Annotated in this window: 53 protein-coding genes (1 of these 53 only partly in view); 45 read left to right on the top strand and 8 right to left on the bottom strand. The window is 33.3% G+C overall.

The window, feature by feature from the left end; translation table 11 throughout:
• Positions 1-133: 133 nt before the first annotated feature.
• A complete protein-coding gene (gene rpsU / locus H6F32_RS08930; RefSeq protein WP_008226419.1) occupies positions 134-313 on the bottom strand; it encodes a 30S ribosomal protein S21 in 180 nt (59 codons plus the stop codon).
• A gap of 158 nt (positions 314-471) precedes the next feature.
• Positions 472-1785, bottom strand: a complete 1314-nt coding sequence (locus H6F32_RS08925) for a hypothetical protein (RefSeq protein ID WP_190368976.1) — start codon at positions 1783-1785, stop codon at positions 472-474.
• Between the two features lie 683 nt (positions 1786-2468).
• Between H6F32_RS08925 and H6F32_RS08920 the strand changes: the two genes are divergently transcribed.
• The 34 genes from H6F32_RS08920 to thiL all read left to right on the top strand — a co-directional run bounded on the left by H6F32_RS08920 (position 2469) and on the right by thiL (position 36518).
• Positions 2469-3245: an SDR family oxidoreductase gene (locus tag H6F32_RS08920; RefSeq protein ID WP_190368975.1), complete on the top strand. Its 777-nt coding sequence runs from the start codon at positions 2469-2471 to the stop codon at positions 3243-3245.
• A gap of 108 nt (positions 3246-3353) precedes the next feature.
• On the top strand, positions 3354-3935 hold the full coding sequence (locus H6F32_RS08915) for a DUF3318 domain-containing protein (RefSeq protein WP_190368974.1): 582 nt from the start codon (positions 3354-3356) through the stop codon (positions 3933-3935).
• 310 nt (positions 3936-4245) lie between these two features.
• Entirely contained in the window at positions 4246-4563 is a 318-nt protein-coding gene (locus H6F32_RS08910) for a carbon dioxide-concentrating mechanism protein CcmK (protein ID WP_190368973.1), read from the top strand.
• A 27-nt stretch (positions 4564-4590) separates the two neighbouring features.
• On the top strand, positions 4591-5763 hold the full coding sequence (locus H6F32_RS08905) for a pyridoxal phosphate-dependent aminotransferase (protein ID WP_190368972.1): 1173 nt from the start codon (positions 4591-4593) through the stop codon (positions 5761-5763).
• A gap of 334 nt (positions 5764-6097) precedes the next feature.
• Positions 6098-6745 carry a histidine phosphatase family protein gene (locus H6F32_RS08900; RefSeq protein WP_190368971.1) on the top strand — a complete coding sequence of 216 codons (648 nt, stop codon included), beginning with the start codon at positions 6098-6100 and terminating at the stop codon, positions 6743-6745.
• A 117-nt stretch (positions 6746-6862) separates the two neighbouring features.
• Positions 6863-7882, top strand: coding sequence for a glucokinase (locus tag H6F32_RS08895; protein ID WP_190368970.1), 1020 nt, complete (start codon positions 6863-6865; stop codon positions 7880-7882).
• A 300-nt stretch (positions 7883-8182) separates the two neighbouring features.
• Entirely contained in the window at positions 8183-8467 is a 285-nt protein-coding gene (csx18, locus tag H6F32_RS08890) for a CRISPR-associated protein Csx18 (protein ID WP_190368969.1), read from the top strand.
• Between the two features lie 14 nt (positions 8468-8481).
• Entirely contained in the window at positions 8482-9423 is a 942-nt protein-coding gene (crn3, locus tag H6F32_RS08885) for a CRISPR-associated ring nuclease Crn3/Csx3 (RefSeq protein WP_190368968.1), read from the top strand.
• Positions 9424-9496: 73 nt separating this feature from the next.
• Positions 9497-11803: a type III-A CRISPR-associated protein Cas10/Csm1 gene (cas10, locus tag H6F32_RS08880; RefSeq protein WP_190368967.1), complete on the top strand. Its 2307-nt coding sequence runs from the start codon at positions 9497-9499 to the stop codon at positions 11801-11803.
• A gap of 9 nt (positions 11804-11812) precedes the next feature.
• Positions 11813-12226, top strand: coding sequence for a type III-A CRISPR-associated protein Csm2 (gene csm2, locus H6F32_RS08875; RefSeq protein ID WP_190368966.1), 414 nt, complete (start codon positions 11813-11815; stop codon positions 12224-12226).
• Between the two features lie 2 nt (positions 12227-12228).
• On the top strand, positions 12229-13200 hold the full coding sequence (gene csm3 / locus H6F32_RS08870; protein ID WP_190368965.1) for a type III-A CRISPR-associated RAMP protein Csm3: 972 nt from the start codon (positions 12229-12231) through the stop codon (positions 13198-13200).
• Between the two features lie 2 nt (positions 13201-13202).
• Positions 13203-14309 (top strand): type III-A CRISPR-associated RAMP protein Csm4, encoded by a 1107-nt coding sequence (gene csm4 / locus H6F32_RS08865; RefSeq protein ID WP_190368964.1) that lies wholly within the window; start codon positions 13203-13205, stop codon positions 14307-14309.
• On the top strand, positions 14293-15585 hold the full coding sequence (gene csm5 / locus H6F32_RS08860) for a type III-A CRISPR-associated RAMP protein Csm5 (protein ID WP_190368963.1): 1293 nt from the start codon (positions 14293-14295) through the stop codon (positions 15583-15585). Before csm4 ends, csm5 begins: the two co-directional genes overlap by 17 nt.
• 49 nt (positions 15586-15634) lie before the next feature.
• Positions 15635-17044 carry an AAA family ATPase gene (locus tag H6F32_RS08855; RefSeq protein ID WP_190368962.1) on the top strand — a complete coding sequence of 470 codons (1410 nt, stop codon included), beginning with the start codon at positions 15635-15637 and terminating at the stop codon, positions 17042-17044.
• 42 nt (positions 17045-17086) lie between these two features.
• Positions 17087-18136: a DUF4435 domain-containing protein gene (locus H6F32_RS08850; RefSeq protein WP_190368961.1), complete on the top strand. Its 1050-nt coding sequence runs from the start codon at positions 17087-17089 to the stop codon at positions 18134-18136.
• 53 nt (positions 18137-18189) lie between these two features.
• Complete coding sequence (gene cas6 / locus H6F32_RS08845) at positions 18190-18966, top strand: CRISPR system precrRNA processing endoribonuclease RAMP protein Cas6 (RefSeq protein ID WP_190368960.1); 777 nt, start codon at positions 18190-18192, stop codon at positions 18964-18966.
• Positions 18967-18971: 5 nt separating this feature from the next.
• A complete protein-coding gene (csx2, locus tag H6F32_RS08840) occupies positions 18972-20234 on the top strand; it encodes a TIGR02221 family CRISPR-associated protein (protein WP_190368959.1) in 1263 nt (420 codons plus the stop codon).
• A gap of 59 nt (positions 20235-20293) precedes the next feature.
• Positions 20294-21508: a putative CRISPR-associated protein gene (locus H6F32_RS08835; RefSeq protein ID WP_190368958.1), complete on the top strand. Its 1215-nt coding sequence runs from the start codon at positions 20294-20296 to the stop codon at positions 21506-21508.
• A gap of 218 nt (positions 21509-21726) precedes the next feature.
• The gene (cas10, locus tag H6F32_RS08830; protein WP_190368982.1) at positions 21727-24129 is read left to right on the top strand and encodes a type III-B CRISPR-associated protein Cas10/Cmr2; all 2403 of its coding nucleotides are present in this window, start codon (positions 21727-21729) and stop codon (positions 24127-24129) included.
• A gap of 2 nt (positions 24130-24131) precedes the next feature.
• Complete coding sequence (locus H6F32_RS08825; protein WP_190368957.1) at positions 24132-24860, top strand: RAMP superfamily CRISPR-associated protein; 729 nt, start codon at positions 24132-24134, stop codon at positions 24858-24860.
• Positions 24842-26155, top strand: coding sequence for a CRISPR-associated RAMP protein Csx10 (gene csx10, locus H6F32_RS08820; protein ID WP_190368956.1), 1314 nt, complete (start codon positions 24842-24844; stop codon positions 26153-26155). Before H6F32_RS08825 ends, csx10 begins: the two co-directional genes overlap by 19 nt.
• Positions 26156-26158: 3 nt before the next feature.
• The gene (locus H6F32_RS08815; RefSeq protein ID WP_190368955.1) at positions 26159-26731 is read left to right on the top strand and encodes a hypothetical protein; all 573 of its coding nucleotides are present in this window, start codon (positions 26159-26161) and stop codon (positions 26729-26731) included.
• A 40-nt stretch (positions 26732-26771) separates the two neighbouring features.
• On the top strand, positions 26772-28088 hold the full coding sequence (locus tag H6F32_RS08810; RefSeq protein ID WP_190368954.1) for a TIGR02710 family CRISPR-associated CARF protein: 1317 nt from the start codon (positions 26772-26774) through the stop codon (positions 28086-28088).
• A gap of 68 nt (positions 28089-28156) precedes the next feature.
• Complete coding sequence (locus H6F32_RS08805; protein WP_190368953.1) at positions 28157-28723, top strand: Uma2 family endonuclease; 567 nt, start codon at positions 28157-28159, stop codon at positions 28721-28723.
• Between the two features lie 19 nt (positions 28724-28742).
• The gene (gene csx7 / locus H6F32_RS08800; protein WP_190368952.1) at positions 28743-29612 is read left to right on the top strand and encodes a CRISPR-associated RAMP protein Csx7; all 870 of its coding nucleotides are present in this window, start codon (positions 28743-28745) and stop codon (positions 29610-29612) included.
• Positions 29613-29734: 122 nt separating this feature from the next.
• Positions 29735-30361 carry a hypothetical protein gene (locus H6F32_RS08795; RefSeq protein ID WP_190368951.1) on the top strand — a complete coding sequence of 209 codons (627 nt, stop codon included), beginning with the start codon at positions 29735-29737 and terminating at the stop codon, positions 30359-30361.
• A 65-nt stretch (positions 30362-30426) separates the two neighbouring features.
• Positions 30427-31362: an RAMP superfamily CRISPR-associated protein gene (locus H6F32_RS08790; RefSeq protein WP_190368950.1), complete on the top strand. Its 936-nt coding sequence runs from the start codon at positions 30427-30429 to the stop codon at positions 31360-31362.
• A 10-nt stretch (positions 31363-31372) separates the two neighbouring features.
• Positions 31373-31843 (top strand): hypothetical protein, encoded by a 471-nt coding sequence (locus H6F32_RS08785; RefSeq protein WP_190368949.1) that lies wholly within the window; start codon positions 31373-31375, stop codon positions 31841-31843.
• An 8-nt stretch (positions 31844-31851) separates the two neighbouring features.
• The gene (locus H6F32_RS08780; protein ID WP_190368948.1) at positions 31852-32853 is read left to right on the top strand and encodes an RAMP superfamily CRISPR-associated protein; all 1002 of its coding nucleotides are present in this window, start codon (positions 31852-31854) and stop codon (positions 32851-32853) included.
• Positions 32854-32879: 26 nt separating this feature from the next.
• Entirely contained in the window at positions 32880-33500 is a 621-nt protein-coding gene (locus tag H6F32_RS08775; protein ID WP_190368947.1) for a hypothetical protein, read from the top strand.
• A gap of 86 nt (positions 33501-33586) precedes the next feature.
• Complete coding sequence (locus H6F32_RS08770) at positions 33587-34042, top strand: type II toxin-antitoxin system RelE/ParE family toxin (RefSeq protein ID WP_190368946.1); 456 nt, start codon at positions 33587-33589, stop codon at positions 34040-34042.
• Between the two features lie 97 nt (positions 34043-34139).
• Positions 34140-34439 carry a transcriptional regulator gene (locus tag H6F32_RS08765; protein WP_190368945.1) on the top strand — a complete coding sequence of 100 codons (300 nt, stop codon included), beginning with the start codon at positions 34140-34142 and terminating at the stop codon, positions 34437-34439.
• A gap of 126 nt (positions 34440-34565) precedes the next feature.
• Positions 34566-34871, top strand: coding sequence for an XRE family transcriptional regulator (locus tag H6F32_RS08760; protein WP_190368944.1), 306 nt, complete (start codon positions 34566-34568; stop codon positions 34869-34871).
• Between the two features lie 648 nt (positions 34872-35519).
• Positions 35520-36518: a thiamine-phosphate kinase gene (gene thiL, locus H6F32_RS08755; protein WP_190368943.1), complete on the top strand. Its 999-nt coding sequence runs from the start codon at positions 35520-35522 to the stop codon at positions 36516-36518.
• A gap of 28 nt (positions 36519-36546) precedes the next feature.
• Here the strand turns inward: thiL and H6F32_RS08750 are convergent, their stop codons facing one another.
• Positions 36547-37560 (bottom strand): type I glyceraldehyde-3-phosphate dehydrogenase, encoded by a 1014-nt coding sequence (locus H6F32_RS08750; protein ID WP_190368942.1) that lies wholly within the window; start codon positions 37558-37560, stop codon positions 36547-36549.
• Between the two features lie 397 nt (positions 37561-37957).
• On the opposite strand from H6F32_RS08750, the gene H6F32_RS08745 reads away from it, so the two are divergent.
• The 4 genes from H6F32_RS08745 to hpf all read left to right on the top strand — a co-directional run bounded on the left by H6F32_RS08745 (position 37958) and on the right by hpf (position 42469).
• Complete coding sequence (locus H6F32_RS08745) at positions 37958-38206, top strand: type II toxin-antitoxin system ParD family antitoxin (protein WP_190368941.1); 249 nt, start codon at positions 37958-37960, stop codon at positions 38204-38206.
• A gap of 363 nt (positions 38207-38569) precedes the next feature.
• Positions 38570-40117 (top strand): NAD(P)/FAD-dependent oxidoreductase, encoded by a 1548-nt coding sequence (locus H6F32_RS08740; protein ID WP_190368940.1) that lies wholly within the window; start codon positions 38570-38572, stop codon positions 40115-40117.
• 154 nt (positions 40118-40271) lie between these two features.
• Positions 40272-40544 carry a transposase gene (locus H6F32_RS08735; RefSeq protein ID WP_242031087.1) on the top strand — a complete coding sequence of 91 codons (273 nt, stop codon included), beginning with the start codon at positions 40272-40274 and terminating at the stop codon, positions 40542-40544.
• Positions 40545-41827: 1283 nt separating this feature from the next.
• Complete coding sequence (hpf, locus tag H6F32_RS08730; RefSeq protein ID WP_190368939.1) at positions 41828-42469, top strand: ribosome hibernation-promoting factor, HPF/YfiA family; 642 nt, start codon at positions 41828-41830, stop codon at positions 42467-42469.
• Positions 42470-42859: 390 nt separating this feature from the next.
• Here the strand turns inward: hpf and H6F32_RS08725 are convergent, their stop codons facing one another.
• On the bottom strand, positions 42860-43312 hold the full coding sequence (locus tag H6F32_RS08725) for a peroxiredoxin (RefSeq protein ID WP_190368938.1): 453 nt from the start codon (positions 43310-43312) through the stop codon (positions 42860-42862).
• Positions 43313-43476: 164 nt separating this feature from the next.
• On the opposite strand from H6F32_RS08725, the gene H6F32_RS08720 reads away from it, so the two are divergent.
• Positions 43477-44607, top strand: coding sequence for an acyltransferase family protein (locus H6F32_RS08720; protein WP_190368937.1), 1131 nt, complete (start codon positions 43477-43479; stop codon positions 44605-44607).
• Positions 44608-44860: 253 nt separating this feature from the next.
• Complete coding sequence (locus tag H6F32_RS08715) at positions 44861-45133, top strand: hypothetical protein (protein WP_190368936.1); 273 nt, start codon at positions 44861-44863, stop codon at positions 45131-45133.
• A 61-nt stretch (positions 45134-45194) separates the two neighbouring features.
• Here H6F32_RS08715 and H6F32_RS08710 read toward each other — a convergent pair whose 3' ends face one another.
• A complete protein-coding gene (locus H6F32_RS08710) occupies positions 45195-47057 on the bottom strand; it encodes an ABC transporter ATP-binding protein (RefSeq protein ID WP_190368935.1) in 1863 nt (620 codons plus the stop codon).
• A gap of 522 nt (positions 47058-47579) precedes the next feature.
• Positions 47580-49718, bottom strand: coding sequence for a tetratricopeptide repeat protein (locus H6F32_RS08705; protein ID WP_190368934.1), 2139 nt, complete (start codon positions 49716-49718; stop codon positions 47580-47582).
• 540 nt (positions 49719-50258) lie between these two features.
• On the opposite strand from H6F32_RS08705, the gene H6F32_RS08700 reads away from it, so the two are divergent.
• From H6F32_RS08700 to H6F32_RS08680, 5 genes are all read left to right on the top strand, one after another.
• Positions 50259-50414, top strand: coding sequence for a hypothetical protein (locus H6F32_RS08700; RefSeq protein WP_190368933.1), 156 nt, complete (start codon positions 50259-50261; stop codon positions 50412-50414).
• A 168-nt stretch (positions 50415-50582) separates the two neighbouring features.
• Positions 50583-51431, top strand: a complete 849-nt coding sequence (locus H6F32_RS08695) for a D-alanyl-D-alanine carboxypeptidase family protein (RefSeq protein ID WP_190368932.1) — start codon at positions 50583-50585, stop codon at positions 51429-51431.
• A 121-nt stretch (positions 51432-51552) separates the two neighbouring features.
• Positions 51553-52122: a TIGR04376 family protein gene (locus tag H6F32_RS08690; protein WP_190368931.1), complete on the top strand. Its 570-nt coding sequence runs from the start codon at positions 51553-51555 to the stop codon at positions 52120-52122.
• Between the two features lie 97 nt (positions 52123-52219).
• Positions 52220-52834: a hypothetical protein gene (locus H6F32_RS08685; protein ID WP_190368930.1), complete on the top strand. Its 615-nt coding sequence runs from the start codon at positions 52220-52222 to the stop codon at positions 52832-52834.
• 195 nt (positions 52835-53029) lie between these two features.
• Positions 53030-54616, top strand: a complete 1587-nt coding sequence (locus H6F32_RS08680; protein WP_190368929.1) for a glucose-6-phosphate isomerase — start codon at positions 53030-53032, stop codon at positions 54614-54616.
• Positions 54617-54858: 242 nt separating this feature from the next.
• On the opposite strand, the gene H6F32_RS08675 is transcribed toward H6F32_RS08680, so the two are convergent.
• Both H6F32_RS08675 and H6F32_RS08670 read right to left on the bottom strand, forming a co-directional pair.
• A complete protein-coding gene (locus H6F32_RS08675; RefSeq protein ID WP_190368928.1) occupies positions 54859-55773 on the bottom strand; it encodes a restriction endonuclease in 915 nt (304 codons plus the stop codon).
• A 411-nt stretch (positions 55774-56184) separates the two neighbouring features.
• Positions 56185-57671: the 3' portion of a serine/threonine-protein kinase gene (locus tag H6F32_RS08670; RefSeq protein WP_190368927.1), read on the bottom strand. Its footprint extends 232 nt past the window's final position; only the last 1487 of its 1719 coding nucleotides appear in the window; its start codon lies beyond the right edge, outside the window — the gene reads right to left on this strand; it ends in the stop codon at positions 56185-56187.

Below are 57671 nucleotides of genomic sequence, written 5' to 3'. Positions count from 1 at the left end.
TTTTCAACTATTTTTGATAATTAATAAATTATACTTATGAATAGTCGAGAAAAGAGGTTATAAAAAAGTTGTTACCTGTTATCGTTCAAACATCAAACAACAACAGTAACAACCAGTAAAAACCAAAATAGGCTTATTTAAAACGGCGTTTACGTCTAGCAGCAACAGCTTTCCGTTTGCGCTTTTCTAAGGGTGTTTCAAAATGCCGGTGATACTTCACATCAGCCAATATACCAGCTTTAGAAACTTGGCGTTTAAAGCGACGTAGGGCTGAATCTATGCCTTCATTTTCTCCTAAAACCACTTGGGTCATTCTTCGTCAGTCCTCGATTTACCTATAATTTCTATTTGTGACATTTTTCATCTTATCAAATGCTTGATGGGATTTATCAAAATACTAGTGAGTAATTATCTATCAGTTATTAGCTATCAAATATCAGGAGTCAATAGTCAGCAGTTAGTAGTCAGCTATCAGCTATCAGCAGTCCCCCCTTTGGTGCGAAAATTAGGAAGTTCTACAGAAGCTAAAGATTTACGTCCTTTTGGGGGGCGTTGAGGGTAAATTAAAGGAGAAGGTGATTGTTGGGGTGATAAAGTCTCTTTTTTCTCCTCCTGTTCCTTTTTAATTGATTCAGGTAAAATAGAAATAAATGCATCATCGCTTAAAGTAGTTTGTGTACCAGATGGACTATCTAACCAATAATCTTCCATTTCTTCATGATCAATCTTAGAGGTATTATTTGTAGGAGAGGTAATAGGAGTAATATTTGATAATTCTTGTACCTGTGATAACTCTTTCATCACCTCTTCAATTAAGTTATCTGGTAAATTAGTACTTGGTTGATTTTCAGGAATAATATTTTCAGAACTTTCAGCAATAGCTATAGTATCCTCTAAATCTACCGACCAAGGTTGAATGGGTTGGGGATTATTTAGGATAGAATGGGCTTTACGAGAAAATCTTGTTTCTCTATAGTGAGGATTATGGGTAGGAGGACAAGCATCTTCTATAGTATCCCCATGGAAAACTGGTTTATCCAAACATTTTTCCAAAGCAGCCTTAAATTGTAAAGTTTGTCGTTGTTGACGCATCAACCTAGTTCTTAACTCACGACAAGTATTTTCCGAATGTAATAATTGTTGAGATTCTTCTGAGTAGTTAGTTTGTAGTAAAGAACATTCCCTTTCTAGCTGTGCTAAACGATGCTGACTGATTTGCAGTTGAGATTTATAGGTATCAATCATAATTTCTTGACGCTGTACAGTTTTATTTGATACATCTAGCTGCTGATATAGTGACTGAATTTGTTCATTAGCTGCGGAAAGTTCCTGGTTTTGTTGATTAAACATAGATTCTGTAACAGCAGAACGGGTTTTTTGCCATTGTAATATCTTTTCTGTTTCTGCTAGTTCTGTTTTTAACCTTTCTAATTCAGAATATAGGTCATTATTAGCCTGACGTAATTCTTCATTGAGGTTTAGTAATTGCTGAAATTCTGTATTAACAAAATTCTGCTGATTAATATCAGGTTCTGCAATCCAATCTTTTTGATAATTATCTTCTGAATTTTCCATAACTACTACTCTATCTTGATTATCTGTAGCTGGTGGGATAAGAGGTGTATTGTTGAGGTTCATGACTTGATGATATTCATGATGTACCTTATTATCCAGCAACAAGGAACCAGGAACATTAGTTTGTACAGTTTGTAAAGGTTCTGGGGAATGAACAAAATTTGTAGATTTAATTACATTGCTATGGTTTGCAGTTGTATTTATAGTCATTACTGTATATCCACAGGCTGAAAGAAAGTTTTGCTACTATTGTGAATTTAACATTGTTAGTCCAAGTTAATCCAACTTATGATTTTAAGTCTCAAGTTCGGCAAATTTGCTAGGGGACTGTACCATTTGACAGAATCTCCTCAAATCTACTACTATGGAAATATTTTCTGATCAAAATACTACCCATTAATATCTGTATTAACCTAATCTTATCTAATTGTGGATCAAAAGAAAACATCTCTATCCTTGTCTCAAAGGGTGTTTAAATTTGATAACTGTGGCTTTGCATAGGACAGAAGTTGAAACGCTGCAACAAATTGAAAAAAAGTGGCTAGATTATTCGTGTTAGCCTGTAAACTAGATAAGCTAATGTGCAGCACTCACTGTATAATTAAAAAACCTGAAGTTACAGTAGCACAAGCATCTTGCTTGTATTAATTATTCAAGTTAAAGGCACAACAGCTTAGTACAGACACTTCTAGGAGTTCAGTGAGCGCAGTCGAACTGATAAAGCAGGAAGAAGAAGCTGGTAATTGTTAGCATTTGTAAGTTTTTTTATGTCGGATGTAGATTAAAATAAACTCCGTTTTGGAGGATGTATTTAATTCTACAAATTTTGCACCTGATAGTAAATAATTATATAATCATTATTTATCCAAATTTAGAAAAAATCATCTCAATTTATGTCTCAACTGATGCAAGATACCATAGTTTTGATTACAGGTGCAAGTAGTGGTATTGGTGCGGCCTGTGCCAAAATATTTGCAGGTGCTGGTGCTAAACTTATTTTGGCTGCTAGACGTTTGGAGAAATTACAAAAATTAGCAGATTCGTTACATCTTACAGATGAACAAATTTATTTATTAAAGTTGGATGTGAGCGATCGCTTATCTGTAGAATCTACTATTAATAACTTACCTCCAGCCTGGTCAAAAATTGATATTTTAATCAATAATGCTGGGTTAAGTCGTGGTTTAGATAAACTCTATCAAGGGGACTTTCAAGACTGGGAAGAAATGATAGATACTAACATTAAAGGGCTATTATATATGACTCGTTATATAGTTCCGGGGATGGTAGAACGTAATCATGGACATATTATTAATATTGGTTCAATAGCTGGACATCAAACCTATCCTGGGGGTAACGTTTATTGTGGAACAAAAGCGGCAGTTAAGTCTATAACTCAAGGTTTAAAACAAGATTTGTTAGGTACAGCAATTAGAGTAACATCTGTTGATCCTGGAATGGTAGAAACAGAATTTAGTGAAGTAAGGTTTCATGGAGATATAGCAAGAGCGAAAAAAGTTTATCAAGGTGTAAAACCATTGGTAGCAGAAGATATAGCAGATGTAATATTTTTTTGTGCCACGCGATCGCCCCATGTTAATATTAACGAAGTTATTCTCATGCCAGTAGATCAAGCCAGTGCTACATTAGTAAACAGAACTGGAAATTGACAATTGATAATTGATAATTGATAATTAAAATTTTCTTACAGTAGATTAGGCTTCTAGCCTGACTGCCACTATAACACCAACTAATAAAGATAAAAATAAAGATAAATTATGGAACATAATGTAGAAATTAGAAGATTATTAGATATAATGCCAGCTTCAGGGAGAATGATGACGAAAATAGTCAGTAAACCAGCACAAACAAAAGTCATAGACAGCGATTTTCCCCTACCATTTACCAAATATAGACCAATATATATTAACTTTGACTTATGGATAAAACTTACCAAACCCCAAAGAGATTTAACCTTACTACATCAAGTTTCCTGGTTAATTAGTATTAAATGGTTACAACCCAATATTAATCAAGGAATAGTAATATTAGGACTATTAGGAGGAATATTTGAAACCACACAATTAGATATAGTAGGAATAGCAGTTTCTGGAGGTTTAACCGCATTAGCTGCGGCGCGAATTTGGCAAAATAACAAATCTCAAAATAGCTTATTAAATGCTGACTTAGATGCTGTTAAAATTGCCCAAAGACGAGGTTATTCAGAAGCAGAAGCAGCCGAAAATTTATTAACAGCAATTACCACAATAGCACAAATAGAAGGACGTTCTGGTTTAGAATTTAGTGAATTATTGAGAATCCAAAATTTACAAGCTATAGCTAATTTACATAATCAATAAGAGGATGTTTGTAAAGTCTAAATTAACACAAAAATTGGCTATTGGAAATTAATTGCGTTTACACAGGCAAAAACAGCCTACGCAGCTTAAAAATCCTTGGTTTTTCCTTAGTCCAGGCAGGTGGTCACTGAGCCTGTGGAAGTGTGGACTTTGCCTGTATACTAGCGATAGCGCAGCGTGGCGTAAGCCTTATGATATTCGCCCCATAGTTTTAAAATATGTTTTAAAACATCCTCTAATAGAATAGATCATAGATACCCAACTTTTTAAAGAAGTCGGGTATCTGAAAACAACCATCAAAATAACTAAAATGACATTAGCATTAGGAATGATAGAAGTATATGGTATTCCCAGCGCCATAGAAGCAGCAGACGCAATGTGTAAAGCAGCAAGAATAACATTTGTAGGTTTTGAAAATACCGACTTAGGAAGAATTACCATCTTAATTCGTGGAGAAATTGGAGAAGTTAAACAAGCAGTAAACCAAGCATTATCCACCATAATAAAAGTTAATGGAGGAGAAATCCTTTCCCACCATATAATTCCCCGTCCCCATGATAATTTAGAATATGTATTACCCATTAATCTGACTACAGAAATTCGTTTTCCTCCACCATTAAGTAACTGATAATTGATAATTGAAAAACACCAAACTATGACAAATTTACTTTCGCGGATGAACGCAATACAAACGCCAATTATTCCCGTAGTTGCGGAATTAATAAAAAACTCACCAGGTACAATTTCGCTAGGACAGGGAGTGGTGTATTACAGTCCACCAAAGGAAGCGATAGAAGCATTACAATTATTTTCAAGTAATAGTAATAACCATCTTTATCAACCAGTAATAGGAATTTCTCCCTTATTAGAGAAACTCAAAATCAAATTAGAAAAATGTAACCGCATAGAAATTAATAACCATAACAGTATTGTAGTTACAGCAGGAAGCAACATGGCATTTATGAATACCATTTTAGCCATCACTTCCCCAGGAGATGAAATAATATTAAATACTCCCTACTATTTTAATCATGAAATGGCCATCAGAATGGCAGACTGTCATCCTATTTTAGTAGAAACAGACCCTAATTATCAACTAATTCCTGAAACCATATCTCAAGCAATTACCAATAAAACCCGCGCTATCGTGACAATTTCTCCTAATAACCCCACAGGAGTAGTTTATCCAGCAGAAACATTATATGAAATTAATGAAATATGTCGAAAAAATAGCATTTATCATATTAGTGATGAAGCCTATGAATACTTTACATATAATGGTGTTGAACATATTTCTCCTGGTAGTTTTCCTCATAGCAATGAATATACAATTTCCCTATTTAGCTTATCCAAAACTTATGGTTTTGCCAGTTGGAGAATTGGATATATGGTAATTCCTAAACATCTATTAACTGCTATTAAAAAAGTCCAAGATACCATCTTAATTTGTCCTCCAGTAGTGTCGCAATATGCAGCATTAGGGGCATTAAATAGTCCAGATAATTACTTAAAAAATCACCTAGAAAATCTTGCCAAAGTGAGAGAAATAGTATTAAAATCACTCCAAGACTTAGGAGATATATGTACCATTACCTTATCAGAAGGTGCATTTTACTTTTTCATAAAAGTACATACAGAAATGGAGGATATGACATTAGTAAAAAAACTAATTGAAGAATATAAAATTGCCGTAATTCCCGGTTCAACCTTTGGAATGACAAATGGCTGTTATTTGCGAGTAGCTTATGGTGCATTAGCAAGAGAAACAGCACAAGCAGGAATAAAAAGACTAGTGGAAGGAGTGAGAAAATTGACAATTGATAATTGATAATTGATAATTAACAAATTAGGACTAACAGAAAATCTCTCTCAAACCTTATTACCTTCGTTTCCTTGGTCCCTATCTCTTCGGGACACTGTGCGAACGTCGTTAATTACAGCAAATTCCAAGTTTATGATTTACAATCACAAATTGAGCTTCAATTTTTAAAACTACCTTATCAAATTGGTATATCTCATTTACTCCAAAAGTGCTGTATTATATGACTTATACGCAAGTAATATAATTAATAAAAAAATTAGAACTTCGACCTATTCCTTATGGCCTATTTTCTGTTGTATGATACCTACAGATAAAAAATTGATACCTGTCTATTATCACCATGAGTCAAATTGTTTGGATGGCAAGACACGCAAACCGTCTTGACTTTGTTAACCCTGATTGGTTTCTTACCGCAGAAAGAAGATATGATCCTCCATTATCAAATGATGGTATGATCCAGGCGCAACAATTAGCAAAACGGTTAAAAGGGGAAAATATCTCTCATATTTTTGCATCTCCATTTTTGCGAACAATACAAACTGCTAACGCTATTGCAGAAGTTTTAGACTTATCAATTAAATTAGAAACAGGCTTGAGTGAATGGTTAAATGAAGCATGGATGACAGAAGAACCAGAAAGACTGTCAATTTATGCTTTAAAGAAATTATTTCCCAGAATTGATACTAGTTACACATCCCGCATTTCTGCACAATACCCTGAAACCCATGAAAAAGTGCGAGAACGTTCAGGACAAACTGCTAGATGTTTAGCCGCAGAATTTTTCCCAGATGATATCCTATTAGTGGCACATGGTGCATCAGTTTTAGGTGGTGCAATGGGGTTAGTAGGAGATATAGCTAAAAATGAAGTTAAGGCTTCTTTATGTTCTTTGGTGAAATTAGTGCGTCAAGAAACAACATGGTTGTTAGAACTTAAAGGAGATACATCTCATTTAACCAAAGTAGAAGAATTAGTTAGATTTGTCTAACTTGATATTTTCCTACATATTTTTTTAACGTTTGCCTAAGTTTTGCGTCCTTGATAGACGCAAAAATCATGATTATTGTTTGCTAACAACCAACACAATTACTAAGTAATAAAGATTATGACATTATTATTGGCGGGAGATATTGGCGGTACAAAAACGATTTTACGCTTAGTAGAGTCGGAAAATTCACTTTTGTTGAAAACTCTTTATGAGGAAAGTTTTAAAAGTGCAGATTTTCCTGATTTAGTACCAATGGTAACAAGGTTTTTAGATAATACTAATTCCACAACACCGGAAAAAGCCTGTTTTGCTATAGCAGGTCCTGTAGTAGAAAATACTGCCAAATTAACTAATTTATCTTGGTATTTAGATATAGCAAGATTAACTAAGGAATTGGGCATTTTATCTATGTGTCTAATTAATGATTTTGCTGCTGTAGGTTATGGCATTTTCGGGTTAACAAAACAGGATTTATTAACTTTACAAGTTGGTACGATTAAATCAGAAGCACCAATGGCTGTAATAGGTGCAGGAACAGGTTTAGGCCAGGGATTTTTGATTAAACAAGGTTATCAATATCAAGTTTTTCCCTCGGAAGGTGGCCATACAGATTTTGCCCCGCGTAATGAGTTAGAATTTCAACTATTACAATATTTAATTACTAAACATCAGGTAGAAAGAGTATCTGTAGAAAGGGTAGTTTCTGGTTTAGGAATTGTTTCTATTTATCAATTTTTACGAGATAGAAATATAGAAACTGAAACTCCAGAAATTGGGGAGGCTGTGAGAAAATGGGAACAAGGGGAAGCAGATAAAAACATTGATATTGGGGCAATAATTGGTAATGCAGCTTTAAATAAAAGTGATAAATTATCAGTGCAAACAATGGAACTTTTTGTATCTGCTTATGGTGCAGAAGCGGGTAATTTAGCTTTAAAATTATTACCTTATGGGGGATTATATATAGCAGGAGGCATAGCACCGAAAATTCTGCCTTTAATCCAAAATGGGAGTTTTTTAACCAGCTTTACTCAAAAAGGGAGAATGTCATCATTATTAGCAGAAATTCCTGTCCATATAATTCTTAACGAACAAGTAGGATTAATAGGTGCGGCTTTATGTGCAGATAGATTATAATTTGTAGGTTAAATTTCACTGCGTTCTACCCAACCTACCATTGATACTACTGGTTGATTACAAATATTCCCTAGTATCATTTTTTGGGCAGGGACAATTCATGAATTGTCCCTAGGATAATTTATTTACACGGTTTATTTTTACACTTAGATAGAAGACCCCTTTTCTATCAGGGTTTATAATCATTTTTGCTGGGGGGAAATACAGGGGCGAATATAATTCGCATCTACACAAATAAAATATATCTACGTAGACTAATGAAAGATGATAATATTCTTTAGCAATGGAGTAAAGTAACTGATGTGCAAATCAGTATCGGAAAATTTAGTAAAATCCCGTAATTATGCGGTAGCTTTTGCTAATGGCGGTGTGACATTGATTATATTAATAATTTCCCGTTTAAGCTTATTGACGGTAATTATTTGTACTCTATCTGTGTTTTTGAGTAGCCTCATTATAGGTTGGATATGCGATAAGCCTTTATACCAGCTTATCAGCGATCGCCATCGGGGGGAAATTTCCACCCAGTGGGAGTCTGATAATATAGAGTTTATCAGTGAAGAACATGAAAATTTACCAAATTAGGAGCGTTAAAAAAAATGAGTTTACAAGCAGTATCTCTATCTTTGGAAAAAACGGCATTTTACCAAGATTTACACTATCAATTTTTGTTAATTGAATTAACTTCAGAAGATAGAATAATCACACCCAGTGATTTAAAAAGTATAGATTTACCAGCAGGAATTGATACTACTGGAGGTGTGGTAATTTCTGGTCGCGCTCCTATATGGCTATATGGTTATTTAGTTCACTTACTCCATCCAACGGCCTGGTTAGGTTCTTATGATCCGCGTATAGGAGTTGTAGTAATTAGTAGTCATTGTAAATTAGTACAACCTGGACAAGTAATACCAGTACATCCAATTAATGGGAGATTAGGCGAAGTTAAGAATTTAGGAGTGAAAGAGAATACTTTATGTCCTGCGTTAATGATAGTTGGACCACCAAATAGTGGTAAGAGTGTACTTTCCCATACTTTGTTTAATGCTTTGTTACCGCAATTCCCGAATATTTACTTACAACGCGCCCATTGGGATGGGGAGGGTAATTATTTATTGGAATTGGGGAAAGATGCGACAGAGGAAGAAATTGAGGTGTTTAAATTGCGCGATCGCGGTAAACTAACGGATAGATTTTATCCTTATCATGCCGATGCTATATTACAATTACGTCGGCAGAAGTCTTTAGTAATGGTTGATGTTGGGGGGATGGTACAACCGGAGAAAGTACCGATTTTAGAGGCTTGTAGTCATTATTTAATCATTAGTTCACAACCAGAAGCAGTAAAAGCGTGGCATGAGTTTTGTCATGATCGGGGTAATTTGACTCCCGTGGCGACTATTCTTAGTAGTTTAGAAAATGTTACGATTATTCACAAAACTTCACCATTTTTAGAGATGACTTATGGTAGTTTTATTATGGGTCAGAATACCGTGTTACCGGATCAGTTATTACAGCAGGTTAAGGGGTTAATTAAATAACACAATTTGAGTAGGAAAGTACAAGAAACTGCAACAAAACTAATTACAATTATTCAACTATTCAACTACAGTCATGAATGAAAAATCTACTCCTAGCAACACAGCTTTAAAAGTCATACAAGAGGGTGTTAAAATTTTAGCAGAATGGGCTAAACCTGAAAATTTATTTGAATCATCTCCAAATACTATTGATAGTGCTGTCCAAAAAGCTCAGAAAATTCTATCTTGGCCTAAAGAGGGAGAACCCCAGGCTTTAAGATTACTATTTGATTATGTGAATCTTGAAAAAGAGCATAAAAAGGAGACAAAAGAACATTATTGGATACCTCAAGCTATAGATAATAACGATCCTAAAATTCCCTATCCAGTAACAGAAAAACCTGGTTTAGAGAGTTTAAAAAAAGATATCAAAACAGCCTTAGAGAGTTTACAGCAGGAAGATTATCAAAATCTATCCTTGTTAACATTACTTTTGGAAAAATTTGGCTCATTTATTAGTTTTGGAGAGAAAAATGAAAATATAGCCTTAATAGATTTGGTAAAAAGTACAGCCGCAGTTGCAGAGGCTTTAGTAAATAATTCTGAGTCTCAAGATATAACTTTAATTGCTGGTGACTTATCAGGGATTCAGAAATTTATTTATACTATATCTTCTGATGGTGCATTAAAATCATTAAGAGCGAGAAGTTTTTATTTAGAATTAGTCACGGAAGAAGTAGTACAACAATTGTTAGATAAATTAGAACTTCCTCGGACTAATGTAATTTATGCAGGTGGTGGTAATTTATATATTTTGGCATCTGGAAAACAAGAAGTTAAACATATCATTGAAGAAGTTAGCCAACAATTTAATAAATGGCTTTTGCATGAATTTCAAGGTAAAGTGTTTCTGGCTTTAGATTGTTTAAATTTTGCTAAAGATGATCTGAAATCAGAATCTAAAACTGAAACCAAAACCAAAACCAAAACCTCTAAATTTGCAGAACATTGGTTAAAAGCAACCAAAAATTTAGCTAAACATAAATCTCAGAAATTTTGTACTCAAATTAGTGATTTTATTAACCCACGTTATAGCCATGAACCTTGTCGTGTATGTTATCGTGATGATATAGAATCAGATAAGTTAAAACCTCTGAATGATAATGAACCAGATTCAGTTTTAGCTTGTCCAAATTGCCGGAGTATGTTTGATTTAGGAACTGAATTATTTAAAGTTAATGCTATTGTCAGATCAAAACAGAAAAAAATAGCAAATGCTTTACATACACTGTCATTTTCTGGAGATATTTACTATCATCTTTTTGAAAATTGGAAACAAATAGATCCTACTGCTGATACAGTTTTATTAGTCAATGATTGGACATTAGAACATTATCAATTCAAGCATTTTAAAAATGTTTATCCCTTGTTATTAGGTAATTATGGCAAGGAAAAGGAAAATCAAACAGGATTTTTACGTGCTGAAGAAATGGCAGATATAGCAAAAGGAATTAAAAGAGTTGCATCTTTAAGAATGGATGTAGATAGATTAGGACAAATATTTGCTAAAGGTTTAGGTGAAAATCAAACATTACCTAGATTAGCAGGACTTTCCAGACAAATGAGCTATTTTTTTAAAGTCTATCTGAATAGTTTGGCAAAACAAAGATCAGAAAATATTCCTGCTAAAAATTTTAAACAATTATTGCCAAAAAATGAGGAATATAATATACTATTTATATATGCAGGAGGTGATGATTTATTTATTAGCGGGGCATGGAATGAAGCGGTAGATTTTGCTTTTGATGTTTATCAATGTTTTCGATCCTATACAGGATATAATCCAGATATTACTCTATCAGGTGGAATCAGCATTGATACACCTAAATTCCCTCTTTATCAAGCTGCAAAATCTTCTGGTCATGCTGAAGATGCAGCCAAAGGAAATGGTAAAGATAGTTTAGGTTTGTTTGGTCAAGTTTTCAAATGGGATGAATGGTTAGGAACTTTAGAAAACCTGAAAGAACCTAGCGAATTTGATGAAATTAATCAAAAATATGCTCAACGAGAAATTAAGCCAAATTTATTAGGTATTATCCCATTTGTGGAGATATTATCACAGCCAAATATTGGAGTTAATTACTCTCGTACTTTTGTGAAAAACTTGTTAATTACTGCACAAATTCAAGAACAGGCTTTAGAAAAGTTTAAAGATAAAAAAACAAAGGAGGCTCTAGCAACTCGCTATTATTTGCATTTACCAAAGATAGCTTATACTTTAGCGAGATTACCAAGAGAAGTATTAAATAATGATGATTTTCGGACTTCTTTAAAAAGTCCATATAATGCGCCATATTTTCGCGCCATAGCTACTTGGATTGAATTATTAAATCGTGGATGATAATTTACTATGTCAGAAATAGTTAAATCTAAACCAATAGTTGAAGAAATTTTAGCTACTATTCAACGCTTAAAAAATTTCAAAGACTATCCGATCAGAAATTTAGTTAATCACGCTAAAGAATTTGGACCATTTCTAAAAAACCAAAGATTAGAAACTAATCAAGTGCGTAAATTTCTTGATGCTGTCAATCGTTTAAAGGCTGAATTAGCTGAAAAAGGAGAATTTTCTGCAATAGAAACAGAAGTAGTTTTATTGCAACCAAAATTAGCCTATGCAGCAGCTAGACAAAAACCAGCAAAACCATTAAGTGATGTTATGTCAGTTGCTATTGATAAAGTGAATAGCAAAGAAGATTTTGAGCGTTTAGTACAATTTTTAGAATCAATTATTGCATATCACAAAGCAGAAGGAGGAAAATAATCATGACAGTATCTTATGCACAAACATCTTTATTAGGAAAAGTTTCTCTCAAGTGTCAATTAACAGCACAAACAGGTTTACATATTGGTGGTGGTGGTGAAAATTTAGATATTGGTGGATTAGATAAACCAGTAATTAGAGATCCTTTAACTAAATATCCATATTTACCAGGTTCATCAATTAAAGGTAAATTAAGAGCAACATTAGAAAGGTTATTAAATAAACCTCTAAATCGTCCTGGTAGTCGTGATACTCGACGTTATGAAAGTGATGATTTAGTGGATGGTTTTACCGAAGTAGAAAGAGATCGTTTTATCCGTTATGAAGGTGCTAGAACTTGCCAAATTAGCCGTTTATTTGGTTCTACAGGTGGTTCTAACTTTTGGATTCCTATAGAGTCAGCAAGAAATGAAGGATTATTTTCTGATAAAAGTCCTACAAAAACAATTGAAGGTCAAAATTGTGTAAAAATTTCTAGTGGTAGAAATGCAACAAGTCGGTTAATTATTAGAGATAGTCATTTACATCCAGATTCTGCAACACAATTAAAACAAGTGGATACTGGTTTGTTTATGACAGAATGGAAATGTGAAAATAACATTGATAGGGTTACAGCAGCAGCAAATCCTCGACAATTAGAAAGAGTTCCTGCGGGTTCAAAGTTTAATTTTGAGTTAATTTACACGGTAGAAAATGCAGAACAAGCTGTAAAAGATTTAGAAAATATAGCGATCGCACTTGCATTTTTAGAAGATGACGCATTAGGTGGAAATGGTTCAAGAGGATATGGAAAAGTAACATTTGAGAACTTTCTATTTACCTATCGCAGTTTAGATCAATATCGGCAAATGACACAAACAACTGGAGGAAAATCAGCAATACAAGCATTAGAACCTATTGCTAACACCGCAGCACTTTTAGAGAACTTTAGAAATTTGCGTGAGTACATCCAGCGATTATTACCAGGAAATTAATCATGAGTGTTTGGAAATTAGTTAAACTCAACTTTGGTAACAATCCCGCACATTTTGGGGAAATAGGAATAGGGATGGAAGAAACAAGCGATCGCGCCCGTTCTGATACCCTATTTAGTGCATGGGTAAGTGTTTATGCAAAGTTGTTTAATACAACAAATAATAATGCAGTAGAGGAATTATTACAGCTATTTCCTACTAAAAAAACCCCTGAACTAATTCCACCATTGAGAATTAGTTCCACCTTTATTTATCGAGAGGTAGAGAAAGATGGAAATAAAAATACTATTTATTATCTTCCTCGTCCTCTCAAATTTCCAATCAACTATCCAGATCATGATTTAGCATTTTTTAAAACCTATAAAAAGCTGAATTATTTACCCTTAAAAATTTGGCAAAGATGGTATCAAGGAACAGGATTTACAAAGGAAGATGAAAAGGAATTACAAAATTATCGTGAAGATAACCCAGAAGGAAAACTAGCAGAAGCAGAAACATTTAATTACAAAAAAGCCTGTAAAACTCATCAACTGCCAAAAATAGGAATTGATAGAGTTACCACAGCTACCAACCTTTATCATACAGGCTTTGTTCACTTTGCTACTGATGATGCCAGTGATAAAAATACCGCAGGTTTATATTTTCTTGTGGAACTTTCTCCAGAAGGTGAAAAATTAGGTGATAAATTACAAGCAGCTTTGCATCTTTTAGGGGAAGAAGGAATAGGAGGAGAACGTTCTAGTGGTGCGGGAAGATTTACTGCTGAATGGTCAGAACTACCAAAAATTTGGCAAGAAGTTGTTAATTTTAAAAGTGGTAAATTTCACACTTTGATGAGCTTATTTTGGGATTCTGAAATATCATCAAACTTTCTGGAAAATTCCAGTTATGAAATTCAAGAAAGAGGAGGATGGATAGTAGAAAGCCAAATTCGTCGTCAAATGGTGCGGATGTTTAGCGAAGGTTCTGTTTTTACCTCCTCACGTTTAGGAAAATTGGTAAATGTCACACCAAAACAATTTACAAGACATGAAATTTACCGTAGTGGAATTAGTTTAACTCTACCAATTAACACAAAAGAGGAAAAAGATAATGACAATTGTTGCTGAATTAGCATTGAAAAAACCTGACTTTTATGAAACTAGAAGAATACAGTTAACCAGTCCTATTTTACATATTGGTTCATCTGTATCTAGGTTAAATCCCTTTGAATATGTACAAACTGCAAAAAAAGTTTATCTTCCTAATCAAGAAGCATTAGCTAAGGCATTATTAAAAAAAGGAGGAAGGTTTTTAAATGATTATGTTCAAGCAATTGAAAATAATGAAAATATTACCAGACTTTTAGAACAAGCATTTGGCGATAAATGGTGGAATGCAAAAGATACAAATGAAAATCCCATTTTTCCTGAAAATGCAATTAGTCAAAAATTAGCGGAAAGAGTTACAGATTTACGTCCAATGATTCGTAATGGTATGGGATATTTATTTATCCCTGGTTCATCTATTAAAGGAGCAATAAAAACTGCGATACTTTATCATTTATTAAAAAATCCAGATAAATATCAAATTCCCAAAAATAGCAGAGTCAGTGAAATTGAAAAACAACTAAAAGCAAGATTAGGAGAATTAAGCAGTAAAGGTAATCAAACATTTGCTGATGATAAAATTATGGATAGTTTATTTTCTGACTTTTCCTTAATTTATCAAGGTAAAACATTTAGTGGTAGTAGTCAAAATACAGATATTTTACGCTGTTTAAAAGTTAGTGATTCAGAATCATTAATTAAAACAGAAGTTACCGGAAAAACAGGTAGACCAACTCCTATAAATTTTCCAGTAGTGGTAGAAGTGATAGTTTCTAGTAGATTTGATGATTATCGAGCAAAATATAAAGCATCGCTTTATGTGGAAATGGTCAGGAATGTGAAAACAGAATTTACTATCACATTGGATAAGGAAATGTTGAGTTGGTTTAAACATAAACAAGGAATGAAATTACCATTTAATAACATTGATGAATTATTACAAATATGTCAAGGATTTGCACAAGAACAATGGGATTATGAACATGATTATTGGAATGCAATAAAAAATAATTCTCAAGCATCTGGTAGGAATTTAGATTTTAGTAATATTGGTGATTTTTATGAACCGGAAAAATGTCCTTATGGAATGCGATTAGGTTGGGGTAGTGGGATGACAGGAACAACAGTAGGTTTATGTTTTGATGATGAATTGAGGGCAAAATTAAGAGATATTTGTGGTTTGAAAGCACCTGGTTTTGAAGCTCCAAAATCTCGGAGAACTATTATCACTTCTGATGGGGAAATTAAGCTCGTACCAGGGTGGGTTAAGTTTAGGAATTTATCCGCTTTGAGTTAAGTTATGATATTATCTAAACTAGGATTTTGTTGTTAAGGGGGAATTTTATATGACAAATGAGATTACAAGAATAGAAATTATTGGACTTCATAATATGTTTGATATTGACCAAAGTTTTCAAAAGGGAGTCAATATAATTTATGCTGCTAATGGAGCAGGTAAAACAAGTTTGATCCATTGTCTTGCCAATATATTAAATGGAGATTATTCACGTTTTTTGTATGTAAACTTTTTTCGGATAAGAGCTTGGTTTAGTAATGATAACTTTGTCACAATTCATAATGAGAATTATCAGCAAAATCAAGACCCAGAAATTAGAATATGTATTAATGATGATAGAAGGGGAAAAAGAATAACTGAAGGAGAGAACGGATTTAATGAATTTAATAAATTAGACTTTGAAAATGATCAATCAAATCAAGAAAATCAACAGCTATCTTATAAATTTGATTATACTCAAATGAAAGTTTTATTATCAACTGCTTATTTTCCGGCATTTAGAACAATGATAGAAGCATGGCAAGCAGTAGAAGATAATATGAATATAGAGCAAATAAATTCCTTTGCTAGAAAGATATTTGGTGATTTTTTACCATTAATAGAATATCCAACTCCTAAAGATATTGAAAAAAGTTTAATTAATCAACTAAAAATAATTAATCATAAAATATCAAAAATTGATAGACAGTTAATGTCAGAAATATCTGTAAAATATTTTGATGCTTCTTTAGAAAAGAAATTAAGCTCAAACATCAATGATTATGAATTGAAAATGAAAGAAATTACATCTATATTTGAGCAAATTAAAACTTTCCCAGTTACAGAAGAAAGTTATATTTCATCCAAAGAAATATATATAAATATTTCAGAAAAAATATCATCAAATATTATCAATAAACAAAATAGTCAAGAATTTGTTACATTTTTAACAATATATCATAATTCTCTGAAGAAATTATTAGGTGAAATACAAGATAAGTTTTATTTATTTCTTAAATTTTTATCATCAGTTAATACTTTTTTAAAAGATAAAAAAATAGAAATAGTTAATATAGAAACTCCGGAAAATAGGCAATTAGTAAGAATTAGATTTGATAATAATTCTATAATTGATGGTTTGAGTGCCTTATCATCCGGCGAGTATCAAATAATTACAATTATGTACACGGCAACTTATATGAGTGACAAAAAAGTAATTTTGATTGATGAGCCAGAAATATCTCTTCATCCAGATTGGCAGAGAAAATTAATTAAAACAATATATCAACAGTTGTCTGAAACCCAGGTTATTATTTGTACTCATTCTCCTATGATTGCTGCTGATTATAACCCAAAAGAATTGGAATCAAAATATACTAATAGGATTTTATGGGAGTTATATGAAACAGAAGAAGAAATTTTCACCAATGAAGATGAAGAAGATTATATAGAAGAAAACAACAATAATTATGATGAATAAATAACCTATTTAATTACATTTAAAAAATTAGGAGAAAATCTAATGAATGGCTTTGGTTATACTCTTAAAGAATATGAGTTTTTTATCGGTGAACAAAGTAACGAGAAACATTTAATTGTTGAAGGAAAAACAGATAAAACTTTTTTTAAAATACTATTAGATGAATATTCACAAACAATGAAAACAATGAATAACAAAATTATTGAAGAAATTAATATTGATGACATTGAAACAATGATTCAGAAAAATGATGAATTTAAACTATTGATTACTGGTGTGGTTGGTAATCGTAGAAAAATAGAATCTATTCATAAAAATATTCAAAAGTCTTCTAAATATAAGAATTTGGTATTTTTTATAGATCGTGAGTTTGATGACTTTAGTATTTCTCTTAATCAAGAAATTCAAGATTATATTGGTAAACATAAGGTGGATGGTTCAATGATTTGGTCTAGGGGACATTCTATAGAGAACTATTTATTTGATTTTAGTATTCTTCGTAACCCTCTTAAAGAACTATCAGATATAGAATTATTTAATGAAGCAATCAAACTTTTTGAAAATAATTTTTATCAAATAATAAAATTAGCTACTGCTATTAGTATAACCCTTAAAGAATGCAAAAGGATCAAAGAATTGGAAGAGATAATAGATTGGGAATTAATTTGTTTAGAAAATAAAAATTCTATTACCATCAACATAGATGATTTGCAAAAGAGAATCTGTGAACGGAAAAAATTATCATTAGAAGAATCTAAGAAAATAATAGATATTTACCAACAATGGCTGAATAAAATAGACCAAGAAAATGTAGATATTGATATATTAAGATGGCTGTGTCATGGACATATTGGAACTAGAATTATTTTGGAAGCATATCGTACCTGCATTAACTATTCTTTTACCAGTAAAAATCCAACAAAGACAATTAACCAAGACATAGATAAAAAAGCAAATAAGAAAATAAGAAAAAATGGTCAAGAAGAAATATGGGAGAAAATTGTCAATTGGTGGGCTGATAAAGCTATAAGGAATGAATGTTTATATCCATCAGAAGTTTTACAAAAATTATGTTTGATTAGTAATAGTTAATACATAATTTATTTTTTGTCTTTTTTGTTTTATAATCAATCAAGTACCACAAAATGTTAATCAATTCTACATTTACCTTAACCGTACCCACATCAACAATTTTACCCCGTCCCTATGGGTTAGAATTAATCAAACAACTACATCAAAAACTCAACCTAGAAATGGGAAGCGAAATAATTCCCTCAGTTTCTTACTCAGGAATAACAGGAGATTATTTAACATCCAAAGATTTTACTACATTCCATCCAGAGGAATTTTATCAATTATCCCTATCTGGATTAAACGAAACATCTGCTAAAGCAATTTCTCATCTTCAATTGGGAGATTCATTAGAATTTTTAGGAGGAAAATTTAACATTATTAATCGAGAAGATGAAATTAGCAGCTATGAGGAATTATATACAACATTAGTAGGAAATGAACCAGAACCTATCAGAAATTATCACTTACAATTTATTACTCCTACGGCATTCTCTCAAGGTGGAACAAAATTATGTTTACCTGTTCCCACATTAATGTTTTCTAGTTGGTTAGAAAGATGGAATAATTTTGCACCTGTTTATTTAGGAGGTGATGAATTAATTGCTTATTTGAATAATGCAATATTACTTAAACATCACAAAATTCAAACTCGCACTTTTAAGTTTAGTAAAGGTTTTGTCAATGGATTTGTTGGTGATGTCAAGTTACAGGTTTTTCAACGTGCTGATCCTTTATTAGCGAATGTCGCTAATTTATTAGTTCAATATGCGCGGTTTGCTGGTACGGGAATTAAAACACGGTTGGGAATGGGACAAACGATTATAAAACTACCAAACTTTAAGGAGTAAATATCATGAAAGCAATTTCATTTCTTGGTTTTAATAAAAGAGGTTATCAAGAAACGACATATCTTAATCCAATTGCTTCTGGCGAATATAAAACAAAATTTATTCAGCAAGCGTTAGTGGAGTTTTATAAACCTGAAACTCTTTATGTTTTACTAACAGATACAGCAGCTAAAGGAATACCAGATAACGAAACTGAATCAAGTTGGACAACTTTACAAAATAAGCTGGCTGATAAAGTTGATTTGCAACCTATAATGAATATTCCTGAAGGACACACTACATCTGATATCTGGAAATTATTTCAAATGTTAACAGACTGCTTACAAGATGGAGACAGAGTATTATTTGATATTACCAACGGCTTTCGCTCTCTACCTGTTTTAGCCTTAATTGCTGTCAGTTATTTGCGAGTTGTTCGTCAAGTCCAAATTGAAGGTTTAATTTATGGCGCATTTGACGCAAAAAGTAATGATAATAAAACACCTATTTTTGATTTATTACCTATAGTTAGTTTGCTGGAATGGACAACAGCAACAGACCAATTTCTCAAAACAGGAAATGCTCAAGCACTAGCAGGATTGTTACATAATGGAGATCCTTCTACTGAGGATTTAGCAAATAACATTGATAAAATAGCCCAGGGTTTACAATTACTCCGACCCATAGATGTAATGCAACAATCTGCATTATTACCAGAAAAAATTACAACGGCATCCTCAACTATTTCTCAATCATTACCACCATTTACGACTCTATTAAAACGAGTAGAAAATGATTATGGTAAATTTGCTTTAAAAAGTCCAACAGAATATACGATTAGTCCTCAATCTTCTCTTATAAGACAATTGAGAATGGTAGAATGGTATGCAGAAAAAGGGCAAATAGTTCAAGCTTTGTCCATTGCAAGGGAATGGCTACCCTCTCTATTATGTTATCACTTTAATATAGATCCGCAGGTTGAAAGACCTAATCGGTCTGAAATGGAACTTTTATTAAATGGAGGAACAGGACAGAAAGACTCACAAGGTAATAGATACATCTCACCATATCTTGAACAGTATAAAGCAAGCATTCCACAAGAGAAAAGAACACAGTTATCTAACCTTTGGTCAAATACTTATAGACTTGCAAATCTACGTAATGATGTACTTCATGCAGGTTTCCGTAAAAATCCTCAAGGTGCAGAATATATTATTCAGCAAACTAAACAAATTGTTGAAGAACTTAGGAACATTGCACAGGTTTGGGATTTAAAGGATGAAGAATAATCTAACAATTTATTAACCCACAGAAATGTAAATTTCGACTTAAATAAGAGTATAAACCAATGAATAAAACAATTTCTCACACCCTTATTTGTACAGTAGGAACAAGCCTTTTTAAACCTAATCTTTTTGGATTACCAACTACTGAAAATTATGAATCTTGGTTATCTAAACAATCAGAGTTAGATAAACGATATTTCTCATCTGAGTTAATTGATAGCTTAAAAACAACAGTAAACAATAACTTACAACTAGCTTTAGAAAAGCAAAATTGGAAAAATACAGCAGGATATCTCAGTAAGTTACCTGGAAATGTAAGACTTTGTGGAGCAGAAATAAATTCAATTACTGATTTAATCCAACGTGAATACTGTACAAATAATTGTGATTTAGTTTTTTGTCACTCTGCTACACCTGAAGGATTACAAATTGCTAAAATATTAGAACATTATTATCAAATCAAAGGACATAAAGTTGATTTAAAAGAAATCAAAGACCTACAAGATAAGAATCCTAAACTTTTTCGGACTAAAGGACTGAGAAACCTAGCTAAAACTATCAGTCAAATTATCAGAGAAAAAGGTTCTCAATTTTGTGCTATTAACGCTACTGGTGGATATAAAGCGCAAATTGCTATCGGAGTATTAATGGGTCAAGCATTAGGGGTTACAGTTTATTATAAACATGAACAGTTTAGCGAAATTATTGCATTTCCACCAATGCCAATCGGTCTTGATTTTAGCTTATGGTTAGAAATCAGTGGTTGGTTAGTTGCTTTAGATCGTCCTCAAGAAATGGTACGAGAAGAAAATATTAAAGAAGACTGGAATGAAAGAATGGAGACTTTAGTTGAACGAGTAGAAATGGATGGAAAAATATATTTTGAGTTATCACCAACAGGTCAAATTTTCCATGAAACCTTTAAGGGTAGGTTTGAATCTGATAAGGATGCTGTTTTACCATCACCCGTACCGAACCATCAAAAACAATCTCCAGAACTAACAGATCATGGTTGGGGAAAAGCTAGAAATCCAATTTTAAGTCTTTTAGAAAATATCACTAATTCCTGTTCCTATGTTCGTTTATGTCGTACCCATTATTGGAATCCAGATTTATCTTCTCCCACATTATTTAGACTGAGAGGAGAGCAAATAGAAGGTATTTTTAGTAATGGAACATGGACTGTTAAATTTTTCGTAGAAACTTCGGCTAATACACAAGGACAACGAGCAGCTTGCATAGCTGATCTTAATAATCGTCTTGGTGATTGGTTATAAGAGTGTAGCGATCGCTCTTAACAATTTCCATAAAAATCTCACAAAGTTTTAGCATAGAATTAGCATAAAAATTAATGATTTAACTCTTGTGTTATAGGTATCTTTTTTACTAGTTAGGATATATTTAAGGAGTAATTTAGTTGTTTTGATCTAAAATTTAGTAAGTAATGACAATAGTTTTAAAAAAGTTAGTTGAAGGTGAATCTAAAATGGATAACATGATTTCTGTAAATAATTCTGTAAAAATTGCGATCGCCTGGTGTTTGGCTTGGGGAAATGAACGTAAACCCCAGTTTGACATTGCTATTTTAAAATCAATGTGTGACGCTTTAAGAAATGGTCAAGAAGTACCCAAAGAAGTTAAGGAAATAGTTGATCAAGCTAAAAAATTGCAGGAAATTGATGAGAATTATTTTCCCAAAACTTTGGAAGAATTAAAAACTAAGTATTCTGATTTATGGAATCAAAATACCAGAATTGGCTTAGTTTATGGAGGTGTCACCAAAGTTAAACAATATGTATTTGAATCAGCAAAACTTCCTGATATTCGAGGAGCTTCTGGATTATTAGATAGAATCAATTTAATTGACTTACCCGCATTTTTTAGTTGTGAACAAAGCTCAAAATATGAACAGTGTGAACGAGCAAAAGATGATTGTCAAGACATTAGAGAAAATTGGTTAGATCAACAGGAAAATTTTCCTGAACTTTCCCAAGCACTAATTCCTGAATTAATTATTTACTCTACAGGTGGTAATCTTTTAGCCTTTTGTCCAGCGGGTTTTATAGATGATTTAGCTAATGCCATTGAAAAACGCTATACTCATGAAACATTAACCGCTAATTCTTGCGCTGTTGGTGCTAAATTTAAACTTTTAGAAATTAGATTTGGATTATTACCTGATCAAATTACTAATGATACATTTTGGTTAGAGCAATATCAGAAAAACAAAAATCATCCATTAATTTCAGCATACTTTCAGCAAGAAAAAGGTTATTCACAAACATATTTTCAAGACCGAAAAACATTTAATGAATTAGCAGGTAAATTAGCATCATTATTTAATCAACGTCGTAATGGTAATCAATTACCAGGAAGTAATAGACCTTTGCGTTGTTATCCACCTATATTTGAAACTCATCCCTATCTGAAACGAGATGAAGGCGATCGCCGTTCTGCTATAATTCAGGTTAAAACTGATCCTGAAGACTCTACCAAAGGACTTCCCGGTGATCCTTGGTTTTCTGAAGCATCAGCACGGAAAAGACTTGTAGGACAAATCACAAAAAGAGATAATAGTAATCAACAGTGGTATGAAGAAACAGGTTTAACTTGGCAACCTGGAAGTAAAGAAGCTGTTGAAAGTTGGGTGAATAAATTTGAGCAATTTTTATATGAAACACCACATAAATATTATGGTAAAATCCGTTCAGAAAATTTACATCCTAGCCAAGTAAAAGAAGCTCTTTCAGTCAGAGAAATTGGAGATGCTAGTATTAGTAAAGGATTTGTTGCCTATATTTATGCAGATGGTAACAATATGGGAAGATATATTCAGAAAGAAATTAAAACTCCTGAATCTTACCAAAACTTTAGTAGAGATATTTTTTATGCTACAGAAAAATCAGTTTATGCAGCTTTAACTAAACATCTTGCTCCCCATAAATTAAGTGAGACTTTACAAGCTGAGAGAAAAAGCAAAAAAGAAATTTGGATTCATCCTTTTGAAATTTTAACCATTGGTGGTGATGATGTAATGTTAATTGTTCCCGCAGATAAAGCTTTAGCTATTGCTAAAAGTATTGGTGAAGAATTTGAAAGAATTTTGTTAAGTAAAGAAGGAAACTATAAAACTGATGAAACTTATATTAGTGACATAGTGCATCGTTATCACAGTCAGGAACAAATTACAACAAATCAACAATGTAAATTGAGTATGTCCACAGGAGTATTAATAACTGCTGAAGATACACCAATTTATTATGCTCAAAAACTGACTAATCAATTGCTAAAATCAGCAAAAAAACTAGCTAAAGATTTGAAAGAATGTCATTATTACGGTGGTACAGTTGACTTTTTAGTGATGAAATCTGTAACAATGATTTCTTCTAATATTAGTGAATTTCGTACCAATGGTTTAACTAAATTAACACAAGGAAAGCAAAAATTAAAATTATATGCTGCACCTTATACCCTGCATGAATTAGGTGGATTATTGAAAACTGCACAAACTTTAATAGATGCAGAATTTCCTAAATCACAACTTTACCAAATTCGTAGTTTATTGGAACGCGGGAAACAGACAGCAATACTTAACTATCGTTATTTCCGAGTGAGGTTAAATAATAAAGAAGCTCAAAAATCATTAGAAGATGAATTTGAAAAAAAATGGTGTTTACCCAAGGATAAAGATAATTCTGGTAATCTTGCGCCTTGGATGTCCTTAAAAGACAAAGAAGAATGTGAGGAGAAAAATAAAAAATCTAAGGATAAAAAACCCCAAATAGAGGATAAAGTTACTTATGAAACTATTTGGAGAGAATTAGTAGATTTATATCCTTTTTTCCAAAAACCACAAAAAAAATCTGATACTAAAAAATCTAAACAAGAGGTATCATAGCTATGATCAATTTACAAAACTTACCAAAAAATCCAATTGAAACAATATCATTAACCGCCATTATTGATACTGCATTATGTATAGGTGCGGGAGGTTCTGATGGTTCATTAGCAGATAAACCAATAGTTCGTAATGCAGAGGGAAAATTATTAATTCCTGCATCACAATTAAAAGGGAGATTACGCCATGAATGTGAAAAAATAGCCACAGCATTAGGATGGCAAATTTTCCCAGCACCAAAAGCAGAAATACTATGTCCAAATGAAGATCAAGTACATGAGGAATTTCAGCAGCAATATCAGCTAGAAAATTACAAAGGGTATCATTGTTTTGTTTCCCAAATATTTGGTAATCCCATTCTTCCATCTCGGATCATTGTTAGTGATTTAATTTGTGATATGCAAAAAGAAGATTTACCAGAAGTTATACGTCCTGGTGTAACTATTAACCGTCGTCGTCGTACTTCTGAGGAGAAAAAATTGTATTTTTTGGAAACTTCTCTCCCTAATAGCAAATTAGAATTTACAGGAGCAATTCAGTTATTACCAGATTGTCCAGAATATACTAAACCTTTAATCTTAGCAGCTTTACACCATATTTATGCTTTAGGTGGAAGCAAATCAGCAGGGTTAGGTTGGTTAACTTGGGAAGGATTAGAAAACTTACAAACAAACAATACAAACTGGCAATTATTATTACCTAATAAAACAATATGCAACGAATTAAGTTAACAATAACAGCTTTATCACCATTAGCGATCGCAGGTAAAAAACCTGGTTCTATAAGTGAAGTAGAAGATCACATTCCTGGTGCTGTAATTCGAGGAGCGATCGCTTCTCAAATTCTGGAAAGATCCAAACAACAAATACCAAACATAGCAACACAAAATTTAACAGAAAATGGTGGAGATTTTGCTACACTATTTTTAAGTGATGAACCTACAATTTTTCAAAATGCTTATCCAGCAGTGGCAAAAATCAGATATGAATCACAAGAAAAAGGGGAATTAATTTCTCAGGTAGTGAATGATGAAATAATGGTTTTACCTGCAACTGCGGTTAGTTCTAAAACAAAACCAGGATTTAAAACCGAGGAAAAAAATCATGGAGTTTTTGATACTCTAATTGATCGTTTTTGTGCAGAGGCTTATAATTATCCTTATGATCCTACTTGTCCTAAAGATTTTGGAAGAGTAGAACCCTTTGGAGGTTTTTATAGTAAATCAAAAGATAATAAATATCACAGTCATTCAGTTAGCACAAGATTTTTAACAAGAGTGGGAATTAATCGTCAAAGAGCAACCTCTCAAGATGATATACTTTATAGTATTGAGGTGTTAAATGAGTCATTTTCTGAAAGTTCCCACAAACAGAATTGGCATCCCGTAGTTTATCAAAGTGCAATTTTAGTTCCTGATGTACATTTAGCTAAATCTCTAGTTAATTTTATCAATGAAAATTCCTCTACATTTCGCTTAGGAAGTTCTACATCCAGGGGTTTAGGAAAAGTTAGAATTAAAGCTGAGATTGTAGAAAATGCTGTAACAAATGCTAAAAACCGAATTGAGAAATTTAATGCTAATCTTAAATCGCGTTGGGAATTATGGTCAATTTTTTGTAAACCAGAAAACGATTTATTAAATAATCGGATGTATTTTACTTTAGACCTTCAAGCTGATGCTATCTTCACGGAAAATTGGCAACATACTACAGTTATTTCATCAAAAATGTTGTGTGAATTTGCTAATGTAGAAGAAAATGCTTTACCAAAATTAGAAGTAGCATATACCACTTATGATTATCGTTCTGGTTGGAATGCTGCCTGGGGTTTAATGAAAGACATAGAACTAGTCACAAATAGGGGAGGTGTGTATTTATTTAGTGTAGATAAAAAGAACGAAAATTTATGGCTTGATAAATTGAAAGAATTAGAACTGAAAGGGGTAGGAGAAAGAACTTCTGAAGGTTTTGGACAAGTACAAATTTGTAATGAATTTCATTTAGTATTAAGAGAAAAGGCGGTATAGGTTATGTCAAAAATTTCTGTGATTGAATTAGAACAACAACTAACTTTAAGAATTAATCAAGAGTTAAGTAAACAATTGGATGATATCATAGTAAAAATGCAAGAAATGGCTAAAAAATTTGATATTAAGCAAGTACAAGAACGTTCTCCCTTAAAAAATGTTTTAACAACAGCGACAGATCCTACATCTTCCATAGAGGTGGTTAAAAACTATATTCGTTATCAAGTAGGCCGTAAGGATGCTAGTAAAATTTGGAAACTGGAAAAAATAGAGAATGGAAAAAAGGAAATATTTGCTCATGCAGTAATTAACCAAATTGATGGTTTAATTAGCAACATTAACAATATCTTTAAATCTATAATATCCAGTATAGATAAAGAATTAAATCCATTTTTAGGAGAAAATGATCAAGACTGTATCAATCCTAAAATCAATAACCAGCAACAAGAGAAACTAGAGTCACTTAAAGAATATTTACAGAAAAATGAATCCAGTATCAGTAAAAATATTCATCTGAAATTAACTCAACTCTATCTTGGTTATCTTAGTCGTGAGCACACAGCTTTAATAGCTTAATAAATCATTAACAATTAATTTATCAGGAGATAATTGAATCATGCCAAAAATTCTTTTCATTACAGTCGGTGGTTCTCATCAACCTATCGTAACTGCTATTCGTGAACTACAGCCAGATCGAGTTGTTTTTCTTTGTTCTGATGGTGCTAAAGGTAGTAAATCCCAAGTAATAGGAAGTGGAACTCCTTGTGAAGTTAGAAGGGGAACAGAAGTAATTGAAAAATTACCAAATATTCCTACACAAGTAGGATTAGGTGATAAATTTCAACAAGATAGAGACTTAATATTGATTGAAGAACCAGATGATTTATCAGAATGCTATCTGAAAGCATCATTATGTATTCAGAATATTCAGGAAAATGTACAAGATGCTCAAATGATGGCTGATTATACAGGTGGTACTAAATCCATGTCTGTAGGTTTAGCAATGGCATCTGTTGATTATCAACTGAAATTATATGTCACCACAGCCGTCCGTACAAATATCATCAAAGTTGAAAGAGGAGAATTAACAGGACAAGCAAGTGTAGCACCAGTAGTTGCACAACGCACGATAGAACAATTTTTGCCTATTTTTTTACAACAGTACAATTATCCAGCAGCGATCGCACAACTAAGACGTTTATTATCATCAATGGCATTACCATCTGAGATTAGACGACAAATACAAACTTTATATGCTTGTTGTTCAGGTTTAGATGCTTGGGATAGATTTGAACATAGAGATGCTTTAGAGTTATTAGAACCTCAAATGAGAAATCCTGTAATCAGAAATTTAGTTCTATTTCTCAAAAAAGTAATTAATAGTAGAGGACAAATAGATGAAAAATTTGATTTTAGCAACGGAACAGAAGGACATGGTTATGAAATAGTTCAAGATTTAATACTAAATGCTGAAAGACGGGCTGAACAACAGCGTTATGATGATGCAGTAGGTAGACTTTATCGAGCTTTGGAATTATTAGCTCAAATTCGGTTGTTGAAAACCTATGGTATTAAAACAGGTGATATTGATACTGCGAAATTACCAGAAAATTTACGGGATAAATATGAGAAAAAACGTTCTAATATCAAGGGAAAAATTCAAATACCTTTAAGAAGTAGTTATGATCTTTTAACTGAACTTCCTGAAGATCCCATAGGCAAAATATATCAAGAAAATGCTAACAGAATTATCAATGCTTTAGAAGTTAGGAATAACTCCTTATTTGCTCATGGCTTTGAGCCAATTACTAGCAGTGACTACGAGAATGTCAGTGAAGTATTTGTTAATTTCATTAAATCTTCTATTAATTCTGTAGTTAGCAATAAACCACAAATACAACTTCCTCAATTTCCAACTGACCTAGAAATTTAATCCCTTGATTAAGTCTATAATGTTCATAGAATACCTTAATTTAAGCGGACTATAAAATTGCTAAAACTATGATCTCCACTCCCGTTACTACCTTAATCTCCTTAGCAGAATTTCTGCAACAACCAGAAACAAAACCAGCTAGTGAATATATTGATGGTAACATCTACCAAAAACCAATGCCTAAAGGTAAGCACAGTGCAATACAAACATTTTTAGCCTCTGCTATTAATCAAATTAGCACACCTCAAAAAATTGCTCGCGGATTTACAGAATTGCGTTGTACCTTTGGAGGTCGTTCTATTATCCCAGATATTAGTGTTTTTAATTGGGAATTAATTCCCCTAGATAATTATGGAGAAATTGAGAATGAATTTACAATTCCTCCTAACTGGGTAATTGAAATCTTATCACCTGAACAAAGTTCAACCCGTGTCATTAATAATATTTTATTTTGCTTAAAACATGGTACAGAATTAGGTTGGTTCCTTGATCCTCAAGAACGCTTAATCATTACTTTTTTACCAAATCAATTACCAGAAGTTAAGCAAAATCAAGATATTTTACCAGTTTTAAATTCTTTACCAGATTGGAAAATATCTGTGGAGGATATATTTAGTTGTCTCAAACTGAATTAATAATTAAGGATGAAATTATATGTTTGACACCTTCAAAAACCGCCTAGAAATCACCGGAACACTCACAACAATTACCGCACTACGCATTAGTGCTGGACGTTCCACCGAACCAATTGGAACAGATTCACCAGTAATTAAAGACGCATTAGGACAACCATTAATACCCGGTTCTAGCTTTAAAGGAGCATTAAGATCAAGATTAGAAAGTTTCTTGAGAGGAATTGATTCCAGTTTCGCAGAAGATCCCGCAGATTTTACAACTTCAGATAGGAACAAATACGTCAAAGATTTAAAAGACACATACAAAGATAACGACTTAGAACTAACAGAAAAACTGTTAGATATGACAGACTTAATTTCTCTATTATTTGGTTCACCTTGGATAGCCAGTAAATTTCAAGTACGCGACTTAACCGTAGTACCAAAAACCTGGTTTGATCAATATCAAGAAAGGGACGGAGTAGCCATTGATAGAGATACAGAAACGGCAGCCGATGGTAAACTATACGACTTTCAAGTAGTACCAGCAAGTACACAATTTCAGTTTCATGCTATAATTGAAAATGCCGAAGATTGGGAATTAGGCCTATTAATGATTGGTTTACACCAATTTGAAACTGAACAGATTCCCCTGGGTGGAGGACGTTCTCGCGGTTTAGGAGTGGTAAGATTAAATATAGATAAAATGTGGTGGCTTGATGTTAATAATAAGCCAGAAAAATTATTAACTTATTTACAAGAATTAGTTAGTAGTAAAATAGGAGACAAATTAGATATTTATGAAGATGCTAAAGATTTTGATTTTAAAGACGTTTGGACTAAAGCACTTATCAAACATTTAAGGGAAAAAATATCCAATCACCCCCCCAGAACTGAAGTTCCGGGCTAATAGTCAAAGTCCGTTAAAACGGACTAAATCTATCAAATATAGTCGTCTGAAGACGACTTGCGCTATTAGCCTCAGAATGAATTCTGAGGTGGGCTAAAAACCAAACCAATAAGAGGTAAATTATGGCATTTAGTAATTACAAAACCATTGGTGAAGTCCTCAAAATATTTCAAGTTACTTACACTGAAACCGACTTTATCAGCGAAATTGCTTGTACTATTCCCGACTATTTCCGCCAAGATTTACAATTTATGATGCGGTATGGTGTTATTACTAACTCAGAATATGCTATCTGTGAAAATCTGATTTATCCAGTTCTTAAAGAGGTTTGGAAAATTTACCATGAACATTTTATTTTATGGAGTCATCAATCATTAAATTATGATGAAAAATTATCAGGATTTCCTGAATATATTTTAGCTAAATGTTCTCCATTAGGTAAAGTTGTTTTTGATAAACCCTACTTTATTTTAGTAGAAGCAAAACAAGACAATTTTGAAACAGGATGGGCGCAATGTTTAGCAGAAATGATCGCTGCTCAAAAATTAAATGGAGAATATCAAATCATTATCTTTGGGATTGTTTCTAATGGCACAACATGGCAATTTGGTAAACTAGAAAATGACAAATTTACCAAAAATATCACTTATTACACAATTCAAGAACTAGATAAATTATTTGCTGCTGTTAACTTTGTATTTCAACAATCAGAATTACAGTTAAATAACCTAGTTTTAACTACTGCTTAAATCTTGATTAAATCTTGATTAAATCTTGATTAAATCTTAATTTATCACCCCATTAAACTAACATTATGCACAGAAAATTTGTTAATCACTGCACCATAGATTTAACCATTATTCCCGATGGACCAATATTAATTAAATCTGGAAAAGAAGGCGCAGATCCCACAAAACCAGATATGGAATTTGTAGAAACCTATCACTCTGGAGGACGTACTATATACTTACCAGGAAGCAGTTTAAAAGGTGCAATTCGCGCCCATGCTGAACGTATTGTGAGAACAGTAGGAGAGGAAAAACCTAACAGTAAAAATCTACCTTGGGCTAATGATCCATTAAATGATAAATATGACTATTTGAAAAATAAATCATCTAGTGATATTTATAAACTTTCTTCCTTTACTGATCAAATGTTTGGTAATACTTCTATTGCTAGTAGAATCAGAATAGAAGACGCTTATCCAGATAATGCTAAAGCAGTAAAAACAGAAGAAAGAAATGGTGTAGCAATTGATAGAATATTTGGATCTGTTGCTGTAGGACCATTTAATTATCAAGTTTGTACAGCAGGAGAATTTAAAACCAAATTACATTTAAAAAATTTCACTTTAGCACAATTAGGTTTAATAGGTTTAGTATTGCGTGATTTAGATGATGGTTGGTTTGGTTTAGGTTTTGCTAAATCTCGTGGTTTAGGAACGGTAAAAGTCAAATTAAATAAAGCCGTTGTCCAATATCCTGGTTGTATTTTATCAGAAGATAAACAGGAAATTTGCGCTTTTGGTACTAACAAAAAATGGCCACATACTCACCTTTTAGGAGTTGGGGAATTTTTACCAGAAAATGACGCAAAATCCTATAATTTTCCAGCAAAAGATAGTCAAGATACACCAGTAGCAGCACAATTAATGGATTTAGATTTTGGTGTACAATTAACTTGGCACGAAGGAACAGTTAAAGATTTGTTAGAGCGCGGTGTTAGATCCTGGAGTAAAGTATTAGTTTAGTAGGTGCAGAATGACAGCTTTTATCGGATATCAAGAACATCCATTATCTGTTGATAATTTATTAGTATTAATCCATAAGTTAATCAATAAATCAATCACAGATAATACCTATTATTTTCTCCGGTGGACTCATGGAGTCAGTGGGATTTATAAATTGGAGAAAAACTCAATTAGTGATCAATTTCAATTTCCCATGTTGGAAGGACAAATATTTAATCATCAATTGGAACTAAGATGGAAATACAAAAAAAACAATACTTATGAAGTTTTACTGTTAAGTATTAATGGCGAAGATCAGGATTTTCAAGCATTAGATAAAAAATGGTACACAGAAGATCGCCAAGCTAATTTTTATCCACCAACAGAAACTCGCTTTCCTAAAGTTTTTAGTTATCCTGATCCTGAAAAACTCCAAATTAAACAGCGATATTTTCAAGATCAAACAACTGCAACTGTTCACTTTATAGCACTCACATTATAGGCAAAACCATGAATAATAGAAATGATGAAAAAGTACCCAAACCTTATGATTTTGTTTCCTTTCCTCCAGGAAGACCAAATTTACAGCGTCCCTATGGACATCATAAATATGATCAAAGTCGTTTACATGGAACAATTTATTTAACTTTAAAAGTTAAAACTTCTTTACATATTTCCACTGGTGCAGTAGTTTTAGGTAGCGATATTGGCCAAAAAATCTCTTTAATTAAAACCATGACTCAAGGAGTTGATAATAAATTATCAATTCAAGGAAGTTCTTTAAAAGGTTGTATTCGTTCGGTTTATGAAGCAATTACTAATAGTACATTAGGTGCAATTACTTCTAAATACAAAGATAAAATGCCTAGTGAACGTTTACCTTGTCGTAAGAAAGAAGAACTTTGTCCAGCTAGTCGAGTATTTGGAGCATTAGATTGGCAAGGTTTGATAGAATTTAATGATGCTAACTGTGAAAATGTTAATTTTGCCACAGGATTTATGCCTTCTTTATATAGTCCTCGTGTTAGTTGTGACGCATATTATAAAAATGGCAAATTAGCAGGACGTAAATTTTATTATAATATGTCCAAAGCCATTGATAAAAAACAAGGAGACGGAATTTCCGTACAACAAGCAGGAAAAGAATATACTTTTAAAACAGAATTACATTTTAAAAATTTACTTCCTGAAGAATTAGGAACACTGTTAATTATTTTAGGACAAGATCAAAAATATCCTCTAGCTTTAAAAGTGGGAGGAGGTAAACCAATTGGTATGGGAACGATGACTGTAAATGTTGATAAAATTAATCGCCCACAAAATTTAAAACAGCGTTATTCATCATATCAAGTCAGTGAAAATGATGATTTAACAGGGGATAAATTAAAAGATTTTATCCAAAAACAAATTCAAGTTGCACATTCAAAATTAATTGCTAAAGAACAATTAGATCAACTAGTAGCTATTTTACGTTATCCCACTGATAGAACACCACCAGCAGGAATGTATTAACTTAGTAATTTAGGAATTGATAAATTATGAATTTAACAGATAAACAATGGGAAATTGCTCATGCGATCGCTATTGAATTAGTTCAAGAAAATACCGATGCTAACGAAGTAAGTAAAACTGTGGCATATTTAAGGACAATTATTGATAAAAATAATGCCACATCCACATTTTTAACCTATCTGAAAGTCCTAGTTAAAGAAGGTAAAATGATTGGACATAGTAAACAAACTTCTGAATATTACAGCAGTATAAACGATACTTGTAATCAATATTTCAAAGCTAATAGCGATCCTCAAACCATCTTACAAATATTAGGTTGGGTATCCAGATTAATGAAATATTATAATAATTCTGGTGTTCCTATTGGAGGAATTAGCGCACCAGTTGTAACTGTTGTTGAGTCAGCACGTCAAGCGGAAATAGCAAAAGTTACTGAATCTCAAGAGTTTAAAGAGGGAGATATTATAGAAGCAAAAGTTACCAAGATTAATGGTAATAAAGTTACGTATGAAATATTAGGAGTAATTAAAATTACTGAAAAAGAACCTAAAAAAGCTAGTTTACTTCAGGAAGGACAGGAAGTAAAGGTAAAAATTGGAGCGTTAAAAGAGGATGGTAGTATTAAAAGTGTAAAATGTGCCGAATAACTTGTCACTGAGAAAAAATCATGATAGTATAAGGACTGTGTTCCCAGCTTGACAAGGACTAATAACAAGTATGGAAGAATACCAGTATGCAACAAGTTAAAAACGACACAAATAATTCTAACCATCCTGCATCTGCGGCATTTAATTTTTCTTATGAAAAATCTGTAAACTCCTCTCATGGTAGTTCTTATCAAACTTCTGTGAGTAATAACCTTACTGGTAATACTACCAGTGATCAATCTGGTCATTTGCTCTTCAAATTTAAGTCTAAGGAATTAGAAGCTGTTTATATTCATCAAGAAAGCAAAAACTATCCAAAAGCTGTAGTTAAAGGCTTCTTAAAAGCGATCTGGATGATATCAGCAGCTAAAAATGAGCAAGACTTATATACTGTTAAAAGTCTGAAATTTCATAAACTTAACCGAAATTGTAAACAAGAATACACCTTATCGCTAACCGGTAATTGGCGGTTAATTACCAAATTTGAAGAAGAAGGAAGTATTAAATACCTTTTGATTCTTAAGATAGAAGATTATCACTAAAGTCTAAAGCTGTAGAGAGGATTTTTTTCACCTCTACAGCTTTTTAGCTACTCTTAAGATCAAGGATGAAATTATAGACAGTCAAACAATTAAAGCAATGAATCAACCGTTTTTTCCAACCGTCCTATTTTCACCTGGGGAAATTTTACAGGATGAATTAGAATCCAGTGGTATAACATTACAAGAACTGGCTAATATTTCACAAGACTTACCTAAATTAGTTAATGAAATTATTCAAGGTAAACAGTCAATAACTTCTCAAATAGCGGATATTTTATATCAGGTTTTAGGTACATCTCCCGAATTTTGGATAAATTTAGAAGCTGACTATCGTTTTTATCTTAATCATCCTCGCAAGGGGACGGAAACACTAATCCGTGAGATGCTGGATGATTAGACTTGTTTTCAGTCTCCCATCTCTCTTCCCCGCAAGGGGATAAAAATTACAAAAATTATAGCAAAAACTGTAGATTAGGTAGAACCAAGTGAAACCCAACAAACCTAGTAAAAAACATTCAATAATATGAAAACAAAACCTTTTAGCGAATTACGCAACAAAATGACTCCAGAGCAAAAAGCTAAAAGTCAAATTCTGGGTAAAGTAGCTTTGCTTCATCTTAAACTGGTGGAATTACAGCACTCTTTGGGGTTAACACCAGAGGAAATAGAAGCAGATTTTGATAAATTTGAAGCCACTATTTCTGACTTAGAAAATCAGGAGAACATTGAACTTTCCACTCTTTCCCACTATATCAAAGCACTGGGAGGCAATATCAAAATAGTAGCTCATTTCCCCAATGAGGATATTACTCTTGCTCAATTTGATTAATAACTAATAAGCAACAACAAACTGATGGTAATTTAGAGCCAAAACAGCGAAGAAAGCCAAGATTTAGTTATCTCCCAAATGCTGAATTATACCCTGAAAAATACCCAACATCCTCACAAATAATCATTCAAAAATATCCTGAAAATCCTAAAATCCTGGACATCCTGATTCAGACAAAGTATAAATAAAAATCAACTTAACAAAATATATTTCCTCCACGCCTTGACAAAAATCTAACTTTCTGCCACACTATTGTTATATTGGAAATCTGTGCTTCCAGATATACTCAACATTTTAACCATTATAATATTTGTCAGAATCACGATATCCAGGATGTTGATCCGATTTAATAATTTAATATCAAAAGCGATCGCTTAACTGATATCTGGTATATTTGTCAGAATGAGTTTGTAGAGTGGGTTAGAAGTGCAAGAATATCGTAAAATACACCAATCAATTAAATACACGACGTAACGCACCATTTTTATTGTCAGAATCAGGATAACCACCGATTAAAGGATGAACAGGATGGTAATTTTTAGATGGTTGATAATCATTTAAAGAAAATCATCAAAAACATCCTGAAAAATACCCAACATCTTCACAAACAATCATCAAAAACATCCTAATTTTTACTTTATAATCATTATGAATAACTTATCTAATCTCAAAATTAAAGATATTGGTGAACAAGGACTTTTACAAAAATTGCAAAGTTTCTGTCCTGCACATATAATTGGCGATGATGCCGCAGTATTACCCACTAACCGCGAATATTCCTTAGTCGTCACCACAGATATGTTAATAGATGGGGTACATTTTAGTGATCTTACCACATCTCCAGAGGATGCGGGATGGCGAGCAACCGCCGCTAATTTATCTGACTTGGCCGCAATGGGAGCTACACCTTTAGGAATTACGGTAGCATTAGGTCTACCCAGTGAAATATCTGTGAATTGGGTAGAAAGACTTTATGATGGTATCACCCAATGTTTGCAAAAATATCATGTTTCCATTGTAGGCGGTGATGTGGTGCGATCGCCCATCACTACTTTATCCATTACTGCTTTTGGAGAAGTAGACCCTAACTATGTGATCCGTCGTCATACAGCTAAAATTGGTGATGCGATCGTTATCACAGGTTTTCATGGTCTATCCCGTGCCGGCTTAGAACTGCTATTAAATCCCGAAATAGGAAAACACCTCAAAGCAGAAGACAAGGCGGCTTTAATCACGGCTCATCAGCGTCCCCAGCCACGTTTAGATGTGATATCCATCCTGCCAAAAACTGCCTTTCCGATTTCTGGTATGGATAGCAGTGACGGTTTAGCAGATGCAGTATTGCAAATATGTCGAGCCAGTGGTGTAGGAGCAAATATACAATATGAGCAAATACCCATACCAGAGGTATTTAATCATTTATTAAAACCAGAACAAAGAGTACAATATATTTTATATGGTGGAGAAGATTTTGAATTAGTATTGTGTTTACCACAACAGGATGCATTAACATTAGTGCAACAACTGGACAAAAATGCGGCAATTATTGGATACATTACAGAAAATAAACAAGTTATATTAAGCGATAAAAGCGGTAAAATCCCTGATCAAGTATTAACACTCAATCAAGGATTCCAACATTTTTGATAATTGTCAAGGTTCAATTGTCAATTATTTAAGCCCATTTAATAGCAACTAATTCTGCTAAATCTAGAACTCGTTGGCTATAACCCCACTCATTATCATACCAAGCCATCACCTTAACCATGTCATTACCCATAACCAAAGTTAAGCTAGAATCAACAATAGAAGATTCATTTGTACCTTGATAGTCAGAGGAAACTAAGGGAAGTTCGCTATAACCTAAAATTCCTTTCAATGAACCTTCAGCAGCATCTTTGAGAGCTTGGTTTACTTCTTCAAGAATGGTAGGTTTTTCCACTTGTACAACAAAGTCCACCATAGAAACGTTAGGAGTAGGTACACGCAAAGCCACACCATTGAGTTTACCCTTCAAAGCAGGGAGTACCAAAGCCACAGCCTTAGCTGCACCAGTGGAAGTAGGAACAATGTTCATAGCTGCTGCTCTAGCACGACGTACATCACGGTGAGAAGCATCTAGTAAACGTTGATCACCAGTATAACTGTGCGTAGTGGTCATTGTACCTTTAATAATCCCAAATTTTTCGTGTAAAACCTTCGCAATGGGAGCTAAACAGTTAGTGGTACAACTAGCATTACTAATAATATTATGAATGTTGTGATCATAATCATGATGATTTACACCCATAACAAAAGTACCATCTTCATTTTTACCAGGAGCGGTAATAAGTACCTTTTTAGCACCAGCGTTAACGTGCTTCATTGCACCTTCTTTGCTGGTAAAAACGCCAGTAGACTCGATAATTAAATCAATTCCCCATTCTTTCCAGGGCAAGTTTTCTGGGTTACGATCAGATACACACTTAACTGTTTTACCATTAATAATAATGGAATTATCATCAGCACTGATATCTACACCCTTTAATTGACCTAGCATGGTGTCATACTTCAGCAGGTGTGCGTTTGTTTTGGGATCGGATGTGTCATTAATACCGACTAATTCAATATTGCTATTTTCTCTTCCTACCCAACAGCGTGCGAAGTTACGTCCGATGCGTCCGAAACCGTTAATTGCAACTCTAATCACAGTGTCTTGCCCTCTGTATTTATGCTTATACTTTGATATCGTGAACCTAATCATACCGCAAAGCGGGGATCTATTAATATGTAGGAATTTTTTATTTTTTTAAGAAATGTCTGTAACTACTATAGTGTATGTGATGTTTAAGGATTGAAAGCCGCTTTGTGTATGGGTTTCTCTATTTTAGATGAATTTCGCATCCTAAATAGGTAAGTTATCCGCAACTCTGTTTTGATTAGTGTTAGTTTAATTATGAAATTCCTATCATTTCTATTTTTTATATAAAAATATATGTATTTATTACATACAAAAAACTAATTTACTTATATACTACAAAGCACTTGACAAAAATTGACAATATTTGCCATAATCAAATCATTAGAAATATAAAAATTTATTAGCCATGACCACAGTAAATATTTCTCTTCCTGATTCTATGAGAGATTTTATCAATCAACAGGTTGCAAAAGGCGGGTATAGTACCACAAGCGAATACATTCGCCACTTGATTCGTCAAGACTTAGAGAAAGTAGCACAAGCACGACTAGACACATTGTTATTAGAAGGATTAGATAGCGGTGAAGCGATAGAAATTACCGATGAATGGTGGGAACAAAAACGCACTCAGCTTATTGAGAGACTCCGCAAGTAATAGCAATGACTATACGAATTGTAATTAGACAAAAAGCTAGTGCTGACCTTGACGAACAGTTTGTTTATATTGCTGAGAATAATTTTGATGCAGTATTAAGTTTTTTGTGATACTATAGGGCTTACGCAAGTGTCACACTAAGAAATCTGTTGTAGGGTACGTCAGATATCAACAATTTGGTTATTTACATGATTTATACTGTCTGACGTGGTTGGTGAGCTTGTCGAACCACACCCTACCAATATGCCAATTGCGTAAGTCCCATACTATAAGAGAGACTTTTTCACAATTAGCAAAACTGCCTGGTATTAGTAGTGTTTATAGTGTTTATATCGAATCACCCATTTTCACCAGATATCTACTATGTCTTTAACCCAAGAAATTCTCAGCCAAATACCAGGAGATATATTAGGCAATTTACGCCGTACAGATAGCATTTTAACATCATTAAGAACCGAGGAAAATTCTATCCCTCAAGTAGTTACAGAAAACCCTGAAAACTTACAAAAAATAGACAGTGATGTAATTATTTGTGGTGGAACTTTAGGAATTATCATAGGTTGTGCTTTAGCTGTACGCGGTTTAAAAGTCACAGTTTTAGAAAGAGGAATATTACAAGGAAGAGAACAAGAATGGAATATTTCTCGCCACGAATTACAAGTATTTAGAAAATTAAATTTACTCACAGAAACAGAATTAGAAACCGCTATTGTGACTGAATATAACCCGGCACGAGTTAGTTTTGCTGCTGGTACAGAAATATGGATAAATGATGTTTTAAATATTGGTATTAACCCACTTTATCTATTAGCAACTTTAAAAAATCGCTTTCTTGCTGCTGGGGGTACATTACTAGAAAGGACACCTTTTAATAATGTGGTAATTCACAGTAATGGAATTAAAGTAAATAATGAATTTACTGCCAAATTATTACTTGATGCTATGGGACACCTTTCACCAATTACTAAACAAGCGCGTCAAGGTAAAAAACCAGATGCACTTTGTTTAGTTGTGGGAAGTTGTGCTTCTGGTTTTCCGAAAAATGACTCTGGAGATTTGTTATTATCTTTTACCCCTTTACAAAATCAATGTCAATATTTTTGGGAGGCTTTTCCAGCTAAAGATGGGAGAACAACTTATTTATTTACCTATGTGGATGCAGAACCAAACAGACTAACTTTAGAACATCTTTTTGAGGAATATTTACGCCTATTACCAGAATATCAAAATGTGGAATTACAGCAATTAAAATTTCATCGTGCTTTGTTCGGTTTCTTTCCTAGTTACCGTCAAAGTCCTCTACAAACTCCTTGGAATTTTATCTTACCAGTGGGAGATAGTAGTGGCAATCAATCACCTTTAAGTTTTGGCGGTTTTGGTTCTATGGTACGTCATTTATCACGACTAACTCTAGGAATTGAAGCAGCAATAAAAACTGATCAATTATCATCTTGTGCTTTAGGACTACTTCAACCTTATCAACCTAGTTTAAGTGTAACTTGGTTATTTCAAAAAGCCATGAGTGTGGCAGTTAATCAAAAAATTGACCCTCAACAAATCAATTTATTGCTATCAGCAGTTTTTCAAGAAATGCAAAGTTTAGGAACTCCAGTGTTAAAACCTTTTTTACAGGATGTTGTACAGTTTATTCCCTTAACTCAAACATTGTTAAAAACTGGTTTATCCCATCCTCTGCTAGTGGCTAAAATTATTCCTCAAGTTGGTTTATTAAGTTTGTTTAATTGGGTGTTACATTATGTAAATTTATTGGTGTACACTGTTTTATTTGCTATGACTTTTGTGGTAGAAAGATTTATAAATTATCTCCCTGAAAAACAAAAACCAAAAATATTATACTATTGGTATCGTTGGGTTGATGCTTGGAAATTTGGCTCTGGTAGTGATTATTGACAACTTTCTTTACTAGGACTTACGCAAGTGTCACACTAAAAAGTCTGTTGTAGGGTGCTTCAGATATCAACAATTTGGTTATTTACATGATTTATGTCGAACCACGCCCTACCAATGTGCCAGTTGCGTAAGTCCTGAAATCATATCTGAGGATATGGTATTTGATCAATTCAGAAGGCAGTTAGAATATAAAACACAACTGTATGGCAGTAAGTTAGTAGTGGTGGATAGATTTTATCCTAGCAGTAAAACTTGCTCTGATTGTGGAGAGAAAAAATCTCAATTACCACTATCTCAAAGAGTGTTTAAATGTGGTAAATGCGGTTTTGAGTGTGATACATCACATTCCATCTACATGAGGTACACTATGAACCAAGCAAGATGCCTGTGTTACAAAGGTTTTATCATTAACATCTGTACCTCATAATCACGGAAACTGCTGTATCATGTCCGGTAGAACACTTATCATATCTGTTGAGGCTGGTAATGGGTAATTGGTAATTGGCAAAAGGCAATACAATGATGAACTATATCGTAAGTGATTGGGCGGACATGATATGATAGAGATTTAAACGCGGCAACAAATTTAAAAAAAAGAAGTGGTCAGTGAGCTTGTCAAACTGCGGTTAAATTAACCGTGTTAGCCTGTGGACTAGATAGTGCCGACACTTCTAAGATAAAGCAAGAAGAAAAAGCGCACTTTTGTTAGCATTAGTTAGCTTTTTTGTATCGGTACTATTAGAGATTGGCGGAAATAAACTCACTATTCTAAATCGTTAAAAAGCCTATAATGTCTTACTTTTGACTTTTGAATCCATGAATTACACTTTGCGGTACTATGGCTTTAGCCCTATCGTCTCCTGACTCGGTGAGTTATGAAAGCACTCTAGCTGATGGCTGATATTTGACTCCTTAAATAAATGTCAAGCAATGCAAAGGATCTTAAAGTAAAGTCAAGGAAATATTTTTTATTAACCATAAAGTGTTATTTTAAATATATCAGCTAAATGGTCTTGGAAGGATTTCTAAAATCGGCATCAGGTGAAAATAACGTCAAGATCGAATTTTCCCACAGACTCGTTATATAATATATATATAAGATTTAAGTTGAGGGAAAATAAAAAAAGTAACTAGTTATAACTTTGTTAAGTTACTTTAAGAAAAAAGTAGCAGTCTGCCTGAAATTCTCTAGTTCAGATATAGTAATTCCCAGGGAGAGTAAGATATAAATTGATGATCAAAATCAGACGGAAGTAGATTTATCAACCTGTCCGCTAGTCCCTAATAACTACTATGGTTGTGCTGGAATAGCTAATTGGCAAGCAGTTGTGCGTCGTTAAGATGATCAAAATTATCATCCAGACGGTTTTATAAAAACAAACAACTGATCAGGTAACAACCAGTGAAAAAGGATATGATCTAGCGTGCTGCTATTGATTTAAAAGATACTGATTTTGAGTAAGTACATAAAACAATAGTAAAATTTATACTGGATTAATCCCTGCAAATAAGAAGATGCCGACATCGTGAATATAAGCAGGAAATAAACAAGAAAATACTCTAGTCAGATCAGAGTAAGTCCAGTGAGTTTTGTATTGTGGAATGTATCCAAAACCCTTTACAAATTGAATTGGTAATAGTTATAGAACTTACCGCAATATCTATTTCTATACCAAAATATCAAATCTAAAATTAGGCGGGAGAGTTTACATGAAGCTTGTCATCCACGGTAAAAATATTGAAATCACCGATGCAATTAGAGACTACGTGCATCAGAAGATAGAAAAAGCAGTTAGTCATTTTCAGAACATCACAAATGAAGTGGATGTCCATTTGAGCGTGGCTCGCAATCCCCGAATTAGTACAAAGCAAGCTGCGGAAGTGACTATATATGCTAATGGTAGTGTTATCCGTGCCGAGGAGAGCAGCGAAAACTTATATGCTAGTATTGATTTAGTTGCAGATAAAATAGCTAGACAATTACGTAAATATAAAGAAAGAAGACAGGATCACAAGACCCAGCCAGTGTCTAAAGATGAGGTAGTTGCACCGGAGAAGATTGTAACGGATTTAATAGGCGATCGCACACCAGAATTACCAGAGGAGGTAGTACGGACAAAATATTTTTCTATGCCACCAATGACGTTAGCAGAGGCATTAGAACAATTGCAAATGGTGGGACATGATTTTTATATGTTCCGTAATATTGAGTCTGGAGAAATTAACGTGATTTACGAAAGAAATCATGGCGGATATGGTGTGATTTTACCTCGTAATAATGGTAACAACAATGGTTATAATGGCAAATCCAGCCAAAGTAGTGTTACCACACCAGAAAAAGCAAAAGCGTGATTGTTAGATTGTAGATTTTGGATGTTGGATTTTCGATTTTAGATGTTGGATGTTGGATGTTGGATTTTTGATAGTTAATTTGTTTTCTTATGAAGAACAAAAAAGGAACAACAATAAATCCAATAATCTACCATCATGTAACCAAAAATATCACCATCCAAAATCCCAATTACAGCAGTTTGCGTTATTATGAGGTATAGATTTTAATGATAAAACCCTTGTAACACAGGCATCTTGCCTGTTCACAGTGTACCTCATGTAGATGGAATGTGCTGTATATATGTTGTGCTTTTAATTTGGACAATAGATGCAAGCAAGATGCTTGCACTACATTAATTTTAGGTTTTTTAGTTATACAGTTTAGCTGCCTATCAGCTTAACTGATAGCCCTTACAACTCTTGAATTGTTTTTAAAGACTCTTGAACATGACCCTGAAAATTCAACATTGAATCAAATACATACCTAACAATACCTTCTTTATCTATGACATAAGTAACTCGGCCAGGAATGAAGCCGAAAGCCATAGTTGCACCGTATTGTTTACGTATTTGATCGCCTTTATCTGTTAATAAGGTAAAAGGCAAATTGTGTTTAGCTGCGAACTTTTGATGAGACTCTGGAGAATCTCCACTAACACCAATTACCTCAGCACCAGCATTTTTAAATACTTGATATTGATCACGGAAAGCGCAGGATTCTATAGTACATCCTGGGGTATCGTCTTTGGGGTAAAAATAGAGGACGACGGCTTTTTGGTTGCGAAAATCGCTTAAACTAACGTTTGTACCATTTTGGGATGGTAGGGTAAAATTAGGGGCAGTATCTCCGATTTTTATGGACATTAGGAATTCTATTAAGAAATATGGAATTAACTTAATTATTATCTCACGCAAAGGCGCAGAGACGCAAAGAGTGATATAAGTAAGTATGATTCTGATATTTTAATGACAATATAGTATATACTCAATCATTAGAAATTCAGTTATTCAATATTTATTGATTAGTGATGCGTTTAGTTTCCCTAGATGTTTTTCGTGGTATGACTATTGCTGCGATGATTCTTGCTAATATGGCTGGAGTAGCCGATAATGTATATGCTCCCTTAAATCATGCAGAATGGCATGGTTGTACATTCACAGATTTAGTTTTCCCGTCCTTTTTGTTTATTGTTGGTGTAGCTATGAGTTTTTCTCTAGCGAAATATCACACTGGTGAAAAGCCTAAAAAGTCTGTTTATGTCAGTATTTTCAAAAGAACAATAATTTTGTGTATTTTAGGATTGTTTTTAAATGGTTTTTGGAATAAAGGAGTGTGGACATTTAATTTTGAGAGTTTAAGGTTTATGGGTGTGTTGCAAAGAATAGGATTAACTTATTGTTTTGCATCTTTGGTAGTTTTGCATTTAAAACCGAAATATCAATGGATATTAGCAGCAGGTTTATTAGTGATTTATTGGGTGACAATGATGTATATTCCTGTTCCTGATCATGGTGCAGGAGTACTAACTAGAGAGGGAAATTTTGGGGCTTTTATTGACCGGTTAGTGATTAGTAAACCCCATTTATATAAAGGTGATGGTTTTAATTATTTGGGAGATCCAGACGGTTTATATAGTACAATTCCGGCTATAGTTTCCGTGCTTTTTGGTGTATTTGCTGGGGAATGGTTGAAGAAACAACAAGAAGCAAATTCTAAGATTAGTATGGATTTGGTGTTATTTGGTTTGTGTTGCTTAGTGTTAGGAATTATGTGGGATGCAATATTTCCTATGAATAAAAAATTGTGGACTAGTTCCTATGTTTTGTTTACTAGTGGTTGGGCGTTATTGGTGTTAGCGGGTTGTTATGAAATGGTAGAAGTGAGATTAAAAAAAGATTGGTTTAAACCATTTGAGGTAATGGGAGTAAATGCGATCGCTCTTTTTGTTGCTTCAGTTTTGTTAATTAAAGTGACAACAAAGACGCAATTAGGAACAGGAGATAATGCCATTAGTATTTACAATTGGATCTATGAAAATGTGTTTGCATCTTGGTCTGGTAAACTGAATGGTTCTTTATTATTTGCGTTAGTGACTTTGTTATTATGGTATGGTGTAGCAGTGGTAATGTATCAGAAAAAGTGGTTTATTAAGGTTTAATTAATCTGGTTTTTTAGCCATTTTCTAAACTATCAATAATTAAAACCTATCTTCCGCACCATGAAATTTATTTCATGAATAATACGTAAAGTGTAATAAATTTATACTAGTTGTACTAGAAAATGAAGTGCGGAATGTAAGTAGAAACTAAAGTCTAGTTTTGTCTGGGTTTTATATAGCAGTGTCCTAAACTCTTGTAAGATGAGAAACTATCAAGTAAGCTAAGATATTACTTGCTGATACAGGTGAAATAATGGAAATTCAAGAAGTTAAAAGATTCCATAAACCCAGGAAACCAGAAAATGAGATCAGAAATTTTCAGCACGTCAAGATCCTTGACTGCAATGAACCAGTCTCTAGGGTAATTTATGAGTGTTGGCACTGCAAACAAGGACTGTTGACAGAGGTAGATGTCACTTCTTCCCAGTTTTTAGAGGTAGAATGTCCTAATTGTGGCAGAACTGCCATTAGGCTAATGGCAAATAAGGCAATTTCTACCACTCCTATTCCTTCTCCTTGGCAGTAGTTATCACTAGCTTCTAAGGTGCGTTAGCGGTAGTTTAACGCACCTATAAACTGCATTAATGCTATTTTTTCCTTCTTTCTGCGCTTCCTGTGGGAATAGCAGCAATTAGTTTTTGAGTATATTCTTGCTGGGGTTGAAGATAAATATTTTCTGATGTACCTGACTCGACAATTTTACCTTTATTCATAACTAAAATGCGATCGCTCAAAAATTTTACCACACTTAAATCATGGGAAATAAAAATATAAGTCAAATTAAATTCAGCTTGAATTTCTTTCAATAAATTCAAAACTTGTGCTTGTACAGAAACATCTAAAGCAGAAACTGACTCATCACAAATAATAAATTTTGGATTTAAAGCTAAGGATCTAGCAATACAGATTCTTTGTCTTTGTCCACCAGAAAATTGATGAGGATAACGTCCCATATCATCGGCACTTAAACCAACTTTTTCTAATAATTCTACGGCTCTATCTTGCTGTTGTTTTTTTGATTTACCTACATGATGAATTAACAATGGTTCAATAATGGCATTTCCTATTTTCATGCGAGGATTTAAAGAGCTAAAAGGATTTTGGAAAATAATTTGCATTTCCCTTCTTAACTTTTGTAATTTTTTTCCTACTAAATAGGTAATATCTTGATCATTAAAAACGATTTTACCACTTAAAGGATCAATCAATCTTAATAAAGTTCTTCCTAAAGTAGTTTTACCACAACCTGATTCTCCTACTAAACCTAAAGTCTCTCCAGGAAATACATCAAAAGAAACGCTATTAACCGCCATATTATAACTTTTATTTTCTCCAAATATTCCCCGCACTGGAAAACCCACTTTAAGTTTTTCCACCTTTAATAATGGTGGTTTATTAGTTATTTTTTCCAATCGAGAATTAATTTCTGTAATGGTAATTTCTGGAGGTTGATGAGGTTCTTTAGCTGTAATTTTTAACCTACCAAATTCATCTAATTCCGCATTCATATAATCAGAAACTGTGAGTAATTTTTGCGGACGACTATGAAGAGTTGGACGACAAGCAACTAATCCTTTAGTGTAAGGATGTTGAGGATTATTAAAAATTTCTGATGCTGCACCATATTCAACTATTTTACCCTGATACATTACCGCAACTTTGTCAGCAATTTCGGCAATTAAACCTAAATCATGACTAATAAAAATCATGGACATTTGCCGATTTTTTTGTAATTCATGCAATAAATCTATAATAGTTGCTTGTACCGTAACATCTAAAGCCGTAGTAGGTTCATCAGCAATTAATAAAGATGGATTACAAGAAATTGCCATAGCAATCATAATTCTTTGTAATTGTCCACCAGAAAATTGATGAGGATAACGTTGTAATAGTTGTTCTTTATGATCTGTAACTAACTTAGCTAAATTAAGTAAATCTGGAGAGGATGAGTGACTACCATAATTATGAGTAAAATCAATATATTGCTGTTCAATTTGTGCATCTGTTTCTAATAATTTTACTTCTTGTAAACCAGCGATCGCTAACCTTTTTGCCTGTTCATAATTAACATTTTGATGTCGCATAATTGCTTCTGTTAACTGAAATCCAATACTATAAACTGGATTTAAGGAGCTCATAGGTTCTTGGAAAATCATTGCTAGATCACCACCACGATATAATGACATTTCATCAGGAGGTAATTTTAATAGATCTATTAGTTGACTACCTTGAGAAAATAAAATCTTTCCTCCCGTGACCTTACCAGGATTTTGCAATAAACCCATTAATGCTAAAGCTGTAACGGACTTACCACTTCCAGATTCCCCTACTATTCCTAATGTTTCTCCACGTTTTAATTCAAAGCTAATTCCATCCACAGCTTTAACTTTATTGTAATCACCAATAAATTCAACTTGGAGATTGCGAACTTGTAAAATAGTTTCTGACATAGAATTGAGATTTGTAGATTGTAATTTGTAGATTTTAAGAGGATGTTTTAAAAGTATAGGGCGAATATCATAAGGCTTAGGCCACACTGCACTATCGCTACTATACAGGCTTAGTGACCACCTGGGTGGACTAAGGAAAAACCAAGGATTTTTAACCTGCGTAGGCAGGTTTTGCCTGTGCAGACGCGATTTCCAATCGCCGATTTTTGTGTTAATTTAGACTTTACAAACATCCTCTTAGACGCTCCTCTGCGGTAATTTTTTCAAACCCGATAATTTTGGACATAATCTTGACCTTATTAAGTAATAGAATCAGCAATTAATCAAGATTATAGTCAATTTTGTCACATATTGAACTTTAAATAATTTATAGCTTTTCTTGTATCTCGTGAGATAAGCTAATGTGCAGCACTCACTGTATAATTAAAAAACCTGAAGTTACAGTAGCACAAGCATCTTGCTTGTATTAATTATTCAAGCTAATTTACCTAATTTATTTACTGTTCTCTGTTCCCTGCTATACTACAACTTTGGTAAAACTTCTGGGATCAAATTTCCTGGAAGTTTAGATAAAGCCAAATTTTGTCCGTGAATACCTAACTTATTGTGAAAAGTCCTGACTGTAGTAATAATATAATTCATAGTATTTTCATAATTCTCCGTTTTTGGTGTAAAACCAGTTAATGCTTTTAAATAATTGTCTAAAGCCATTTCTAAATGTTCAGATACAGTGTTTTTATCACCTTGAAAAGACTTATCGCTAACTAAATGATAATGTGCTAATCCGAGATTATTATATGTCATCCACATATTAAAACTCAATGGTAAATTACCATGACCATCGGCAATTTTTAGAGTTTTTTCATAAGCATCAATACAAGAAAGAATAAATTTTTGTCTATCTTCTTTAGAAGTTTCTGGTAAATTCGCCAAATGCCAATAAGCAATACCTAAATTATTCTGAGTAGCAGCATAACCATGAGGGTAAGAATCAGGAGTACGATATTGGAGAGCTTCTTGATAAATTTCAATAGCTAACTGGAGATTTATCATAGGTTCTTGATATTGGGACATATTCCAATAAGCAGTACCAATATTATTTTGAATCATGCCATATTTGAAAGGTTCTTCACTAGGTTGATAATAATTAACTGCTAATTTATAAGCAGCGATCGCTTTTTTCAAATTTACCAAGGGTTCATGATATTGTGCTAAATGCCAATAAGCTGTTCCCAAATTATTTTGACAAGCAGCATATTTTAAAGGTTCTCTGGTTTCATCACGATAATGTAGAGATTCATGGTAAGCAATTAACGCTAATTGCCAATTTTCCTTATGTTCAGAAAACTTAGATAAATCTCCATAAGCTGTCCCCAAATTATTTTGTACACGGCTATAAATATCTGGCTGTATATCCGATGGAACTAACTTTAAAGCTAACTTATAAAAATCTATTGCTTGCTCTAAATACATCTGTGCTTCTTGGGAATTATTAGGAATACGATGTAACATCCAATAAAGAGTTCCTAAATCATTTAAAATATTTGGCAATTCCGCCGAATGTTCATCATGACTAACAGCCTCTTGATAAGCCAAAATAGCGGTCATTAAATTCTCTAAATTAATACTTCCTTCTTCAATTCTTGTTCTATATAAATTACCCAAATTTTGATAAGCAATAGCTAACTCATCTCCTGGGGCTTGCTGACAGTGTAACTGTTCTATTTCCCGTAATAAATTTTGAATTTCATAATTTTCCTGTGGATTTGTTTCTCCAGGATTACTCAATGCAGCCCTAATTAATTCTTGTAATTCTGGGTTAATAGCAGATAAAGATGGAAAACATTGATTAGTAAGATGTGCCGATTTTTCTGTTATTACTTCCATTAAATTATTATTGACAGAATTATCTACACCATCATTTACAGGAGAATTTTGATAATTAACCTCTGGCAAATCAGCACGATGATCTTGTTTAATAGGTAAAGTTGAATAATTTTTCAACTCCACATTATCTTGATGATTAAAATCCACGGGATAATGACGATTATCTACGGTAGGAGTTGGTTCTCCTGCAAATATAAACACACCATTACGACAATGCCAAAATTTTGGCGCTGATTGTTGAATAGCATACAACCAAGGACGAGAAACCCAAAATAATAGACTAGATTCTAAAAAATTATTAGATTCTTTACTAAATAAATATTGTTCATTTAATCGTAAATGATCTAAAAATAAATGTTGTCCTGCTACCGATTGTTTCGTCAACATTTCTACTCCAACTATTTGAAAAGCAGGAATAGGTAAAGGTTTACCAGGATTATCTGGAGATTTTCCTACTAGCGGAGGTGGATAATTTGCTAACCATTGATTAATTTGTGCAATAGGATTAGGATCATTAATATTTAGTCGTAAAGTTACTAATCTAGGATAAGCTGGAGTGCTAAGTTCTCCAACATGAGATCGTTGATATAATACCTTTGCTACAGGATAGGCTAAATTAGAATGTAGCCTAGCTGCAATTCGATTTCTTAAATTTAAGTTATCACAGACAGCGAATAAAATTTGCCGCCTTAAACCTAGACTAAGAGCCAGTTTTAGTCGTTGATATACTTGCCGATTCCAATTAACATTTTCTACTTGTACAGTTTCATTCATGCTCGTGGTAGTAAGAGAGCCAGAATAAGGTGTACATCCTGACCTCACAAATTTACGATTAATATTACATCTTATGATTCTGATTTTCATGTAGATGTCTTAACATCAGGATATTTTAACCACCTATCTCTTCTAGTTTACATTTTCAGTTTCACTTTTTCACATCACAAGAAACTACAAACACAAAACCAGTACAAACTTTGATCCTTGGGATATTATTAGAATCCAGTGACTTACGCAACTGGCATATTGGTAGGGTGTGATTCAACAAGCTTACCAACTACGTCACACAGTATAAATCGTGTAAATAACCAAATTGTTGATATCTGACGCACCCACTCAACAGATTTTTTAGCGTGACACTTGTGTAAGTCCTATGGATAAAATCACAATTTTACTTGATTAATTAAGAAAACTTGACTTTAATTTCATAATATCCTATAATTTTCTGTAACAAAATCTACAAAATCTACAAAATAAGTTTTTTGTCAACAAACCAACACATTCTTCAGCAACAAAAACAGTATAAAGGTTAACAATATGACTAACAATAGAGTACAAGCTATCAAACAAGCAGATAAAACACACCAAGAAACTGTTATTAAAACTTTACAGCATCGCCTAGAAGTAGCTAGGGATAAAGGTGATGGGGATTTATTACGTCAACTAGAGGCTGAAATGAGCTATTACAGGTAATATCAAAAAATGATACAATTAAAAGAGTTTATTTTCTCCAACTTTGTGAAAAGTTGGAGATTTTTTGATGCTTGATATTGTTTGATATTTTTTTATGATAAAAATTTGCGATATGATCATGAAAATAGGTAAAAACAGTAAAAATTAGTAAAAAACAGTAGTATTTTCATGAAAACAATTCTGAAAATAGTAGCATTTGTTACGATAACTATTTTAGTTAGTATTAGTATAGTTATTGTTCATAGAAATTCCCAGAGTAAACAAATTAGCACATCTGTAATACTAGAAGATTGTGTAATTAATACTAATAATAATTGTCGAGAAATAACGCCAAAAAAACCAGGAACCGAACCAGAATTATTTGTACCAGAGCAACAATTAAATCAAAAAGATAAATTTATAGAAACAATTAGTAAAACAATATTAACTGTGCCTATAAATGGAACTTTTGAATATATTTTATTAAAAAATTATGGTGCAGTATTTATTAATCAACAACTAGGAGTTATCTTACCAGAAAAAGTGATTTTTAGTGGTGAACCCGAAACGCAATATTGGCAAAGTACCATACCCATGAGTTTAGTAAATGGTACAGCAGAATGTTACTTACAAAAACCAGCAGCAGCAGCATTAAATCAGGCAAAACTATTAGTAAATATTCCTTTAAAATCGGGATATGCTGGAGATTGTACTCGTGATTTTGCTACAACTGTAAGATTTTGGCAAAAATATGCTAATAGTCAAACTTTAGATTTAGTTAAACAAGGTAGAGAGACAAAAATATTAAGTTTAGTAGCACCTCCGGGATCATCTCAACATATTTGGGGATTAGCAATTGATTTACAAGTATCCACAGAAAAACAAAGACAGGCCTTAAATGAAAATGGTTGGTATCAAACAGTAGTTACAGATTTACCCCATTGGACTTATTTAGGTTGGAATGAAGAGCAATTACCACAATTTGGGTTAAAGAAAAAATTTGTCCAGGGAATTAAATATTGGGTAACACCATTATAGAACTCAGATCCCAGACTTCTTAAAGAAGTCGGGAATCTTGGAAATTATATGTATAATAGCTGATATAATCGTTACAGATTAAGCAAAATCTTATCAAAGTTGAAAACCAGGAGCAAAAACAGTGAGTTTATTTGATGATTTAAGTAAGTTTTTAGAAAATAGGTTAGAAGAATTCTTAAAAAATAACCCCCATTTAGAATTAGAAGCACTCTCGGACCAATTACGAAAACAGGAAGAAGATACATTAAAACTGATTGCGGAATTGCAAATGCAAGAAAGGCGATCGCAAGATGATATTCTCACTACAGCCCAAGAAATTCAAAAATGGCATATTCGTATTCAAAAAGCTAAAGCCGCAGGAAGAGAAGACTTAGCTATTCCCGCACAACAAAAAGAAGCATCATTATTACAAGAAGGTAATGAAAAATGGGGAAGAATGCAAGGTTTACAAGAACGCATTAACCAATCTAAAGAACTGTTAAAAAAAATCCAACAACGTCGTCAAGAAGTGCAAAACAAAGCACTAGAATTACAAAAGATGAAAACCCAAAACCAAGAACAACAAAAGTTATATACTGATAAATGGTGGGATAGTTCTAGTAATTCTAACTTTGATGACTTAGACGCTAAATTTCGCCGTTGGGAAACAGAAGACGAATTAGAAAATATGAAACGTAATATGGGAAAATAGGAATTAATAATTGACAATTCACGGGTAAAACTGTAGGGGGTTTAGCATGACTAAACCCTGTTGATAAATGTTGTGATAAACAAAAGACAAAATTATCATGAAGATTAAACATAAATTATCGAAATTAACCACATTAGCGGCAGTTTTGTTATCTACAACTTGCATTTTTTGTAACATTCCCATATTAGCCCAACCTAAGCCCAATCAAATCCAAACTATTAGAAAAACCGCATTATTTCCAGAAATTGTAGGAAATCAGGAATTTATTCAAAAAACCACTGCTGCTTTACAATTACTACAACTTTATGCACCCAAAGATTTGAGATTCATTCGGCAATATGTAGGCAGAATTAAACAGGCAGAAAAAAGTGGTATGGTAGCTTATGTTAACCCGCCTACATTTGAATTATCTGCTGTAAGTATGGTATCAAAAACCTGGACTGCTAGTATTATTGCCCATGATGCCTACCATTCATATTTATATCAATATTATTTACGTCAATATAAACCTCGTGGGATGAAAGTACCCTATGATTTATGGGGAGGTTTTGAAGCAGAAAGAAAATGTATTAAATATCAGATGGGAGTTTTAAAAAAAGTTCGTGGTCCAGCCCATGAAATAGAACATTTAAGTAAACAAGATGGGACGCATGGAGATGTGAATAAAGATGGAGTTTTAGACTGGAGAGATTATGAATTAAGGAATTGGTAAGATAGAAGTCAGGGCGAACGGCTGTTTCCCCGTACAGGAGTCAGGAGTAAGAATTTTGACTTTTAACTTCTGACTTTTGATTTCACAAAGTGCTCCCTGCAATAATCGCAATTGTAAACTGTATAATACAAAGCAGGGATGGCCATAACCATACATTAAACTGGTTGTTACCAACAATTATTTGAGATTTTCATAATGGATGCTAAGGTACTTTGGCAAAGATATCAAGATTGGTTATATTACCACCCAGGATTAGAATTGTATCTGGATGTTAGTCGGATGCGGTTCGATGATGCTTTCGTCAAATCATTACAACCCAAGTTTGACAAAGCATTTCAAGATATGGCGGCATTAGAAAAGGGAGCGATCGCCAACCCTGATGAAAACCGCATGGTTGGACATTATTGGCTACGGAACCCCGATCTCGCCCCTTCCTCCGAACTCACACAACAAATAGTCCAAACCTTAGAAGCGATCGAAGCCTTCGCCGATCAAATACACACAGGCGCGATCCATCCCCCCAAAGAAAGCCGCTTCACAGACATTATTTCCATCGGTATTGGTGGTTCAGCCTTAGGTCCCCAATTCGTTGCAGAAGCCCTTTCTCCCGACTCTCCACCCCTGAACATTCACTTTATTGACAACACCGATCCCACAGGAATAGATCGGGTATTAGCCCACATTGGTCATAAACTAGCCACCACACTAGTATTAGTCATTTCTAAATCTGGTGGCACACCTGAACCGCGCAACGGCATGATCGAGGTGAAAAAAGCCTATGCAGCCAAAAATCTGGACTTTGCTAAATATGCAGTAGCCATTACTAGCGAAGGCAGCAACCTAGATAAAGTAGTTAAAGCTGAAAATTGGTTAGCCTCCTTCCCGATGTATGACTGGGTAGGAGGCCGCACTTCGGAAATGTCCGCCGTAGGTTTAGTACCCGCCGCATTACAAGGGATTGATATTCGCGCCATGTTAGCCGGGGCAAAAGAGATGGATGACGCTACTCGCACTTCTAACCTCAAAAATAACCCCGCCGCACTTTTAGCCCTATCCTGGTACTATTCAGGCAACGGTAAAGGCGAAAAAGACATGGTGGTGTTACCCTACAAAGACAGCCTATTATTATTTAGCCGTTACCTGCAACAATTGGTGATGGAATCTTTAGGTAAAGAAAAAGACCTAGATGGTAAAACCGTGTATCAAGGTATTGCGGTTTATGGTAACAAAGGTTCTACGGATCAACACGCCTACGTACAACAATTGCGGGAAGGAGTACCCAACTTCTTTGCCACATTGATAGAAGTATTAGAAGATCGTAGCGGAACATCACCAGAAATTGATCCAGGAGTAACATCTGGTGACTATCTTTGTGGTTTCTTGTTAGGAACTCGTCAAGCATTGTACGAAAATAATCGTGATTCTATTACTGTTACCATTCCTCAAGTTAATCCCCGCACCGTTGGGGCGTTAGTTGCATTGTATGAGCGTGCAGTAGGACTATATGCGAGTTTGGTAAATGTCAATGCTTATCATCAACCAGGAGTAGAAGCTGGTAAGAAAGCTGCGGCTGTAATTCTTGATTTGCAACAGAAAGTAATGAAGGTACTGCAAAGTGAGAAAAAACCACTTTCTCTTGCTGAAGTTGCTGAAAAAGCAGGTGCATCGGCAGAAGTAGAAGCAATTTATAAAATTTTGCGTCATCTTCATGCTAATCAGCGTGGTGTGGTGTTAACAGGTAATTTAGCGAAACCTGGAAGTTTAACCGTTTCTTTAGGTTAAGTTAATCGGGTTTAAATATAATTGAAAATATCCTCGGCTTATTCTGTTAAGTCGAGGATTTGTTATAGAATAAAGTAGATTGGGTTCAAAAACCCAAACCCAACATTTTCAGGAAATAGTAAAAATACAGCACATTCCATCTACATGAGTTACACTAGGAACAGGCAAGAAGCCCGTTTTACAAGGGTTTTATCATTAATATCTGTACCTCATAATAACGCAAACTGCTGTAACAAAATTTTTCATATTCCTAAAAAATAAATAGGAGTCAGAGGTAATCTTTTCTTATCTTCATCTGGTAATTTTTCATAAAATTGCTGCCATAAACTAATAAATCTACCAAAATCTATTAATTCAATATGAGTATGAGAACTGCGAGTTTCATTTTTAGCATCACTAGTAAAACCTCCAGTAGAAACAAAAATTCCCACATCGCCATCTTTTTGTAACACTCCTCTTAATTGTCGAATTTCATCCACAGAAGCAGGTGATTCTCGATGTTTAATTTGTACTTTAATTCTAGGTGATACTGTTCCTAAAGGGTCCTGATATGCAATGACATCTAAACCACCATCTTTTCCTTTTGGTGCAATAAAAGGTGTATAATAACCCATTCCTCTTAATAAAGCTGCGACTAAATCCTGAAATTCATAAGCATTCAAATTTCTCACAAATTTTTTTAATCCTTCCACTGCAATTTCTTCATATTCACTAATAGTTACTTCACTGACGTTATCAACATCATTATCTACTTCTAATTCATGGTTAATTTCTGAATCATGGGCTAAAATTGTACTATTTTCTTTTTCTGCTTTCCACTGTTTAAAGGCTTGAGTGGCATCTTTTAACAGTTGAGATTCTCCTAAATCTAAAGCCTTTTCTCCTTCTGGAGTTAAATACCAAATACCTTTATTTTTTAATAAAAAACCAGCTTTAATACAATCTATAGTATAAAAATGTAAAACACTTCTCCAACGAATATAACCAGATTTTTCATATCTAGCTTTTGCCCAATCATCCAAATCTACTCTTTTCTCCACTTCTTCAATTACTTGTTTACCTTGTAATTGTCCTTCATTTTCTTTGAGAATTTGTAATGCTGCAAAAATTATCTTTTCTGCTAATTGCCATGATTTAGAACTCCTATTTTTAGCCATAAGGATATATATATCTATAATTTAATTGATGTAAATCACAGGATTATACATTATTTTTGTAATTATGTAAATCTTTAAATTTTAATAACAACACTAAGCTACCGATAAAAATTTTCCTATGATATTCTTTACAGTCTTTTCCATCTTTACAACATTACAGCACTTTCCGTTATTCTGAGGTACAGATATTAATGATAAAACCTTTGTAACACAGGCATTTTGCCTGTTCCTAGTGTACCTCATGTAGATGGAATGTGCTGTATGATATAATTAGTAAATCATGTTATCAATAAATAACCTGTATGGAAACACCAAGCATATCCTTTATACTTTTAATGTGGGTGATTTTTATCGTGGGAGTAAGATCCTCAACTTCTTTAAGAAGTTGGGGATCTTTGTCTAACGATGATTCTATAAATTGTTTGGTATTGTCTTAAATTTACTACTTGAACCTAAAGAATAATCTTGTAATTTGAAATCAGCAAAAGGTTTTCTTTCTAATCTATCTCTTAATGCTTCATCTAATATTATACCTTCATCTTGTTTTTTAACTCCAATAATAATAATACTCCGTTGATATGCTGTGAGATCCTGACTTGCTTGACAGTCTTTTCTTTGAAATTGTCCTAAATTTAATAAGCGATATCCCCGAATACTATTTGTTTGACTAAATATCTTTTTTGCTAATAGTTGAATTTGCTTAGAACGTTCTAAAGCACGATTTTGTTCAGCATTAATATCTCCTTCACAAGAAGCTGTTCCTACAGAAATAATTTCATCGGGATTTTCCATAATTTTCTGAATCCCTTCTTGTTCTAAATTGGATTTTAAAGAATCAAGAGTTATGGTTTGACCATTATAATTAATTTGATAGGTACTCCCTAATTGCCATTTATATTCTACTGATAAAACTGCAATATTAAACTCAGCAACTTTTCCTTGACTATCTTTACCTGGTTGATAGGTAAAATAATCAATTTTGCCAGTTTTACCTTTTTTTTCTGGTGCTTGGCCATAGTCAGGAGGTAATACCGCAAATTGAGTATTTTTGGTAGATAATGCTATCCACCATAGGATAATTAAGGATACTATTAAAGCCGCAAACCATGATAAGATGGGTAATTTTTCCGGTTCTTGTTCTGGTGGTTTTAATGTGGAATTTGTAGTTGTATTTGGGTGATTTACTGGACTAATTACTTGTGTATTAGTGGTAGGATTAATGTTAATATTGCCTATGTTGCCATTTTCTAAATTTGCTAAATCATTTAATATTTCTCTAGCATTTTGGGGGCGATCGCTGATATTATTATTCATTAACCAATCAATGAAATCTAATAATGATTCTGATACATGATTAGCTAAATGTCGCCATTGTAAATTATCCAAATGTGCATCATACAATTGTACAGGTTGACATCCCGTTAATAAAAATACAAAGGTGCGTCCTAATGCAAAAAAATCTGATGCGGGTAATGCTTGACCATTCATTTGTTCTCTAGGACTATAACCAGAGGAAGAAATAGCTGTCATTCCTCCACTATTAGCAATATAAGTTTTAGTAACTTCTCGCGCTGTACCAAAATCAATTAATACTAATTGTCCATCGGGACGAATCATAATATTAGATGGTTTAATGTCTCGATGGAGATATTGCTGGTTATGAACTAATAATAATATTTCTGCCAACTGTTTTAACCAAGCTATTGCTTGTGCTTGAGAAATAGGACGGTTTTGTTGTTGTTTTAACCACTGTTCTAAATTTGGTCCTTCGATTTTTTCCATTACCATACAATGCAAGGTTAAACCCTCTCTGGTTTGATAGGAAAAATAACCTTCTGTTTGGGGAATACCAGGATGATTTAATTGTTCTAAAACATTAGCTTCTTGTTGAAATAATG

The organism is Anabaena sp. FACHB-1237 (assembly GCF_014696225.1).
GTDB lineage: Bacteria > Cyanobacteriota > Cyanobacteriia > Cyanobacteriales > Nostocaceae > FACHB-1237.
This window is presented reverse-complemented; position numbering and strand designations above follow the sequence as displayed.

What these genes read in the sequence shown, in the direction of transcription:
- H6F32_RS08920 (WP_190368975.1), top strand. Translation starts at nt 2,469, where the DNA reads ATGTCTCAACTGATGCAAGATACCATAGTTTTGATTACAGGTGCAAGT.
- csm3 (WP_190368965.1), top strand. Translation starts at nt 12,229, where the DNA reads ATGACAGTATCTTATGCACAAACATCTTTATTAGGAAAAGTTTCTCTC.
- csm4 (WP_190368964.1), top strand. Translation starts at nt 13,203, where the DNA reads ATGAGTGTTTGGAAATTAGTTAAACTCAACTTTGGTAACAATCCCGCA.
- H6F32_RS08745 (WP_190368941.1), top strand. Translation starts at nt 37,958, where the DNA reads ATGACCACAGTAAATATTTCTCTTCCTGATTCTATGAGAGATTTTATC.
- H6F32_RS08760 (WP_190368944.1), top strand. Translation starts at nt 34,566, where the DNA reads ATGAAAACAAAACCTTTTAGCGAATTACGCAACAAAATGACTCCAGAG.
- cas6 (WP_190368960.1), top strand. Translation starts at nt 18,190, where the DNA reads ATGTTAATCAATTCTACATTTACCTTAACCGTACCCACATCAACAATT.
- H6F32_RS08740 (WP_190368940.1), top strand. Translation starts at nt 38,570, where the DNA reads ATGTCTTTAACCCAAGAAATTCTCAGCCAAATACCAGGAGATATATTA.
- H6F32_RS08925 (WP_190368976.1), bottom strand. Translation starts at nt 1,785, where the DNA reads ATGACTATAAATACAACTGCAAACCATAGCAATGTAATTAAATCTACA.
- H6F32_RS08680 (WP_190368929.1), top strand. Translation starts at nt 53,030, where the DNA reads ATGGATGCTAAGGTACTTTGGCAAAGATATCAAGATTGGTTATATTAC.
- H6F32_RS08785 (WP_190368949.1), top strand. Translation starts at nt 31,373, where the DNA reads ATGACAGCTTTTATCGGATATCAAGAACATCCATTATCTGTTGATAAT.
- H6F32_RS08805 (WP_190368953.1), top strand. Translation starts at nt 28,157, where the DNA reads ATGATCTCCACTCCCGTTACTACCTTAATCTCCTTAGCAGAATTTCTG.
- H6F32_RS08835 (WP_190368958.1), top strand. Translation starts at nt 20,294, where the DNA reads ATGAATAAAACAATTTCTCACACCCTTATTTGTACAGTAGGAACAAGC.
- H6F32_RS08810 (WP_190368954.1), top strand. Translation starts at nt 26,772, where the DNA reads ATGCCAAAAATTCTTTTCATTACAGTCGGTGGTTCTCATCAACCTATC.
- H6F32_RS08910 (WP_190368973.1), top strand. Translation starts at nt 4,246, where the DNA reads ATGACATTAGCATTAGGAATGATAGAAGTATATGGTATTCCCAGCGCC.
- H6F32_RS08720 (WP_190368937.1), top strand. Translation starts at nt 43,477, where the DNA reads ATGCGTTTAGTTTCCCTAGATGTTTTTCGTGGTATGACTATTGCTGCG.
- H6F32_RS08825 (WP_190368957.1), top strand. Translation starts at nt 24,132, where the DNA reads ATGATCAATTTACAAAACTTACCAAAAAATCCAATTGAAACAATATCA.
- thiL (WP_190368943.1), top strand. Translation starts at nt 35,520, where the DNA reads ATGAATAACTTATCTAATCTCAAAATTAAAGATATTGGTGAACAAGGA.
- cas10 (WP_190368982.1), top strand. Translation starts at nt 21,727, where the DNA reads ATGATTTCTGTAAATAATTCTGTAAAAATTGCGATCGCCTGGTGTTTG.
- H6F32_RS08790 (WP_190368950.1), top strand. Translation starts at nt 30,427, where the DNA reads ATGCACAGAAAATTTGTTAATCACTGCACCATAGATTTAACCATTATT.
- H6F32_RS08780 (WP_190368948.1), top strand. Translation starts at nt 31,852, where the DNA reads ATGAATAATAGAAATGATGAAAAAGTACCCAAACCTTATGATTTTGTT.
- csx7 (WP_190368952.1), top strand. Translation starts at nt 28,743, where the DNA reads ATGTTTGACACCTTCAAAAACCGCCTAGAAATCACCGGAACACTCACA.
- crn3 (WP_190368968.1), top strand. Translation starts at nt 8,482, where the DNA reads ATGAGTTTACAAGCAGTATCTCTATCTTTGGAAAAAACGGCATTTTAC.
- cas10 (WP_190368967.1), top strand. Translation starts at nt 9,497, where the DNA reads ATGAATGAAAAATCTACTCCTAGCAACACAGCTTTAAAAGTCATACAA.
- H6F32_RS08725 (WP_190368938.1), bottom strand. Translation starts at nt 43,312, where the DNA reads ATGTCCATAAAAATCGGAGATACTGCCCCTAATTTTACCCTACCATCC.
- H6F32_RS08700 (WP_190368933.1), top strand. Translation starts at nt 50,259, where the DNA reads ATGACTAACAATAGAGTACAAGCTATCAAACAAGCAGATAAAACACAC.
- H6F32_RS08770 (WP_190368946.1), top strand. Translation starts at nt 33,587, where the DNA reads ATGCAACAAGTTAAAAACGACACAAATAATTCTAACCATCCTGCATCT.
- H6F32_RS08850 (WP_190368961.1), top strand. Translation starts at nt 17,087, where the DNA reads ATGAATGGCTTTGGTTATACTCTTAAAGAATATGAGTTTTTTATCGGT.
- H6F32_RS08765 (WP_190368945.1), top strand. Translation starts at nt 34,140, where the DNA reads ATGAATCAACCGTTTTTTCCAACCGTCCTATTTTCACCTGGGGAAATT.
- csm2 (WP_190368966.1), top strand. Translation starts at nt 11,813, where the DNA reads ATGTCAGAAATAGTTAAATCTAAACCAATAGTTGAAGAAATTTTAGCT.
- H6F32_RS08710 (WP_190368935.1), bottom strand. Translation starts at nt 47,057, where the DNA reads ATGTCAGAAACTATTTTACAAGTTCGCAATCTCCAAGTTGAATTTATT.
- rpsU (WP_008226419.1), bottom strand. Translation starts at nt 313, where the DNA reads ATGACCCAAGTGGTTTTAGGAGAAAATGAAGGCATAGATTCAGCCCTA.
- H6F32_RS08695 (WP_190368932.1), top strand. Translation starts at nt 50,583, where the DNA reads ATGAAAACAATTCTGAAAATAGTAGCATTTGTTACGATAACTATTTTA.
- H6F32_RS08675 (WP_190368928.1), bottom strand. Translation starts at nt 55,773, where the DNA reads ATGGCTAAAAATAGGAGTTCTAAATCATGGCAATTAGCAGAAAAGATA.
- H6F32_RS08915 (WP_190368974.1), top strand. Translation starts at nt 3,354, where the DNA reads ATGGAACATAATGTAGAAATTAGAAGATTATTAGATATAATGCCAGCT.
- H6F32_RS08905 (WP_190368972.1), top strand. Translation starts at nt 4,591, where the DNA reads ATGACAAATTTACTTTCGCGGATGAACGCAATACAAACGCCAATTATT.
- H6F32_RS08900 (WP_190368971.1), top strand. Translation starts at nt 6,098, where the DNA reads ATGAGTCAAATTGTTTGGATGGCAAGACACGCAAACCGTCTTGACTTT.
- csx18 (WP_190368969.1), top strand. Translation starts at nt 8,183, where the DNA reads ATGTGCAAATCAGTATCGGAAAATTTAGTAAAATCCCGTAATTATGCG.
- H6F32_RS08895 (WP_190368970.1), top strand. Translation starts at nt 6,863, where the DNA reads ATGACATTATTATTGGCGGGAGATATTGGCGGTACAAAAACGATTTTA.
- H6F32_RS08735 (WP_242031087.1), top strand. Translation starts at nt 40,272, where the DNA reads ATGGTATTTGATCAATTCAGAAGGCAGTTAGAATATAAAACACAACTG.
- H6F32_RS08705 (WP_190368934.1), bottom strand. Translation starts at nt 49,718, where the DNA reads ATGAATGAAACTGTACAAGTAGAAAATGTTAATTGGAATCGGCAAGTA.
- H6F32_RS08775 (WP_190368947.1), top strand. Translation starts at nt 32,880, where the DNA reads ATGAATTTAACAGATAAACAATGGGAAATTGCTCATGCGATCGCTATT.
- H6F32_RS08815 (WP_190368955.1), top strand. Translation starts at nt 26,159, where the DNA reads ATGTCAAAAATTTCTGTGATTGAATTAGAACAACAACTAACTTTAAGA.
- csx2 (WP_190368959.1), top strand. Translation starts at nt 18,972, where the DNA reads ATGAAAGCAATTTCATTTCTTGGTTTTAATAAAAGAGGTTATCAAGAA.
- csx10 (WP_190368956.1), top strand. Translation starts at nt 24,842, where the DNA reads ATGCAACGAATTAAGTTAACAATAACAGCTTTATCACCATTAGCGATC.
- H6F32_RS08715 (WP_190368936.1), top strand. Translation starts at nt 44,861, where the DNA reads ATGGAAATTCAAGAAGTTAAAAGATTCCATAAACCCAGGAAACCAGAA.
- H6F32_RS08685 (WP_190368930.1), top strand. Translation starts at nt 52,220, where the DNA reads ATGAAGATTAAACATAAATTATCGAAATTAACCACATTAGCGGCAGTT.
- H6F32_RS08855 (WP_190368962.1), top strand. Translation starts at nt 15,635, where the DNA reads ATGACAAATGAGATTACAAGAATAGAAATTATTGGACTTCATAATATG.
- H6F32_RS08795 (WP_190368951.1), top strand. Translation starts at nt 29,735, where the DNA reads ATGGCATTTAGTAATTACAAAACCATTGGTGAAGTCCTCAAAATATTT.
- csm5 (WP_190368963.1), top strand. Translation starts at nt 14,293, where the DNA reads ATGACAATTGTTGCTGAATTAGCATTGAAAAAACCTGACTTTTATGAA.
- hpf (WP_190368939.1), top strand. Translation starts at nt 41,828, where the DNA reads ATGAAGCTTGTCATCCACGGTAAAAATATTGAAATCACCGATGCAATT.